General features: G+C 55.6%; 45 protein-coding genes and 1 pseudogene (2 of these 46 running past the window's edge). 16 read left to right on the forward strand and 30 right to left on the reverse strand.

Annotated features, from left to right (window positions below):
* A protein-coding gene (locus G6R38_RS19790; protein ID WP_166830316.1) for a sulfatase-like hydrolase/transferase crosses the window boundary here: on the reverse strand, positions 1-3 show its start. Its footprint begins 1,449 nt before the window's first position; only the first 3 of its 1,452 coding nucleotides appear in the window; the start codon lies at positions 1-3; its stop codon lies off the left edge, out of view.
* A 258-nt stretch (positions 4-261) separates the two neighbouring features.
* Between G6R38_RS19790 and G6R38_RS19795 the strand changes: the two genes are divergently transcribed.
* From G6R38_RS19795 to G6R38_RS19825, 7 genes are all read left to right on the forward strand, one after another.
* Positions 262-1,011 (forward strand): SIR2 family NAD-dependent protein deacylase, encoded by a 750-nt coding sequence (locus G6R38_RS19795; protein WP_166830318.1) that lies wholly within the window; start codon positions 262-264, stop codon positions 1,009-1,011.
* The gene (locus G6R38_RS19800; protein WP_166830320.1) at positions 1,004-1,312 is read left to right on the forward strand and encodes a DUF167 domain-containing protein; all 309 of its coding nucleotides are present in this window, start codon (positions 1,004-1,006) and stop codon (positions 1,310-1,312) included. The genes G6R38_RS19795 and G6R38_RS19800 overlap by 8 nt, the downstream gene beginning before the upstream one ends.
* 107 nt (positions 1,313-1,419) lie before the next feature.
* A complete protein-coding gene (locus G6R38_RS19805) occupies positions 1,420-1,929 on the forward strand; it encodes a flavin reductase family protein (RefSeq protein ID WP_166830322.1) in 510 nt (169 codons plus the stop codon).
* A 90-nt stretch (positions 1,930-2,019) separates the two neighbouring features.
* Positions 2,020-3,477: an FAD-binding oxidoreductase gene (locus G6R38_RS19810; RefSeq protein WP_166830324.1), complete on the forward strand. Its 1,458-nt coding sequence runs from the start codon at positions 2,020-2,022 to the stop codon at positions 3,475-3,477.
* 6 nt (positions 3,478-3,483) lie between these two features.
* A complete protein-coding gene (locus G6R38_RS19815; RefSeq protein WP_166830326.1) occupies positions 3,484-4,665 on the forward strand; it encodes an FAD-binding oxidoreductase in 1,182 nt (393 codons plus the stop codon).
* A gap of 95 nt (positions 4,666-4,760) precedes the next feature.
* Positions 4,761-6,098, forward strand: a complete 1,338-nt coding sequence (locus G6R38_RS19820) for a (Fe-S)-binding protein (protein WP_240928295.1) — start codon at positions 4,761-4,763, stop codon at positions 6,096-6,098.
* Between the two features lie 24 nt (positions 6,099-6,122).
* Complete coding sequence (locus G6R38_RS19825; protein ID WP_166830328.1) at positions 6,123-6,578, forward strand: VOC family protein; 456 nt, start codon at positions 6,123-6,125, stop codon at positions 6,576-6,578.
* 11 nt (positions 6,579-6,589) lie between these two features.
* On the opposite strand, the gene G6R38_RS19830 is transcribed toward G6R38_RS19825, so the two are convergent.
* On the reverse strand, positions 6,590-8,056 hold the full coding sequence (locus G6R38_RS19830) for a sulfatase-like hydrolase/transferase (protein ID WP_166830330.1): 1,467 nt from the start codon (positions 8,054-8,056) through the stop codon (positions 6,590-6,592).
* A 125-nt stretch (positions 8,057-8,181) separates the two neighbouring features.
* Between G6R38_RS19830 and G6R38_RS19835 the strand changes: the two genes are divergently transcribed.
* The 3 genes from G6R38_RS19835 (at position 8,182) to G6R38_RS19845 (ending at position 12,555) form a co-directional block, all read left to right on the forward strand.
* Complete coding sequence (locus G6R38_RS19835) at positions 8,182-9,453, forward strand: putative sensor domain DACNV-containing protein (RefSeq protein ID WP_166830333.1); 1,272 nt, start codon at positions 8,182-8,184, stop codon at positions 9,451-9,453.
* 16 nt (positions 9,454-9,469) lie between these two features.
* Positions 9,470-11,107 (forward strand): FAD-dependent oxidoreductase, encoded by a 1,638-nt coding sequence (locus G6R38_RS19840; RefSeq protein ID WP_166830336.1) that lies wholly within the window; start codon positions 9,470-9,472, stop codon positions 11,105-11,107.
* 80 nt (positions 11,108-11,187) lie between these two features.
* Positions 11,188-12,555 carry an excinuclease ABC subunit UvrC gene (locus G6R38_RS19845; RefSeq protein WP_166830339.1) on the forward strand — a complete coding sequence of 456 codons (1,368 nt, stop codon included), beginning with the start codon at positions 11,188-11,190 and terminating at the stop codon, positions 12,553-12,555.
* 96 nt (positions 12,556-12,651) lie between these two features.
* Here the strand turns inward: G6R38_RS19845 and G6R38_RS19850 are convergent, their stop codons facing one another.
* On the reverse strand, positions 12,652-13,422 hold the full coding sequence (locus G6R38_RS19850) for an HpcH/HpaI aldolase family protein (protein ID WP_166830341.1): 771 nt from the start codon (positions 13,420-13,422) through the stop codon (positions 12,652-12,654).
* Between the two features lie 107 nt (positions 13,423-13,529).
* Between G6R38_RS19850 and G6R38_RS19855 the strand changes: the two genes are divergently transcribed.
* Positions 13,530-14,489, forward strand: a complete 960-nt coding sequence (locus G6R38_RS19855) for a leucine-rich repeat domain-containing protein (protein ID WP_206028647.1) — start codon at positions 13,530-13,532, stop codon at positions 14,487-14,489.
* Positions 14,490-14,668: 179 nt separating this feature from the next.
* On the opposite strand, the gene G6R38_RS19860 is transcribed toward G6R38_RS19855, so the two are convergent.
* The 3 genes from G6R38_RS19860 to G6R38_RS19870 form a co-directional block, all read right to left on the reverse strand.
* Positions 14,669-15,433, reverse strand: a complete 765-nt coding sequence (locus G6R38_RS19860) for a gamma-glutamyl-gamma-aminobutyrate hydrolase family protein (RefSeq protein WP_166830345.1) — start codon at positions 15,431-15,433, stop codon at positions 14,669-14,671.
* Between the two features lie 551 nt (positions 15,434-15,984).
* Entirely contained in the window at positions 15,985-17,415 is a 1,431-nt protein-coding gene (locus G6R38_RS19865) for a UdgX family uracil-DNA binding protein (protein WP_166830347.1), read from the reverse strand.
* Positions 17,412-18,665 (reverse strand): putative DNA modification/repair radical SAM protein, encoded by a 1,254-nt coding sequence (locus tag G6R38_RS19870; RefSeq protein ID WP_166830349.1) that lies wholly within the window; start codon positions 18,663-18,665, stop codon positions 17,412-17,414. Before G6R38_RS19870 ends, G6R38_RS19865 begins: the two co-directional genes overlap by 4 nt.
* A gap of 120 nt (positions 18,666-18,785) precedes the next feature.
* On the opposite strand from G6R38_RS19870, the gene G6R38_RS19875 reads away from it, so the two are divergent.
* A complete protein-coding gene (locus G6R38_RS19875; RefSeq protein ID WP_166830351.1) occupies positions 18,786-19,466 on the forward strand; it encodes a hypothetical protein in 681 nt (226 codons plus the stop codon).
* A gap of 104 nt (positions 19,467-19,570) precedes the next feature.
* Positions 19,571-20,983 (forward strand): DUF1501 domain-containing protein, encoded by a 1,413-nt coding sequence (locus G6R38_RS19880; protein ID WP_166830353.1) that lies wholly within the window; start codon positions 19,571-19,573, stop codon positions 20,981-20,983.
* A gap of 1 nt (position 20,984) precedes the next feature.
* On the opposite strand, the gene flgL is transcribed toward G6R38_RS19880, so the two are convergent.
* The 15 genes from flgL to G6R38_RS19955 all read right to left on the reverse strand — a co-directional run bounded on the left by flgL (position 20,985) and on the right by G6R38_RS19955 (position 37,484).
* The gene (gene flgL, locus G6R38_RS19885; RefSeq protein ID WP_166830355.1) at positions 20,985-22,916 is read right to left on the reverse strand and encodes a flagellar hook-associated protein FlgL; all 1,932 of its coding nucleotides are present in this window, start codon (positions 22,914-22,916) and stop codon (positions 20,985-20,987) included.
* Positions 22,917-22,969: 53 nt separating this feature from the next.
* On the reverse strand, positions 22,970-24,664 hold the full coding sequence (gene flgK, locus G6R38_RS19890; RefSeq protein ID WP_166830357.1) for a flagellar hook-associated protein FlgK: 1,695 nt from the start codon (positions 24,662-24,664) through the stop codon (positions 22,970-22,972).
* Between the two features lie 40 nt (positions 24,665-24,704).
* A complete protein-coding gene (gene flgN / locus G6R38_RS19895; protein WP_166830359.1) occupies positions 24,705-25,205 on the reverse strand; it encodes a flagellar export chaperone FlgN in 501 nt (166 codons plus the stop codon).
* Positions 25,206-25,258: 53 nt separating this feature from the next.
* Positions 25,259-25,657 carry a rod-binding protein gene (locus tag G6R38_RS19900; RefSeq protein ID WP_166830361.1) on the reverse strand — a complete coding sequence of 133 codons (399 nt, stop codon included), beginning with the start codon at positions 25,655-25,657 and terminating at the stop codon, positions 25,259-25,261.
* A gap of 61 nt (positions 25,658-25,718) precedes the next feature.
* The gene (locus G6R38_RS19905; protein ID WP_166830363.1) at positions 25,719-26,801 is read right to left on the reverse strand and encodes a flagellar basal body P-ring protein FlgI; all 1,083 of its coding nucleotides are present in this window, start codon (positions 26,799-26,801) and stop codon (positions 25,719-25,721) included.
* A gap of 71 nt (positions 26,802-26,872) precedes the next feature.
* Positions 26,873-27,925, reverse strand: coding sequence for a flagellar basal body L-ring protein FlgH (locus G6R38_RS19910; protein WP_166830365.1), 1,053 nt, complete (start codon positions 27,923-27,925; stop codon positions 26,873-26,875).
* Positions 27,922-29,025 (reverse strand): flagellar basal body P-ring formation chaperone FlgA, encoded by a 1,104-nt coding sequence (flgA, locus tag G6R38_RS19915; RefSeq protein ID WP_166830367.1) that lies wholly within the window; start codon positions 29,023-29,025, stop codon positions 27,922-27,924. Before flgA ends, G6R38_RS19910 begins: the two co-directional genes overlap by 4 nt.
* Before the next feature lie 156 nt (positions 29,026-29,181).
* Entirely contained in the window at positions 29,182-29,982 is an 801-nt protein-coding gene (gene flgG / locus G6R38_RS19920; protein ID WP_166830370.1) for a flagellar basal-body rod protein FlgG, read from the reverse strand.
* Positions 29,983-30,041: 59 nt separating this feature from the next.
* Positions 30,042-30,809, reverse strand: a complete 768-nt coding sequence (locus tag G6R38_RS19925) for a flagellar hook-basal body protein (protein WP_166830373.1) — start codon at positions 30,807-30,809, stop codon at positions 30,042-30,044.
* A gap of 89 nt (positions 30,810-30,898) precedes the next feature.
* Entirely contained in the window at positions 30,899-31,588 is a 690-nt protein-coding gene (locus G6R38_RS19930) for an ABC transporter ATP-binding protein (protein ID WP_166830375.1), read from the reverse strand.
* Positions 31,585-32,010: an acyl-CoA thioesterase gene (locus tag G6R38_RS19935; protein WP_166830377.1), complete on the reverse strand. Its 426-nt coding sequence runs from the start codon at positions 32,008-32,010 to the stop codon at positions 31,585-31,587. Before G6R38_RS19935 ends, G6R38_RS19930 begins: the two co-directional genes overlap by 4 nt.
* 5 nt (positions 32,011-32,015) lie before the next feature.
* Positions 32,016-33,545: a sodium:solute symporter family protein gene (locus tag G6R38_RS19940; protein WP_166830379.1), complete on the reverse strand. Its 1,530-nt coding sequence runs from the start codon at positions 33,543-33,545 to the stop codon at positions 32,016-32,018.
* Entirely contained in the window at positions 33,542-33,772 is a 231-nt protein-coding gene (locus G6R38_RS19945) for a hypothetical protein (protein ID WP_166830381.1), read from the reverse strand. Before G6R38_RS19945 ends, G6R38_RS19940 begins: the two co-directional genes overlap by 4 nt.
* A gap of 25 nt (positions 33,773-33,797) precedes the next feature.
* Positions 33,798-36,323 carry a TRAP transporter permease gene (locus G6R38_RS19950; RefSeq protein WP_166830383.1) on the reverse strand — a complete coding sequence of 842 codons (2,526 nt, stop codon included), beginning with the start codon at positions 36,321-36,323 and terminating at the stop codon, positions 33,798-33,800.
* 132 nt (positions 36,324-36,455) lie between these two features.
* Positions 36,456-37,484: a TAXI family TRAP transporter solute-binding subunit gene (locus tag G6R38_RS19955; protein ID WP_166830385.1), complete on the reverse strand. Its 1,029-nt coding sequence runs from the start codon at positions 37,482-37,484 to the stop codon at positions 36,456-36,458.
* Between the two features lie 519 nt (positions 37,485-38,003).
* Between G6R38_RS19955 and G6R38_RS19960 the strand changes: the two genes are divergently transcribed.
* Both G6R38_RS19960 and G6R38_RS19965 read left to right on the forward strand, forming a co-directional pair.
* Positions 38,004-38,228 (forward strand): hypothetical protein, encoded by a 225-nt coding sequence (locus tag G6R38_RS19960; RefSeq protein WP_240928297.1) that lies wholly within the window; start codon positions 38,004-38,006, stop codon positions 38,226-38,228.
* Between the two features lie 195 nt (positions 38,229-38,423).
* A complete protein-coding gene (locus tag G6R38_RS19965; RefSeq protein ID WP_166830389.1) occupies positions 38,424-39,713 on the forward strand; it encodes a PASTA domain-containing protein in 1,290 nt (429 codons plus the stop codon).
* Between the two features lie 117 nt (positions 39,714-39,830).
* Here G6R38_RS19965 and glgB read toward each other — a convergent pair.
* Positions 39,831-41,669: pseudogene (glgB, locus tag G6R38_RS19970) on the reverse strand (1,4-alpha-glucan branching protein GlgB); the annotation flags it as partial.
* 256 nt (positions 41,670-41,925) lie between these two features.
* Here glgB and G6R38_RS19975 point away from each other — a divergent pair.
* A complete protein-coding gene (locus G6R38_RS19975) occupies positions 41,926-43,044 on the forward strand; it encodes an LptF/LptG family permease (protein WP_166830393.1) in 1,119 nt (372 codons plus the stop codon).
* Positions 43,045-43,071: 27 nt separating this feature from the next.
* Here G6R38_RS19975 and G6R38_RS19980 read toward each other — a convergent pair whose 3' ends face one another.
* The 8 genes from G6R38_RS19980 to G6R38_RS20015 all read right to left on the reverse strand — a co-directional run.
* Entirely contained in the window at positions 43,072-44,199 is a 1,128-nt protein-coding gene (locus tag G6R38_RS19980; protein ID WP_166830395.1) for an aromatic ring-hydroxylating oxygenase subunit alpha, read from the reverse strand.
* A 47-nt stretch (positions 44,200-44,246) separates the two neighbouring features.
* Positions 44,247-45,221: an NAD-dependent epimerase/dehydratase family protein gene (locus G6R38_RS19985; protein WP_166830397.1), complete on the reverse strand. Its 975-nt coding sequence runs from the start codon at positions 45,219-45,221 to the stop codon at positions 44,247-44,249.
* Positions 45,222-45,301: 80 nt separating this feature from the next.
* On the reverse strand, positions 45,302-46,459 hold the full coding sequence (locus G6R38_RS19990; RefSeq protein WP_166830399.1) for a hypothetical protein: 1,158 nt from the start codon (positions 46,457-46,459) through the stop codon (positions 45,302-45,304).
* 77 nt (positions 46,460-46,536) lie between these two features.
* Positions 46,537-47,940, reverse strand: a complete 1,404-nt coding sequence (locus G6R38_RS19995; protein WP_166830401.1) for an O-antigen ligase family protein — start codon at positions 47,938-47,940, stop codon at positions 46,537-46,539.
* Positions 47,937-49,385, reverse strand: a complete 1,449-nt coding sequence (locus G6R38_RS20000) for a hypothetical protein (RefSeq protein ID WP_166830403.1) — start codon at positions 49,383-49,385, stop codon at positions 47,937-47,939. The genes G6R38_RS19995 and G6R38_RS20000 overlap by 4 nt, the downstream gene beginning before the upstream one ends.
* Before the next feature lie 84 nt (positions 49,386-49,469).
* Positions 49,470-50,237 carry an SDR family oxidoreductase gene (locus G6R38_RS20005; protein ID WP_166830406.1) on the reverse strand — a complete coding sequence of 256 codons (768 nt, stop codon included), beginning with the start codon at positions 50,235-50,237 and terminating at the stop codon, positions 49,470-49,472.
* Between the two features lie 30 nt (positions 50,238-50,267).
* Positions 50,268-51,395, reverse strand: coding sequence for an aromatic ring-hydroxylating oxygenase subunit alpha (locus G6R38_RS20010; RefSeq protein ID WP_166830408.1), 1,128 nt, complete (start codon positions 51,393-51,395; stop codon positions 50,268-50,270).
* A gap of 70 nt (positions 51,396-51,465) precedes the next feature.
* Positions 51,466-57,671: the 3' portion of a type I polyketide synthase gene (locus G6R38_RS20015; RefSeq protein WP_166830410.1), read on the reverse strand. It continues 1,756 nt past the right edge of the window; 6,206 of the gene's 7,962 nt are visible here — the last part of the coding sequence; its start codon lies beyond the right edge, outside the window — the gene reads right to left on this strand; the stop codon is at positions 51,466-51,468.

The raw sequence follows: 57,671 nt of genomic DNA on the forward strand, positions 1-57,671 counted from the left end.
CATGATAAGCCTCAGAATAGAACTCGTTGAAGAAATCCCACGCTATCGCGGACGCTACAGTGCGTCAAGCAGTTCGCAGACCATCGTGTTCACCAACTGCCACGAGTGTTGTCTCAATGCGAATGCACGCGAGGAACGACCGCATTTGAGAACGCCACGAACCTTTCGTCACAATGGGGCATCCGTTATGTGTTGGACGTTCGAACTTTCATTCCAGTTCTTGCCTCTCTGTCCTCAACTCATCGCCGAGAAAGGCTTCTGATGAAAACCATCGTCATTTTCAGCGGGGCGGGGTTGTCGGCGTGTAGTGGGTTGCCAACGTTTCGCGGTAGCGGCGGATTGTGGGAGAACCACAAGTTCGAAGACCTCGCCGAGCACTCCGCTTGGTTCCGCAACCGTGAACTGGTGCTGCGATTCTACGCCATGCGGTTCAATCTTTACCGTGAAGCCATTCCGCACGCCGGTCACGAGGCGATCGCCAAGTTGCAGGAGCATTTCCGCGTGATCAACATCACGCAGAACATCGACGATTTGTTGGAACGGGCCGGGTGTCAGGAGGTGATCCACTTACACGGTTCGATCAACCGCAAGAAATGTGAATGGCACGCCGACATCAATCCCGACTCCGACAACCGCTTTTGTTGTGACTACAAAACCGTCGCCGAGTCGGCCGTCGAACTCGGTGACATGTGCCCGAAATGCGGTGGACAGATGCGGCCGGATGTCGTTTGGTTCGGTGAAGCGGTGCGTCAAAGTGAAGAGGAATTAGACCTGCTGCATCGTACTCGTCAGAAGTTGGCTGACGAAGACGGTATCTTTGTGTGTGTCGGCACGTCGGCTCGGGTGTATCCAGCAGCCGGGTTCATCAACTTCTTCGCCGATGCCTCGCAAAAGATTTTGATCGATCCCGACCCGCCTGCTTTGGAGGAGTTTCAATGTCTTCGAGGAATATCCAGCGAAAAACTTCCCGAACTCGCCGACCATTTGATTTCGGAGACCCGGCATGAGTGATGACATCAATTTACGATCGACCGACGGAGGCGTGTTGCTGCCGGTTCATGCCCAACCGAAAGCCAGTCGGAATGGGATCGTCGGCGTTCACGATGGCGGCTTGAAGGTCTCGGTCACGCAGGCACCGGAGAAAGGCAAAGCGAACACCGCGTTTATCAAGACGCTCGCAAAATCTCTGGGACTGCGGAAAAGCCAAATTCAACTCGTCTCGGGAGAGACAAACCGCTCGAAGACTTTTCTCATCACCGACATCACCGCCGAGGAATTGCGATCGCTGATCGCGTCTATTTGCCCCGATTGACCCATCACGCGGTGATCCGCACTCCGCGTGCGTGCAACTGGCCAGAGATTGAGCTAAACTGAGCGAAACCAAAACGACAAGAATTCGTTCATCAGAAAGCTCCTCGAATGTCCACTCCCGAAGAGACCACCGCCGAATTGGAAACGATCGGTCGCGTGCTCGGTCGGACTCCCAGCGGCGTGTTTATTCTGACCGCCACCGATGGTGAAGGCCATGCGACCGGTATGCTGGCCAGTTGGGTGCAGCAAGCCAGTTTCAATCCGCCCGCCGTGACGATGGCCGTTAACAAGTCGCGGTATCTCAACGATTGGCTCACCAAATCGCCGCACGTGGTGCTGAACCTGGTTGGAGCCTCGCAAACGAGTTACCTCAAGCACTTCGGCAAGGGTTTCGAGCCTGATCAACCGGCCTTCGAAGGGATCGACACCGCCGATACCGCTCACAATGTGCCCGCACTCGCTGGTGCGTTAGGGTACCTCGTCGGGAAGGTGAGCAACAAAATCGAAAGCGGCGACCATGTGGTTTATCTCGTCGAAATCGAATCCGCCCACGCCGGCGAGAAGATTGACGAAGACAAGCCCATGGTCCACATCCGCAAAAACGGATTTCACTATTGATGGAACACTCGAGTGCTCTGAAGTTCGGGTGCCACTGGCACCCGAAGACGTCGAATGTGACAAAACCGAGATCCCTCTGAGACACCCGTCATGACCGCTGCCACCGCGTCCGCGTTTCTTGATCGACTCCGTGAAATTGTTGGCGAAGACGGTCTGCTCTACGATCCGGCAGAATTGCTGGTTTACGAGTGTGATGGCTACGTCGTCGAGAAGAAAACGCCCGACGTTGTGGTCTTTCCGACCACGACCGAACAAGTCGTGAAGATTGTTCAAACCTGCAACGAACATGATGTGCCGTTTGTTCCTCGCGGAGCCGGTACGAGTTTGGCTGGCGGATGCCTGCCGATCGGCGGTGGCGTGATGATCGCCCTTACGCGGATGAACAAGATTCTCGAAGTCAACCTGCGAGATCGGTACGCCGTCGTGGAACCGGGTGTGGTGAATGTGCATCTCACGCGGCATCTCGCAGGCACGGGTTTTCATTACGCACCGGACCCGTCCAGTCAGGGGGCGTGCACAATTGGCGGGAACGTGGCGACAAACTCCGGCGGTCCGCATACGTTGAAATATGGCGTGACGGTCAACCATGTGCTCGGCATCGAATTCGTCCAACCCGATGGCACGCTGACGGAGATCGGCGGCATCGTGGACGAACCCGGCGCGTACGATCTGACCGGTTTATTCGTCGGCAGCGAAGGCACTTTCGGCGTGTGCACGAAAGTGATTGTCCGTCTCACGCGTGATCCGGTCGCGTATCGCACGATGCTCGGCGTGTTCGAAACCGTCGCTGACGCCACGCACGCGATCAGTGATATTATCGGCGCCGGCATCATTCCCGCCGCTTTGGAGATGATGGACCAAGGCATCATCACCGCCCTCGAAGATGCTTTCCATTTTGGTTTTCCACTCGATGCGGGTGCGGTGCTGCTGATTGAAGTCGACGGATTGGAAGTCTCCGTTGATCGCGAAGCGCGGGAGATCATTGAACTTTGCAACGGCCGCAATGCCCGCGAAGTTCGCACCGCCGACACACCTGAAAAACGCCAACTGCTTTGGAAATGCCGCAAGCAAGCGTTCGGGGCGATCGGTCGTCTCAGCCCCAGTTATTGCACGCAAGACGGCGTCGTTCCCCGCACGAAACTCCCGGAGATTCTCGCCGCCATCACCGAAAGCGGAAACCGACATGGCATCCGCGTAGTGAACGTGTTCCATGCGGGCGACGGGAATATCCATCCGATTCTGCTCTTTGACGAACGCGACCAAGACCAAATCCGCCGCGTGATGCTTGCGAGCGATGAAATCCTCTCGAAGTGCATTGAACTCGGCGGCAGCGTGACCGGAGAGCATGGCATCGGCGTCGAGAAGATCAACTTTATGAGTCAACTCTTCACGGAAGACGATTTGGCCGTGATGGACGACGTCCGCAAAGCGTTCAATCCCGATGGCCGATGCAGCCCCCAAAAGATGCTCCCCACCGCCGGTGCCTGCGGCATGGAACATCATGCCCCCATCGAAAAATCCCACCCCACCCGCCGCGCCGCGATGTAATTTCCCATGCCCGAATTCACGCCCTCAACGACACAAGAACTCAGCGAGTTCCTTCAAGCCAATGCCGCCGGTGAACGCCAAGCGTTTCAGATCGTCGGTGGCGGGACGGCGTTGGAGTATGGATGTCCGCTGTCGAAACCGGTGACGAACATCTTCCTGAAGAAGTTGAACCGCGTCATCGATTACCCCACGCGAGACATGACAATCACCGTCGAAGCGGGGATGACGATCGCAGAATTAACGAAAACACTGCGGGCGGAGATTCAGGAATTGCCAATCGATGTGCCTGATCCCAAGTCCGCAACGGTCGGGGGAATTCTCGCGTGTGATGTGTCCGGTCCGCGTCGGTTTGGTCATGGCACATTACGGGATTTCCTCATTGGTGTGACGGCGGTGGACGGGCTCGGCCGCACCTTTCACGCCGGCGGTCGTGTGGTGAAGAACGTCGCCGGTTACGACTTGTGCAAACTTCTGATCGGTTCGTTCGGGACACTCGCGGTCATCACGGAAGCGACGTTCAAAGTGCAATCAATGCCTGTCCCGATGGCGGATGCGTGGGAGTTGATCGGCTTTGATGATCTTTCCCAATGTGATGCGGCGATTGCGAATCTGTCATCGTCAGCGTGTCGACCGGTGGCGGTGGAAGTTGTCAATCAAAAAGCCGCTCGGATGATGGCCGAAGCCAACGAAGAGCCGTTCCACTCGACACCCTGGGGAATGGCCGTGATGATCGAAGGCAGCGAAGCTGACGTGCATTGGCAATGTCGTCAATTGCAATCCGAATGGGAGAACCTCGACGGACGCGTGTTGCATCCGCTACGTGATTACCGTCGAAAAACTTGGCCACCGGTGAAACCACAGTCGACCGTCCGCGTCACGTTGCCGCCATCGAAGTGTTTGAACTTTCTCGAAGTGGCCGACGCGATGGATGTGGCCCTCTCCGCTCATGCTGGTGACGGGGTCGTCATTGGTGTGCTGCCGAATGATTCCGCACCGTCGCTCGTTCAACAACTCCGCGAGAAGGCCCACGAACTCGGTGGACGCCTCACCGTCGAATTGTGCCCAAGCGAATGGAAAAAGGAACTGTCGGTGTTTGATCAGTCGGAGTCCACGTTGCGGTTGATGCGGGAAATCAAATCCAAACTCGATCCGTATGACGTGTTAAACCCCGGTCGATTGTTTTCGTAGAAGATTGGTCGTTGTAGGGTGCGTCGTGACGCACCGCAATTCCGCGCGAGATCATGGTGCGTCACGACGCACCCTACGCCGGGTCGAAAGTGAAAATGATGAGTGAAACATCATCGACGGAAACGCAACCATCGCCGGACTCGTCCCCCCTCGGGGCAGCGATTCCGTATGATCGGTTTCTCGACTGTGTGCATTGCGGGCTGTGTACGTCCGCGTGCCCGACGTATCTGGAAACCGGGAATGAAAATGACTCGCCCCGCGGGCGGATTTACCTGATGCGAGCCGTCACCGATGGTCGGTTGCCGATGAGCGACACCGTCCAACGGCATCTCGATTTGTGTCTCGATTGCCGAAGTTGCGAGACGGCGTGCCCATCGGGTGTACAATACGGACGGCTGATCGAACCGTTCCGCGTGGACTTGGAACAAGCCGAAGACAAAAAGAACGGTGGCCCCGGTTGGTTTCGACGAATCGTGCTGTATGGGTTGTTTCCATATCCGAACCGCATGAAATGGGCGTTGCTGCCAGCCCGATGGATGCAGAAACTCAAGCTCGATCGATTCGCTGAAAAGGTCGGTTTGACGAAACTTCTGCCGACACCGTTGCGGCGGATGCAGTCTCTGCTGCCGCCGTTGTCGGCACGTCCGTCGAAACTCCCCACGGTGCTCCCGCCGATCGGACCGAAGCGGGCAAAAGTCGGTCTGTTCACCGGCTGCGTGGCGGAAGCGGTGTTCGCGGACACCAACCGGGCGACCGCTCGGGTGTTGCAGGCCAACGGTTGCGAAGTCGTTATCCCACAGGAGCAAAATTGCTGCGGCGCGATTCACTACCACAGCGGTGCGGCAGACCCGGCGATTGACTTCTTCACCCGCAACCTGAACGCATTCCCTGACGATTTGGACGCGGTCATCGTCAACGTCGCCGGTTGTGGTTCGATGCTTAAAGACTACGGGCATGTCGCGAAGGAACTCCGTCCGGATGATTCCCAATTGCAGGAATCGCTGACGAAGTTCGCCGGTCGAATCAAAGATGTCTCTGAATTCCTCGCCGAACTGGGACCGATTCCGCCGACGCATCCGGTGCCGTTAAAAGCGACCTATCACGATGCCTGTCACTTGGTCCACGCGCAACAGGTCCGCAGTGCACCGCGGGAATTGCTGCAACTGATTCCCGAATTGGAACTCGTTCCGTTGACGGAATCGGACATCTGCTGTGGAGCAGCGGGGAGTTACAATCTAACCGAACCGGAGATGGCGGACCGTCTTGGTGCTCGCAAACGAACGAACATTGAAGCGACCGGTGCGGATATCGTGATCAGTGCCAACGCCGGTTGCACCTTGCAAATTGGGGCGGAATTGCGAAAGAATGGGAAACCGCTGCCGGTCATGCATCCAATCGATTTGCTCGACCGCAGTTATCACGGTTCCGAGTAGTCGTCTGCATTCGAGGGAAAGTTCATGGCCGAGAACACCATTCGTGACGTCTTCCCCTACTTGCGAGTTCGCAACGCAAGCGATGCCATCGAGTTCTACAAGAAAGCGTTCGGAGCCACCGAGAAATTTCGACTGAGTGAACCGAGCGGACGAATCGGACACGCCGAACTGGAATTCGGCACGTACGTGGTCATGTTCTCCGACGAATACCCGGAGCACGGCATTCAAGGACCGGAAGCGTTTGGTGGTACAGGGTCTTCGATTCATCTGCATGTGGACGACGTCGACGCGATGACACAACAAGCGGTCGACGCCGGTGCGAAACTCGTGATGGAACCCAAAGACCAATTCTATGGCGAACGGTCATCGAAAGTGCTCGATCCGTTCGGGCATGAGTGGTTGCTCGGTTCGCACATCGAAGACGTTTCCCCGGAAGAAATGCAACGCCGGTGGGACGCCATGTTCGGCGGAGGCAACTAATCCGGTTCGAACTACCATGCGGGATCGATCATTTCCGCGTTGAGAATCTCCCACTGACGAGCGAGATGTTCGAGTTTGTCGGCGTGCTTGGTCGCCAGGTTGGTGCTTTCGGCGATGTCGTTCTTGAGGTTGTAGAGTTCCCACTTCGGAACGGAGTTTCCACGACCGTGCCGAACGATTTTCCAATCGCCCGCTCGGAATGCCTGTCGCCCGCCAATACGCCAGAACAACTGCGAATGGGGTGGTTCCGTTTGGGAGCCCGTCAGGAATGGCAACAAGTTGACGCCGTCGGTCGATCGGTCGACTTGCCCACTCACCGCACGGAATGTGGCCGCGAGATCGAGCGATGTCACGGGATGGGTGTAGGTCTCACCTTTCGGTAACTTGCTCGGCCACTGCATCAGAAAGGGAATTCGAATCCCGCCTTCGTAGACGGAACCTTTTTCGCCACGTAGCGGAGCGTTGCTGCTTGTCAGTTCGCGAGTCGGTCCACCGTTGTCGCTTAGGAAGACCACCAGGGTGTCGTCTCGAATGCCGGTCTCATCGAGTTGCCGCAAAATTCGCCCGACCCCATCATCCAGGTGAGACAACATCGCCGCGAAAATCCGACGATGAATATCCTCGATCCCCGCAAACTTCTGGAGATAAGAATCCGTTCCTTGCATCGGACTGTGGACCGCATTGTACGAGACGAACAAGAAAAACGGTTGCTGATGAGATCGGTCGATGAAGTCCACCGCTTCCCGGGTGATCGCATCGGTCAGGTGTGCGGTTTCTTGGACTGGCTGACTCCCACGGAGAATCGGATTGTTGGCGTTATACGCCGGTTCGAAGTAGCCCATGTGTGTCGACCAAATCACGCGGCCATCGTCCGAAGTCCAGCGGCCTTGTCCACCATCGGGGAGCGTTTTTCGACGTAGCCAAGTCTTCACGCCGCTCCACGGATGCGGAACGAAATAGTGGCCTTCATGCATGAAACCGTAGAATTCATCGAAGCCACGACGATGAGGATGAAACTTCGCCGTGCCGCCGAGATGCCATTTCCCCACCAAACTGGTGGCGTATCCCGCGAGTCGCAAATCATCGGCGATCGTCTTTTCACGCACCGGCAACCCGACATCGGGATCTTCGTTTCGGGCTCCGATTGGGTTGAATTCGAAGCCAAACCGAGTTTGGTATCTCCCGGTGATCAGCCCCGCTCGCGATGCCGCACAATACGGTGCGGTCACGTAGCCGTCGGTCATCCGCACTCCACCGGCCGCGATGGAATCAATATGCGGTGTGGGGATCTCCTCACCACCGTAACAGCCCAACTCCCCGTATCCTAGATCGTCCGCCAGGATCAGCACGATACTCGGTCGGTCAGCGGCGACCGCGATGTTGCAACGTTCCATTCCCGCCCAACACGCAAGCAAACCGACGGCAAGCAACCTCGCAAAAGGAACGCAGAGATGCGTGCATCCGAAGACTCGAAGCATAGCCAGACTCGCAGAAACGGAGAGGGGATTTGAACGTGTTTCCTATCGTCGGGGTTGTCGATAGAATCACCCCGGCCATACTATCAGTCTTGAATAGTCCATCTCAACGGAGGACGTGACGATCGATGAAATCATTCTCCCATTACCCCGCAGACATGACGCGGGCCTTGCTGGATCGTTGGGAGCAACAGGGTTTCTCTCGGTCTTTGCTGCCCAGTCGGGAGTTGTGCGGGCGTTTGCTCGATACCCTTTATCAAGCAAGCTTATTGCGGGAGGAGGGCAATCACGTTCGGTGTCGAGTCCTCATCGCGGAACCTGAAGATTTCGACGAACAATTGCAATCCGGCGGCAGCCGACTGCATGTGCTCCGGTTCGCTCAGCCCACCCGATTGACGCCTCACGAGTTGCGAAAACTCTCCGAAGCGGCGAACTTCTATCGGTCGCTGTTGGCGGTGAGTGTAATCGACGATGAGTTCTTCATTTGGGGACAGATCGTTACCGGCACCGACTGGGTGAACCGCAGCGAAAGTGATCGGCACCGGGAATCGTTGCTGCCGACTCGTTTGGTCGTGCAGTGTTTGGGAGCCGGTCATCTGATCGCCGGTTGCGGTGATTCGCGAGTGCTGGAGTCGGCGAACGGAAAGATTTTGACCGATGGTTTTGATCCGTTTCGCTCCCGATGGTTGCCGCGGCGGTTTCAATCGTTTCGAACTTCGTTGCTCCGACAACTCGACGAAATCGCCCCACCGAACTCGACGACGGAAATTTGCGATTCCTTCGTCAAAGATGTGGCCCAAAGCGTCATTCGACAAACGCTGCGGTTGGTGCGAGAGAACGGTCACGGCGGGATGTTGATTTACCTTCCCAGAGAACACGAAAGTTCGGTGCCTCTCGACGATTGGTTCCGGTTCCGCGTGCGGTTTCGCGAGGACGATGCCACGCAGCGTTTCCACAGACTTATGATCCGCTTGATGATCCGTGGACGTGAAGTCGGTGCGGCCGCCGGCTTGCAGACCGTTCGTTGGGAGGATTACGGTCGGCTTGAGGATCTCGAACTCGTCGCGCTCGATCAGGCATTGATTCAGTTCAGCCATTTCTTGGCCGACCTCATGAGCATCGACGGTTCGTTGGTTCTCGATCGTGGGTTTCGACTCATTGGTTTCGGGGCGGAAATCCTCGGAGACACACCGGTGAGGGAAATTCATCGAGCGTTGGATCTCGAAGCGGGGCAATGCGTGGTCGAACCGGCAGATTCCGGCGGTACGCGGCATCGGTCGGCCTATCGCTTGGTGGCTGGTATTCCGGATGCAACGGTGTTGGTCGTTTCACAAGATGGGGACGTCCGGTTCGTCGCCCATCACAAGAAACAATTGACCTACTGGCCTTACTTACCATGACGAAGAATGCAAAATCATGACCTACCGAACCGATCTCGAAACGGCATTTCCCACGCTATCCGCCGACGAAATGAGTTGCCTGGAGCAACTCGGTCGCGTCCGAAGTTTCGCCGACGGTGAGGCGTTATTTTCGAGTGGTGACAAAGATTTCTCGTTCTTCGCGGTCAAGTCGGGAGCTGTGGTCATCATTGAAGACTCCACGGGGCAAGCCCACGAAGTCGTGACGCATCTCGCGAACACATTCACGGGAGACGTCGATTTGCTCACCGGTCGACCGACGGTTGTTTCGGCTGTGTCGCGGGGCGGGTGTGAGGTGATCGAAGTCGACGCCAAACGTATCCGGCGGATGCTGAACGAAATCCCGTCACTCAGTGATAAACTCCTCGAAGCGTTTCAAACCCGACGAAACCTGCTGGAACTAACCGAGTTTCAGGGCATCCGCGTTGTCGGCGAACCACACTCGAAAGAGGCATTGCGACTCCGCGAGTTTTTCTACAAGAACAACGTGCCGCACACCTTCTTCGAATGTGATACCGACGACGGCCGACGATTGCTCACCGAGTTCGATGCGACTCCGCAAGACACACCGATTCTCGCGTGCAGTGCGCGTGTCGTGCGGCAACCGTCGTTGGCAACGGTCGCGGAGTGCCTGGGGATTTCGCGGGAAATCCCGGACGAATTGTATGACGTTCTGATCGTCGGTGCGGGGCCGGCGGGTTTGGCGGCGGCGGTGTACGGGGCATCCGAAGGACTCAAGACTTTGGTTGTCGATCGCGTCGGACCGGGCGGGCAAGCGGGGCAGAGTTCAAAGATCGAAAACTACATGGGGTTCCCGTCCGGTCTGCCGGGAGCCGAACTGGCCCATCGCGGATACCTGCAAGCACTCAAGTTCGGAGCGGAATTCACCGCCCCGGTTTCCGTCGTGTCGATGACAACTCAAACGAACGGCGAACACCATCTGAAATTCTGCACGGGACAGGTCGTGCGAACCAAGACCGTGCTGATTTCCACCGGCGTGTCTTACCGCCGCATGCCCATCGAGAATTGCGAGCGGTTCGAGGGTTCGGGAATTTACTATTCCGCAACCAGTGTCGAAGCGAGGGTGTGTCAGGATGGAACCGCAATCGTGGTGGGAGGCGGAAATTCGGCGGGACAGGCGGCGATGTTCCTCGCCAGACATGCCCAACGTGTCAAAATTCTGCTGCGTGGCGACAATCTTCGTAAAAGTATGTCCGACTATCTGGCCGGTCGAATCGAATCCGCCGAGAACATCGATGTGTTGCTTCACACCGAAGTGGATAAAGTCCTTGGCGAAAACTCACTTCAATCCATCGCCATGCGGAACAACAAATCCGACGCCCGCGACCACATCGATTGTGCCGGCATGTTCGTTTTCGTCGGAGCCAAACCACACACGGAATGGCTCCCTGATTCCGTCGCCACCGATGACAAAGGTTTCGTCCTCGCTGGGCCGTCGATTCAAAACCACGAACTGTGGACACTCGATCGCCCACCTTGCGAATTGGAAACGACATCGCCCGGTGTGTTCGCCGCGGGAGATGTTCGTAGCGGCACCACAAAACGATGTGCCTTTGCCGTCGGTGATGGAGCACTCGGCATCACCTGTGTGAATCAGTACCTCAGTTCACTGTGAGACAGAGTATTGACGTTTTCACAATTCAGCGAACAATACCACTCGGTGACGAACGCAGTTAGACCGTAGGAAGAAACGTCATGGCGGACACGGACGATAATACACAGACGGAATTACCGGCCGACGGGCACGTGCACGGGCGGTTGTCGGCGTACGCCGAAGCCCGGGAACTGCCGACCGAACCTGGCGTGTATCTGATGAAGGACTCTCAGGGCCGTGTGATTTACGTTGGCAAAGCCGTCAATCTTCGTAGTCGCGTGTTGAGTTACTTTTCGTCGCAAGCGGCCGTCGAACGCAGAACGGCGGAGTTGGTCAAGGAAATTGATCACATCGACCATATCCCGACGGATAGCGAAGTCGATGCGCTCTTGCTCGAAGCCCGACTGATCAAAGACATTCAGCCGAAGTTCAACACCGACCTCAAAGACGACAAAACATTTCCGTACTTGCAGATCACCACCAACGAGGATTTTCCCCGCATCGAGTTCACCCGCAAACCGGAAACCAAAGGTGTGAAACTCTACGGCCCGTTCACTAGTGCGGGCCAACTTCGGGGTACGATTACGGTTTTGCAGAAGATCTTTCGCTTCCGCACCTGCACACTGGATATCGACGAGCAGGACGAGCGTTGGCGGTGGTTCCGACCGTGTTTGCTCGCCAGCATCAACCAATGTACCGCACCATGCAATTTGCGGATCAGTCAGGAAGACTACAAACGCGACATCGCCCGACTGCGAATGTTCCTCGATGGCAAGAAAGCCAAGGTCATCAAGGAACTGCAAGCCGAGATGGCGGCGGCCTCCAAGGAACTCAAATTCGAAAAAGCCGCACGCTTACGAGACGACATCAAAGCGTTGGAAACGATTCACCTGCGTGGCGATCTGGAACAACATGCCCAACCCGAGGCGTTTTATGTCGACCCGAAAAAAGGTCTCAAGGGTTTGCAGAAGATCTTCCAACTCCCCGAGATGCCACGCGTGATCGAAGGGATGGATATCGCCCATTTGCAAGGTGGGGAAACCGTCGCGAGCTTGGTGCAATTCATTGATGGTCTGCCGTTCAAGCATGGTTACAAACGGTTCAAAATCAAAACCGTCGACGGCGTGGACGACTTCGGTTCGATGCGGGAAGTCGTGTCCCGCAGACTCCGCCGCCTGCAACAAGAACACGGAAAGTTCCCCGATATTCTGCTCATTGACGGTGGCAAAGGGCAGTTGAATGCGGCACTCGGGGCGATGGAAACCATCGGCGTCACGCCACCACCGCCATTCGTCATCTCGCTCGCCAAACGCGAGGAAGAGGTGTACGTTCCCGGCGAAAGCGAGCCGCGAAAACTCAGTCGGCATTCGTTCGCATTGCGATTGTTGCAGTACGTTCGGGATGAATCACACCGGTTCGCTCAGCATTATCACCACATCCTGCGTCGGAAAAGCACCTTCGGCGAGTGAACGATGCCCCCGTGTGCCACGCCCCTGTGAGCCGTGTTGACCGACAAACTTGAGAACGCACGGCTGACACAGCCGTGGCACGCATTGGTGCAGGGTTCAAAAGAATTTGCTGTAGACGTTCTTCGTCGACGCGATGCCAGCGGAGAACATTTTCAGTTCGTTCGTTGGTGAGAGCAGTCGGCACCCCTTGTCGACGAGCATCTCGCCATGTTCCGGAGACACGCAAACTGCCCCCCAACTCTTGCCATGATTCCGGCACGCCGCCGCAACACGGTCGATCGCTTCGAGGCATTTCTCGTGGAAGAATTGCCCCGTCACGCCGAGCGCCTGACTGAGATCACTCGGCCCGACGAACAGGGAATCCACGCCTTCGATGGCCGCAATTTCGTCGACTTCATCCACCGATGACAGTGTTTCGATCTGAATTGCGATGTAGGAATTCTTGTTGGCTTGCTCGCAGAATTCCGCCGGTGGCGTGGTCGCGTACTTCCCGTCGTATCCGCCGGTGTTCAACCCGCGACATCCGTGCGGGTAAAATCGGGACCACTGCACAAATTGTCGGGCTTGGTCCGCGGTGAAAATCTGAGCCGCCATCACACCACCGGTGCCTGCTTCCAGACACTTCGTCACCAGGGCGTAATCGGTGGGGGCAATGCGGGTGAAAGACTCCAACCCAACACTCCGAACGGCCAAGCAGCCCACTTCCAATTCCGGCATCGTGAAACCGACGTGTTCGTGGTCGAACCACACGCCGTGAAAGCCGCCTTGCATGCCGATCATCTGGAGCAAGTTGTGGTGCATCGCCCGTCCGACACCGGCAATGATCGTTAGTTCGTCCCGCTGGAGCCGCTCGCGAATTTGTTGCATGAGACCCGAATTCCCACATTCCATGACTAATCAACGAAGTTTGAATTGGAAGCCAGTGTGCACGGACCGCGTGACGAATTCCAGTCTGTCTGGTACGGTGAGCGGAGATGTTTGTGCGAATCGCAATTGATGGATTTTCGGAGGGTCAGCTTGTGAATCTGCCGCAGCGGCTTATTTGTCTCGGGATATTGGTGGTTGGTTCGGGATGCGGTGGCGGCGAATCACCAGCCGAACCGGAAGCGGCTACACCAGTCGCACCGGCCGAACGCCCGTCTACGTCGAAGTCGGAGAAGCCGGATGGTTCCTCACAGACGCGTTCGGTGGAGGAATTACGAGTTGAACTAGGAGCCAACGAGAAAGCCGAATTTGTCGAACGGGGCGGGCAGATTGTCGCGGTGAATTTGTACGATTCCGGCGTGACGGATTTGGCCCCATTGAAAGGGTTGCCGCTGCGAGAACTCGACCTGCGTGGATTGCAGGTTTCCGACCTGTCGCCGCTCGCTGGGATGCCGTTGGAAGCGTTATTCGCGGAAGAAACCCAGGTTTCGGATTTATCACCGCTCAAAGGACTACCGCTGACAAAGCTTTACCTCAGTGCAACACCCGTCAAAGATTTGTCGGCACTGGAGGGGATGTCATTGCGAGAACTGAATCTCGTGGGCACATCGCTTGAAAGTTTAAGCAGCCTGCCGGACACCAGTATCGGAACCTTGTGGTTGGTCGACACCAAGGTGAAAGACCTCTCACCGCTCGCGAACCGCTCGATCACCAGTTTGGACATTCAAGGCACGCTCGTCGAAGATTTATCTCCGTTAGCAACGATGTCATCGCTGCAACGATTGAACATCATCGACACGCCAATCACCGATCTTTCTCCGCTTTCACGGTTGGCTCTTCAGCGGATTCTGCTTACGCCAGAGACCATCAAAACCGGTTGGGGCGTCCTGCGAGACATGTCGTCATTGCAGGTGATCGACACGCTACCGCTGCACGTGATTCAAGCGGAAAACCGCCGCCCATTGACGGCGGCACAGTTTTGGGAGAGTCACCCGAAATTATTACCATGATGGTTCCCGTGCGGAAAGTTGGCGTCCATGCCCCGTATTGACCGGCATCCTACCGATCACGGATTCCACACGGTTCCGATTTGAATGTGATGAAGCCACTGACTTCATCACATTCAAAACCGAATTATTCCAGCATGTCTTGCGAGAGTCGCAAAATTTCGGTTGGTTCGAGTTCTTTCTCAAGCCGCCCGACGTTGTGGCATTTGCAACAAAGCCGGTTCTGGTTCTTCGCAAGCTTCGAGGAAGTTCTCGAAGACCTGCATGTCGAGGGCCGAAGCGGTTGTGTTTTCCGGGTGCCATTGGACACCGAGACAGAACCAATCGTCGCTGATTGATTCGTAAGCTTCGATCACTCCGTCCCCGGCAGTTGCGGAGACTTTGAAACAATGGGCCAACTGATCGACGGCCATATGATGCTGGCTGTTCACACGGATTTCGCCAGGACCATAAATCTTGTCGACCCGCGTGCCTGGGACGATATCAATGATGTGCCGGAGACAGTTTTCGACGGTATCGCGGTGATGGAACGCCTTCGGAACGTCTTCGGTCACGTGTTGGTACAGAGTTCCTCCGCAAACAACGTTGAGTTCTTGCATCCCCAGTCCGATGGCGAGCACCGGGATTTTCATTTCGACAGCCAAACGGCACAGACGACGGTCAAAGTCTTCCCGGCGATTGGGCATCGGTCGGGTTGATGGGTGAGGTTCCAATCCCAGGCGGATTGGATCGAGATCCAATGCACCACCGGTAATGACCAAGCCATCCAGCATTTCCAAGTACTGTCGCAGGTCATCATCGCTGGCCAGTGGTGGAATCACCATGGGGAGACCACCAGCCGCCGTCACGGAGTCGTAGTAACCAGAGTTGATCCAGGTGAGTGGAATGGAATCCTTACGAGCAGGACGAAAATCAGCGTTGATACCAATCAGTGGTTTCCGGGCCATGGTCGAATCCTTTCGGGGGCCGATGCACATCCAGTGCATCCGTTTCAGTAAAAAAACGACAAGCTAACGGGAAGCTTGCCGTCATTACAGCTTCGTATGTTCGGTGCTCAACAAGATCCCAACGCCGGTGAGTGATTTTGCAACCACTGATCGAAAATCAAGTCCTGCGATTTTCATGGCCCGGCCCTGGTTGAAACGTTCTTCGCATGGTGTTTGCGAAGAGGTGTGTTTGATTTTGTTGACGCGAGCGATCTTAAAAACTCCGCCCCCCGTTGTCCACAAATTCGCTCATTTTGAGGATAACCCGAACAATTCCTACCAGATGTCGGGGTCCACTAACCAAGCGTCCACACCTCTGAATTTGCACGTTCTTCGACGCGCAATACCGTAACCAATGCTCAAAGCACGCTTTAGGGCAAATACTCTTCTTGTGATGTCTGTTTTAGAATTCTGGATTGGCTTGCGAAAGAAATTCATTTTTTTGAAACTTTTCAACCATGACCAAATTACCAGTCGGAACATCACGCCATACACAAACGAACACACCCCTCTTATGCTGCTTCATGGCCATTCAATTTGTCGGCGACTTTTTGGAGGTCGGCTTCAAACGCAGATTGCATATTGGCTCTTGCGTCGGGGTCGGGAGCACGGAGTAGAGCAGAGGGGTGGTAGGTGGCGATCGTCAGTGGTGACCAATCGGTCTCAACGAATTCACCTCGTTGCCTTGTGATGCGAAAGTCACGACCAATGATCGCTTGAGCCGCCGTCGCCCCCAAACACATCACCACGTCCGGTTTCACCACATCGATCTCTGCTTCCAGCCACGGTTTGCATGCGGCGATTTCACGGGCTCCCGGTTTCTTGTGGAGCCGTCGGCGACCACGCGGTTCCCACTTGAAGTGTTTGACGGTGTTCGTGATGTAGACCAAATCGCGATCGATCCCAACGGTTTGCAATACGTCGTTTAAGAGTTGCCCCGCTGGTCCGACGAACGGTTCACCCTGCAAGTCTTCCTGATCGCCGGGACATTCGCCGACCATCATCACGCGTGCCGATGCCGGTCCTTGGCCGAAAACCGTCTGCGTGGCTTCCTTGTAGAGATCGCAGCCTTCACACGATGCGGCAGCGTGGGCGAGGGTTTCCAAGGTCTTCGTTTCCGGCAGAAAATTCGTGGCGGACATCGCGAATCCTTCGGTTTGGGAGATCATTGTTTGAACGCGTCGCGGAGCATCGGCGAGCAGATCGGGAATGATTTTGGTTTCCGGCAGCGTCGGCCAATGCTTCATAGGCATCTCCGCCCGCATCGCTTTCAGTTTAATCCGAGCGGGGTTGAAGATCGCTCCGTAATAGGTTTTCCACAGGTCTTCCAACTCGTCTGGCGACGGAGCTTCCGATGCCGGCACGCCGTCGCCATATTGCAGTTCCTTCGCGGTGGGGTCCCAAGTTGCGGATTCGTATGGTGTGAGAATTGTCCAACGCATTTCCGGGAAGCGACGCGAAAAGAACGGAGCCGTCAGCCGCAACACGTAATGATCTGGACGATGCCAAGCGACAAAATATTCTTCACCGTCCCGCTGCACCGAACGAAATCGCACGAAAGCTTTGGTCTTGTGAGCTTCTCGGCGGACGGCTGCGTCCATCTTTGTCAGTGAGAGCACGTCGTCATCGGAGCTGACGTCAAGCAGATGCCGCTCCCCGTGCGTCATTCGCCAGAGAACACGATAAAGCAGCTCCCAACGTTGGGGATCTCGATGGGCCGCAACCTTCTTCGCCAACAAAAGAAACTTGGGAGACACCGTAAACGGCTTGGCGATCTGCTCGCGGGTTGGCAAGTCGTCCGATTCTTCATCCGCGAATAGCAATGTGTTGGTTTTCTGCCAGCGATCGTGCCAACGAATGTCGTCGGGGCGAATACCGGATTGCAGCAGCTCCCGCGCGATAGCCCGCCACTCTTCAAAGAACTTTGCCGACCGCGTGATCATACTTCCCCCGTCAACGCCGACCCCGCGGCATCGAACAGCGTGAGTTGCCGATGTTTTGTCTGAACTTTTCGACCGAGATCCAAACGCTCAAGGTCTTTCAGCCCCGGATTGTGCCCATCCGCCAAAACGAACGGCGATGTTTTCTTCATCACCACACGGAGCTTTTTCAAATCCTCGATGCGGATCCGTTTCCAACGTCGCATCTTCAGAATTCGAGTGACGTTTCGGGTCCCGATACCGGGTACACGCAGGATCGCTTCACGCGGAGCCGTATTGAGATCGACCGGAAAGAACTCCCGATGTCGCAACGCCCACGCCATTTTCGGATCGTGTTCCAAGCTCAAATCGGGTTGGGCATCGTCGACAATTTCGTCGACATTGAAGCCGTAAAACCGCATCAGCCAATCCGCTTGATAGAGCCGATGTTCCCGCATCAACGGCGGAGCCAACCCCGGCAAACGGGCGTCCGCGTGCGGAATCGGACTGAACGCCGAGTAATACACGCGTCTCAATCGATGATCGCCGTACAACTCGCTCGCGGTTCGCAGAATGCCCGCGTCCGGGGTATCGGTGGCTCCGACGATCATCTGCGTGCTTTGTCCGGCGGGTGCGAATCGCGGAGCTTTGAAACCGGCTTTGCGATCGGACTGAATTTCGTCGCGTCGTTGCCGAATGTGACTCATCGCCCCCGTAATCGTGGGTTTCTTCTTCTCCGGCGCGAGTTTCTTGAGGTCCGATTCGGTCGGCAGTTCAATGTTCACACTCAACCGATCCGCCCATAAACCGGCTTCTTCGATCAACTCGTCTGCCGCTGCGGGAATCGTCTTGAGATGAATATAACCACCAAACCCATGCTCCTCCCGTAACGTGCGAGCGACATGGATCAGCTGTTCCATCGTGTAGTCGGAATTCACAATAATTCCCGAGCTCAGGAACAACCCTTCGATATAATTCCGACGGTAGAAGTCGAGCGTGAGTTGCACAACTTCCTGCGGTGTGAAGCGAGCCCGTGGCGTGTCACTCGTCACGCGATTCACGCAGTATTGGCAATCGTAGATGCAATAGTTTGTGAGCAGAATTTTTAGCAGCGAGACACATCTTCCGTCGGGCGTATAACTATGACAAATCCCCATGCCTTCGGTGCTACCCAGCCGACTATCTTTCCGCGTAGACTTCGCACCGCTGCTAGCGCAAGATGCATCGTACTTGGCGGCGTCCGCCAGGATTTCCAATTTGGCGTTTCGATCCATGAACAACCCGAATCATGATATTGAATCAAATGTGCATTGTCGTATTGTAGACCGCGCAGTAAACGTGACCATCGCGAATTCCGAAAAGTTTCGACCAATACCACTCACCCGATAATCTTCATGCCGTTCTGGAATCCATTTGCTCGCCGTTCGCCCGTGAAAGTCCATGCGGATCTGGTCTGGCTTACCCCACCGGTGAAGCATCGGGGGTTAGTTCTCGACTGGCAACGCCGCACGCAAACGGGGCTGAGTTTGGTCGCTGCTCACTTCCCGGAAACCCTCGCGGTAGTCGAAGCGGAGTTCGACAATGCCGGCATCGAGTTCGATCCGCAAAGCGGTCCGATTCCGATGTCCGAATTCGATCGCCGGACGTCCTCCCTGGAACCGCAACCCATCATGACATCCCTGGTCGATTGGTTGCCGACAGATGATCTGGGAAGCGTTCAAACCGACGATTCTGCTCACATATCGATCTTGATCGCCGAGCGTCATTTTTTAGCGGATCGAGATGCCGACGTGCTTCAGTTTGCCGCCGGACTGCGAAACCCCTGCGATGTGCAATTTCACATTTCCGTAGGTGATCCGCTGTTGGCCCCGTTCGCGGGGGAACAACTACGGGACATTCTCAAAGCGATGGGACTCGATGACCGAGAGGCGATTCGCTTGCCATTCGTCAATCGTCGCGTCCGTCACGCCCAACGACACTTCGCCAAACACGCCCGCAGCGATGGTCCCGCCAAATCCCCGTCCGACTGGCTCGACCGCCACTGCCCGACTTTAGCCTCGTCAGCAATCGACTGATCGCGTAAAATAAAAATTGCACCGTACACATTGCGAGATTTAGTACACACCAACCATTGGTGGATTCCAGCCTGATTTCTCCCTCCTCCAGCCCAATCATTCCAATGCTCTCACCACAATTCACTCGTCGTCAAGCGTTAACCCGTTGTGGAATGGGTTTTGGGGCGTTGTTTGCCGGTCAGATGTTGGCGGAAACCGGATCGGCGGCCAGCACGAATCCACTCTCGCCAAAGAACCCGCATTTCCCGGTCAAAGCCAAACGGGTGATTCACCTTTTCATGAACGGTGGACCATCGCAGGTCGACACATTCGATCCGAAACCGCAATTGACGAAGTATCACGGCAAAAAGTTGCCGATCGAGAACCTCAAAACGGAACGGCCGACGGGAGCGGCGTTGGCTTCGCCGTACAAGTTCAAGAAGTACGGCGAGTGCGGATTGGAAGTCAGCGAGCTATTCGCCAAAACTGCTAAGAACATCGACGACATTGCCGTGATTCGTTCCATGCACGCTGATGTGCCCAATCATGAACCTTCACTGATGCTGATGAACTGCGGCGATGCCCGGTTGATTCGCCCAAGTGTCGGTTCGTGGCTCACCTACGGATTGGGAACCGAGAACCAGAACCTGCCAGCGTTTATCGCGATGTGTCCGGGTGGCTATCCGATTCAGGAATCGCAGAACTGGCAAGCCGGTTTCCTGCCGGGTATCTATCAGGGAACGTACATCGACACGAAGCATACGCAGATCGACAAGCTGATCGAACACGTCGAGAACAAACGCATCGCGGGACCGGAACAACGTCGACAACTCGATTTGTTGCAAACGCTCAATGCCAAATATCAAGCGTCGCGAGTTCACGATCCCGTTGTGGAAGCACGCATTCAATCCTTTGAACTTGCCTACCGCATGCAACACGAAGCCGCTGATGCGTTCGATATCTCACGGGAGCCGAAGCACATCCTCGATGCCTACGGCCCTGGCACCCAAGCGAGGCAAATCCTCATTGCCCGCCGACTCGTCGAACGCGGTGTGCGATACGTGCAGGTCTGGCATGGAGCCGGTCAGCCGTGGGACAACCACGACGACATTGAAGTCAATCACCGTCGACTCGCCAAGCAATGCGATCAAGCCATCGGGGCGCTTCTCACCGACCTAAAACAACGCGGATTGCTTGACGAAACGCTCGTGATTTGGGGTGGCGAGTTCGGTCGAACGCCTGTTGTCGAAATGCCGAAGAAGGGCAGTAATCAAGGCAAGATCAACGGTCGCGATCACAACCATTACGGCTTCAGCATGTGGCTCGCCGGTGGTGGTGTGAAAGGTGGGCAAGCCTACGGAGCCACCGACGAATTCGGTTTCAAAGCCGTTGAAAATCGTGTTCACGTTCATGACTTGCACGCGACGATTCTCAAATTGATGGGCTTCAATCACGAAGAATTTACGTACCGCTACGCCGGTCGCGATTTCCGTTTGACCGACGTGCATGGACACGTGGTCGAAGACCTCATCGCGTAAACTACAGGTAAGAAAGCAACGTCAGTTGGCTGGTTTGAGCCGCGATGCGAAGTGTGGCATCCAACGCGATTTGAATGTTGTTCGTTTGCGTGATGATTTCGGTTAGATCAGCGTCGAACTCCTGCGAGAGGTCGCTTTGAATTTGCACTTCGCGATCAGCCAGCCGATTGGCGACAGTTTCTAACACCTTCAGATCCGCTCCAACTTCGCCACGCAGGGCGTTGAAGCGGTCGGCCTCATCGTTAAACAAGGGTTGCAAGCGGTTCAACTCGCGTTGATCCCCCGTTCGCAGTGCCTCTTCCAACCGCACAAGGATTCCTAGCACACCCGGTGGTTCCTGCGGATTCTGATCAGTTCCGATCAGAGGTATCGCGGGGTTAGTACCGTTCTCTTGCCCCGCAATTCCCAAGGCTGACGAAACCGCGTTGTCCTCCACGATTAACGGCCCTGTGCTTACACCGTCATCGTCGGTCAACGTAATTCCATTTCCCACAGCATTCAGCGACGCCACCAACACACCGGGATCGACGGCGTTGATCGCATCGAGAACTTGCTGCACCGTCTTCGTTCCCGCCAAGTCGACTTCAACTTCCGTCCCATCTCGCCGTTGAATCCGCAACGGTATTCCATCATCGACCGGCACTCCGAGTCCACCATCCAGTTCCGCCAGTGCAGTTGTGCCCGTTAACGTCCGCAAACCAAGCAGCGTGGCATTCTGACCGCCGTTCTCTCCGATCGAAAAATCGACGCCGCTCACTCGGCTAGCCACGATCAATCCCCGCCCCGTCGAATCGATGTCCGTAACGAGATCAAGCCCGGATTTCTGCAACTCGTTGAACACGTCTTCAATCGTCGTCGCGGCGGAAAGATCGACCGTCACCGTTCGATCACCCTGCGTGAGTTGCAGACCGGTTCCCACGGTGGCTCCGATTCCCGTGCCGCCGTTCAGACTCGAAAGTTCCGTTTGCATCGTCAATCGAGGATTCAAATCACCGCCGTTGATCGCTGCAACGGCCGTGCTATTGATTCCCAATTGAGCCGCCGCTGCAGAGCCCGTGACATCACTCACCGCCACGGTTCCCGATGAAGGCGTCAGCCGCAAACCGGAACTTGTGGCCGGATCGACCTCCACCGTCAACGTGATCGGACCCGTAGCGAACGCCGCCTCCAACCGCGTTTGCACATCTTCGATCCGCCGAGCACCGACAAGATCAACGGTTTCCGTCTGCTGATTCACGCCGTCATCGACTGTGACTGTGACCTGACCCAAGTCCACGCCCAACCCACCATTGAGCGAATCAATCGCCGTCTGCAACGTGAGCGCCGGGTCCGCATCAATCAAGTCGGGCTCGGAAAGCGAAGCAAACGCCGTAATGCCATCGATGTTGTTCGCGATAGTCATACCAGTATCAACGCGGGAATCAATCGCCAAGCCGTCCCCCTGATACAAGACCGCACCAGAGTCGGTCAGCTCAAACGGCGGTGACTCGGACTGACTTCCCCCGAATAGATAACGACCGCGAAACTGAGTATTCGCCGTTCCAACCATCCCGCGAATCAACGACTGCACATCCTCCGCCAGCGTCAATCGCTCCGCTTCGCTGAGAGTGTTGCCACTCCCGGTGAGCAGAATGGACTTCGCTTCGTTCAGCCCGTCGCTCACCGATTGCAATGCCAACTCGCTCGCCGAGAGAAACGAGGTGCTCGTTTGCACGCTAGTTTCATACTGCGAGTGGCGTTCCAGGGTTCGTTGAAACACAATCGTTCTGATCGCAGCCGTGGGCGACTCACTCGGCAAAAAGAACTTCTGCCCACTCCCCGCTTGGTCCTGCAATCGGGCTAACAATTGCTGACTCGATTGCAGATTCTGATTCAGTCGCTGAGAAACCAGCGAGTTCGGAATACGTCCGGCTAGCAGCGGTCCGATAGTCATGATGGCACAGGAATCAGAGACTAAAATTCAAGAACGCGGTCACAGGAATCACGTTACAAATTCAGCATGACTTGCATGAGTTCATCGACTGTCGAAATGATTCGCGCAGCCGCTTGGTAGGAGTGTTGAAACTCAATAAGCTTCAGCGCTTCCTCATCGAGACTCACACCGGAAAACTGATCACGTTGGCTTTGCAAAGAATCGCGGTACGTTGCCAATCCTTGCGACAATGTTTCTTCGGAAGCTGCACTCTGGGCAACATCAGTTACCACACTTTCATAGAACTCTGTCAGAGTACGCCCGTTGAATCCCTCGACGGGACCGTCTAGGAACTCCGCCAATCGACTCGCATTTCGACCATCCGAAGGACCACCGCCTTGACCGGTCGCTAGCAAATCCGCGTTCTGCACAATTGCGGCATTCACACCGATACTGCTTGAATCCGCACCCGTAAAGAACGTATTCAGGCCCAGACCCGCGAGAACACCACTTGAATCATTCGCAAACGAGAACGTGTATCCGGAAGCTGCATCAAGTTGCAGTTGCCCGCGAGGCGTCACTGTTGCCGAGAGATTCGGTATCGCATCGAGCGTAGCTTGCAAGTCGTCAAGCGATGTATCAGCCCCGATTCCATCCAAATCAATCGGTATCGTGGTGGTTTCTACGAGCCCAGTCAATTCGTTCTGGATCTTGACTTCGAACTCGCCATGCTCGGGGGTGGTGGGCAAATCGACAACGTTAAGTGCCGCACTCGTATCGCTGACTTCGTTTAACGATGTTAGCGTCGAAAAAGCAGCCGTCCCTTCACCCGATGCATGCAGACGGTTGAACTCGGATATCAGACCGCTGGCAAACTGATCGAGCTGTTCAACAAAGCCTCCGAGAATGTCATCTCGTCCCTCAATGAGACCACGAATTTCGCCACCCGAACGACTTACATCCGCCTGAGTGACACTTACAACAACACTGCTAGTCACAGTCCCATTTTCACTAGTCCGCGTCACCTCCAAGTGTTGTGTTGAGCCAGTTAACAAAAGATAGTTCGAACCAGAATAAACATCCACAGTCCCACTAGGATTCTCTCGAAAACGAACCGGGACAATCTCTGCAAGTCGCGACATAGCCGCATAACGCTGCGACCGTTCACCGCCAGCATCGCTCGAAAAATTACTCGCAGCTTCGAGACCGGCAATCCTTGGATTGAGTCGCGCGATCTCATCAATCAGCCCATTGGCTTCCTCAACCAGCGATCCAATACGTCCCGTTTGATCTTGTTGCAGCTGATCGACGCGCGCACGCAGATCAAGAATATCGTTCGCCAACTCCTGCCCTTGTTGTACCGCGATGGACCGTAGCGAATCCGACTCTGGTTCGTCGGCAAGATTCGCCAAGGACTGCTGGAACTCACTTAAACTCGTCGACAGATCACTGTCACCAAGTTCACGAAGTTCAACCTCAAGTTGCTTATAGATTTCTTGGCGAGCATCCGCCGCGGCGGCATCGGTTGATGCAGAGTATAGTCGCCCCTCAAGATAGAGATCAATCTGTTGCTGAACGCCTTGCCCAAGGACGCCGATCCCGAACAGCAAGTTCCCGTTACTGTAGGAACCACCTGTTTCGAGGGCGATCTCCTCGCGAATATAGCCGGGCGTGCCGGAATTCGCGATGTTCTCGCCGGTTACTTGCACGCCGGCGCTAAACACCTCGAGCGAACGCCCCGCAGTACTTAACGTTCCATTCAAGCTCATGGGGTTTCACTCCAGCCAACTCGATTGGTTTCCATCACGGTCATGCGGAGGCATCCAAGATGGCACCGCCACTCGACGGGGGATTGGCCGATGGACCATAACCGACTGTTTTTCGACCGTTCCTTGCAATCAAGTGCAACAATTCAGACTGATGACGGTGTGCACCTTGAACAACGACCCACTGACGCCAACTCTGACGACGAACTCGATCCGAAGATTTTTTGATTACTGAGAGTTGCTCACGCCACTGCTCTGTCTGTGGGCATATCACTTGTTGAACCCAATCCGAGATTGACTTAACCGATGGATCACTAGTTCGGACTTTATTCAACCATGCCTCACGGTGACTCAATAGTGACTGAAGACGCTCAACAACTTCACTTTGCTTCTGAGCAGATGCCTGCAGACCAACCGCATCCGCTGCAACTAGCAATTCATCCTGCTGGGATAGAATCGCTGCGAGTTCCTCATTCGTAGCGATCAAACCACTCAGCAGGTGGTCTAACTCGCGAACAAGTGATTGATCGAGTGGCGGCGTCATAGGAATGGCTCCAATATTTTCAAGGCCTAGGTCAGTGACACCGGTTTGATTTATCAGATCGACGAAATTGAACGGGAAACTTGGGAAGTTCCCGTGGCCTCGAATGTTTTCAAGGACGAATAACCAGCCGATGCCTCACTTGCAGCCCGTTTCACCGAAGCGACCGTTTGCCCCGTCCGTTGCGATTCAAATGCCTGAAATAACGGCTCGGACAAAGCCCCCCCATGCTTCTCAGCTAGGTCATCCGCAATCTGCTCGTCAAACTGGCCTTGAAAGATCCGTTCAGCCTGTCCGCCGTGAAAGTAGGCGGGCTCACCTTGGGCACTCCGTAGTGACTTGATCATCTGACGGAAGAACGTCCCCGAGACAAATTCTTGAAACGCTTGACGAACTTCAGCCTGCTCATTGGGAGCTTTCGCAGAGGGCATTTGTGCGGTATTGATTAATGACATTATCTGCATCCTTGCAAAGTGATAGCCCTGAATAAGGTACTAGAGCATCACTAGACTCAAACTAGCCATGTTCCTGGAAGACCGCATGCAGTTTCCCAGTTCGATGAAGTTCCCGAATGATTGCAATCACATCTTCGGTCGGCACACGAAGCTGGTTGAGCGCCTGAATTAAGTCATCAAGACGCTGCGGTGCCGCCTCGGTGGTATCGTCCACAAGGGGAACGAAACGACCAGGTATTGGCCCCACTGGCAGTGGATTCGCCCCGCCAACTTGGACTGTCAAATTTTTGTGAGAGATCACAACGGGACTAATTTCAACCTCACCCGTCACAATAATCACACCCGTTTTCGCATTGACTACAACTCGTGCTTGAGTATGTGGATTTTCGATACTAATCGCGAGAAGCAACGCGATAAACTGGACGGGGTCGTCATGGTATTGCTCGGGAATCTGTACTTGCACAACACCGGGCCCGCTCGCCTTCGCAAGCCGGGAGTACCGAACCTCAAAACCAAATTCCGTGTTGATAGCCCGCGCGATTTCGTTGGAGCTGTGAAAACTCGAATGGGCAGCATCGAGTAGCAATGTTACCCGATGCCCGTTAGCCGCATCGTGAAATAGACTTGGAAAGTTGTGTTCAAGGACGACTCCGCCAGGAATCTTTGCTGTAGTCTCTTGCCCGGCTTCTTGGATAAACAATGGTCCAGACACAAGTGCGAGTGCGACGTCTTGGGCACGTGGATCGGTTGATGTCAACGGTGTGATTAACAGCCGCCCGCCTCTTAGACTTTTCGCCCCCATGACGGAACTCACGTAGGCATCCAGACGTTGTCCTTTTCGGAGTCCCGTCGCGGGCACCGTGGCTTCGACCATGACCATCGCAACATTTTTAGCGTTCTGAAGTTCGGTCACAACCGTGGGCGCATTCATGCGTTGAAGTGCGGCTTGCAGTGCCCGCATGGCTGGCAGATTGCTTCCGCCGTCGCCAGTTCCTTGCAATCCAACGACTAACCCCATCCCCGTGAGTTTAACTTCCTTTTGACCGTAGATCGTGCAAATGTTCTCTAAACGCACTCGAGCCGATGCACGATTAGTCATCGTGACAAGGACTAGCAATCCAAGAATGAGAGTGAAGCGTTGCATGAGGGACTTGCAGATTGACTAGAGACTCAAGTTCATTATTTAGACAACTAACACCAAGTTCGCAGCGACTCTTAGAACGGGAAGATGAAGTCAAGGAGTCGAACACCCCAAGCCCGGCGGGTACTATCTTTCACCCGTCCGGCTAAGTTCTTCGTAATTTTCAAGTTGGCAATATTCTCACTGAGTGCTGTGTTGTCACGGTTGATATCAACGCTACGAACCGTTCCGGTCAGTGTGTATTCCCAAGCATCGTCATTAGACTCGATGGTCTTCCGGGCTTCCAAAACGAGGTTCCCGTTAGGTAGCACGTCAACGACGGTTGCAGCGATGCGGTAGATAATCTCTTCGCTTTCGAGAACACGTCCGGTTGCATCGAGACGCGCATTCAATGTGGTATCGATGGCTGGTGAATTCTCAGCTGCGTTTGTGAGATTTCCATCTTCACTAATTCGCATAAACTCACCGATTTCGGCCAATAGTGATCCTCGTCGACTCCGGTTAAACCGTGAATCGACAGACACTTCTGAGATTTCTTTCACAATGATCGTGACGATATCGTGGACATGAATTTCTTGCGGCGGTGTTTGTGGGATAAAACAAAGTGAGTGGTGTTGCATCAGCAGGGGTCGTTCGAAACCGATGTATCCCGACGGTGGAGGAATTGGACGTGCCGGTGGCAAACCTGACGGCCGTTGCTGCTGATACGGATTGACTGAGGGATAGTTCCCGCGGGGTGCGTATTGGTTTGGCGGTGGATAGTTGCTTTGTGGCGGCAGCATGGAACGCCCCCCGGAGTTGTAGGGATCCGCATACGGATCTTGCTCCGGTGGCACACCGCCGTTGGGATACCAGCCTTGATCTTGACGGGGTTGATCAATTGCAGGAGGTGGCGGAGCCGGGTTTAATAGGTTTGGCTCGTTTGGCTGATATTCGTTCTCATAGTTTGGACGATTGTCGTAGGGAGCTTGGTTGCCGGGACGATTGTCACCGAAGTCATACGCGGGTGGTCGGGGCGGAAACTGCGGCGGTTGTGCCAACGTGGCTCCCTGACCGACGCAAGCAATCGCGATCGACACCCCAACATAGACGGCAGTGAGTTTTTGTCGGATGGGCGTTGTCATCATCGGTTCACTCCTGCTTGCATTTGGTTCACGGGAACCGATTTGGCTGGTGAAGTGATCTCGGCGGTGTGAACCCCGGTTACACGAGCGGTCAGCCGGTCCCGACCGGTCAAGCTCGCGACCGTGATTGCTTCTCCCAACGCACCATCATCGAGAGACTTCATCTCACGACGTACGGTGATACCTCCGCTCCGAACTGTCACGGTCACGATGTCCCGAGAACGCACCAGCAGAACCCGTTCCAGGTCGTTGACTTCTAAAGCTTCGCCACGACGAATGGCCCGTTTCGTTTGTCGTCCGATGACGTTTGCAGGATCGGTAATCGCGTTCGGATCGTCCGGTCCCTGGGACCACGTCAGATCAGACGCTTGCACGAGGTGTCCGCGTGGGAGGTTCTCGGCGACGGTCAACACAAATGGTTGAATCGTGATTTGGCAGCGAAGGTCGAGACGGACCGCTTCCCCAAGCGAGTCCGTGGTGATCGCCGTCAGTGTTTGCGGAGAATCGACCGGCCCTTGCCAACCGGAAAGGTGGATATTCTCGCTGGCAATCATCGTTCGGAACGTCTGGCCGGCGGTCGGTGTGATCGTGTCGTTGAGGAGCGATACCTTGACGGTCTCCAATTGCAATTCGGGCCAACGCTTGCGAATAGTTTCGTGAATGGCCCGGACGAGACGTTGTTCGACCTGATGAATTTCGCGACGTGATGGCGGACCTTGTGTATCGCGTGGCTGAGACCTTGAAATGGGTCCCAATACTGCCGCTTGCATCACTTTGGGTGACTGAACGCGAACCACACTGTGCCCGGTGAATTCAACGCTTGCGAGATTGATCCCGACGGCTCGCAATCTCGCTCGGACATCCGCAAACGGGAACGGCTTTTCCGTTCCTGCGGCCGGCGCGGGCCCCAAGATGGTTTCCCGCAAACTCTCACTCACCGCGGGATCCACATCACTGACTTCCGCGATGTCGCCCAATGTAACAATCGTACCGTCAACCGTAGCGGTCTCATGGAAACGCACAACGGCGGCATTGCTCACCGCGCATACCGAAAAGACCAGGCATGCGGCGACCATCCCAATTTTCGATTCTCGATTGTCCATCCTTGACCCTCGAATTCGAAAGACCGCCGCAACACAGAGCCTGCTGCACCCAAATGCAAACTTCTGTATAGAGAGTTTTGATTCGGTCGTGTGAGCAAGAACTGTTTTCCCCAGCGATAACAAAACGCTGGCAGCGTGAATAAAACGACTTCTAATCTAGTACCGTCGCAAGTTGGCCACCAATTGCAGGCTTTGATCGGCGGCTTGTACGACTTGGCTGTTCAATTCGAAATTCCGTTGAACCTTGATGAGATCCACAAGCTCTCGGACGGGTTCCACGTTTGACGATTCCAAGAAACCTTGTAGTAACGTTCCTCGGCCTTCGAGACCTGGTTGGCCGACGAGTGGTTGCCCGGAGGCTTCCGTCACCGAGTACAAGTTGTCGCCCTGTTGCAACAAGCCTTGAGGATTGATGAACCGTGCCGTTTCTATCTGCCCCACTACACTGAGAGCATTCTGCCCGGCTTCACGGACACTGACGGAACCATCGGAAGAAATCGAAATCTCGACGGCTTCCGGCGACACCGTAATCGGCGGCTCCAACGGGCGGCCGCGTCCTGCCGACTGCGTGACAATTTGACCGTTGGCGTTCAAACTGAATGCCCCCGAGCGGGTATACATGATCTCGTTGCCGTCCTGAACAGGGAAGAACCCATCGCCTAGAATGGTGACATCCAATTGACGTTCAGTTTCCAGCGGACTGCCTTGGTTATGGTCGACGGCGGTCGCATCCACGCGTGTTCCCAAGCCAACAGCAACGCCCGTGGGGGTGAGTTCCCCTTGAGCATCTTGCGCGCCTGGCAACTTGAGTTGTTGATAGTACAAATCGGAAAAGTTCACTCGCGATCGCTTGAATCCCGTGGTTCCAGCGTTCGCCAAATTGTTCGCGACGACATCCAGATTGGTCTGGAATGCTTGCATCCCCGTCGCTGCCGAGTGCAGTGCTTGTAGCCCCATTTCGCCCCCTTTGGATACCTCTCGTCAACTTGGATTGTCACCCTGATCAACCGAAACTGCTACCGTCCCGGCACGGCCTGCAGCAATCGTGAGAGCGTTTCGTCTTGTAGCTTCAGCAAGTTGAGATTGGTCTCGAATGCTTTCGAGGCGTCGATCATATGGACCGTTTCCGAGATCGCATTGACGCCCGAACCTTCCACGTAGCCTTGTCGCACACGAGTGGCGGGGCCGGCGGCTTCGGTTGGTCCATTGGTGACGAAGTGGTTGTCGCCGATTTTCTGAAGATCAGCGAGCGACTGTGGCATCACCACATCCAACTGAGCCAACGCGGTTTGCACACCGAGATCGTCCATCGCGGAAATCACACCATCAGCACCGATGGAAATTTCGGTGGCATCGGGGGGGATGACAATTGGCGAGCCCGTGGTATCGAGCACGCGTTCTCCCTGCTCGGTCACGAGTTCACCGACCGCGTTTTGCGTCAGCGAGCCATCCCGCGTGAGAAACTCGTTTTGCCCATCGGAAACCCGCAAGAAGCCTTGGCCTTCCAAAGCCACATCGAATCGAGCACCGGTCTCTTTCAGCGAACCGTTCTGAAAATCGGTGATCACATCGGTAATTGATGTCCCGCCGGTCACTCGTTCCAAGTGCCGGGGCAATTCGTGAGCGGTTCCATGTTCGACATCGAACGGATGATACGTTTGAGCGACCGCCAAATCGCGTTTGAACCCAGAGGTGTCGGCATTGGCCAGGTTGTTGGCGATCACGTCCAATCGTTTCGATTGAACCTGTGCCCCCTGAGCCGACAGGTAAAGTCCGTACAGCATAGCGATAGTTCCAATTTGGCAAACACAACGTGTCCTACCAAACAGGATCGACCGCTACGACCCGCATCTTGAGCCTAAACCCTCCAGCTTCACGCTGCGTCGATCAGGTGGCCGTCTTTGAGTTCCTTGCGGACAGGAAATCGGCCTGCCAAATCCATGCTGTGGGTCACGCAAAGTAACAATGTGTTTTGTTCTTTGGCGATCTCAAGCAGCAGCGATCCCACACTTTCGGCGGTTTTTTGATCGAGATTGCCGGTCGGTTCGTCGGCGAGCAGCAACGCCGGAGCATTAATGAGCGCGCGACAGATTCCGACCCGTTGCCGTTCCCCACCCGAAAGCTGGGCAGGGCGGTGCGTTAAGCGTTCGGAAAGGCCCACACGGTCCAGCAACTCTTTCGCCCGCGTTTCGGCTGCGTCATCGGCTCCCTCACCGGCGAGTCGGGGAATCAGGACGTTCTCCAAAACCGTACACTGCGGCAAGAGGTGATGGTCTTGGAACACGAAGCCTATGTTGGCATTCCGATAGCGAGCCCGTTCCGTTTCAGACCCGGTCAGGACATCTTGGCCGAGAATCTTCACATCGCCGGACGTTGGTTCATCGAGTGTTCCGACGATATACAAAAGTGTGCTTTTCCCCGATCCGGATGGCCCGGTCACGACGACGCTTTCGCCGCGTTGCATCGTCAAATTGAGATTCCGCAACACGGACAAATCCCCACCGGTGGTGGAGAACGTCTTCGTCAGGTTTTCGACCGCCAAGTCTGCCGGTGCGTCGCTCATGACTCGCTGTGTTCCTCAAGTTGACTGGTGAAGGCTTCGGGAATCTCGATGGACCGCATAGGTTCGCCGGGACGGAAAATGCAGCAGACGGTTTTCATCTGTCCGCGGGCAATCCGAGTTTCGTCTCGCCAGAATTCGTAGTTAATCGTCAAACTTTTCACGCCGATGCGTTCGACCGTCACGCGAATTTCCAGAACATCTTGATAGAACGCTGGCGACTCGAAACTGCATTTCGCTGAAACTCGCGGCCAACCCCAGGTGGAACCGTCGGGGCGTTTCTCCATGATCGACAAACCGAGCGAGTGCAGGAATTCGTGTTCAGCGACTTCCATGTACCGATAGAAGTTCGCAAAGTGGACGATGCCCGCCAAATCGGTTTCGTGGAATTCCACGCGATGCGTCGTGGTGAACGTGCTGGCCATGTCGGTTAATTTCGTGGAACTTCAACGGGAGTGAAAAAACGATCGATCGTGTCCTGACGGGGTGCCGGCGTGATCAAGCTGATGACGATGAGGGCCATCGCGGACGCACCGCACATCGGAGCGACCGGATGAAAACCGAACCACCGATAGTGGGCGTTCAATCCGTAGTCGGCCTGAATGAACAACGGAACGCCCACCGCGATCACCGTCAACACGCACGCATACGCTCCCCAAACCGTGGTCCGTCGCCAATACAGACACGCAAACGCAAGCGGCGTGAGAGCCGCGAAACCGCTGAAACACCAAATACCCAATTGGAACAATCGGGGCAGTTGGAGCAAGCTCAATCCGTACACAATCGAAACGATTCCGACAATGAAGAGCCGGGCAATCCACACGATTTTGCGTTCGTCGTATTTGTCGCGTCCACCGTAATGCAACACGATGTCCTCGGTGAACATCGTGCCAAGACACAAGAACTGACTGTCCAACGAAGACATAATCGCCGCCAGAATTCCCGCTGCCAGCAAACCACCAAGAACCGGATCGGTCAGTCGAGCCACCATCACGCCGAGGACTGCGTTCGGTTTGAAATCGGGCGGGAACATATTGTTGCCATCCGGTCCGAGAATCGAAGTCGCCCACACCCCGAGTAATACGCAGGGCAGCCACACGATCAGAATGAACACCGGATGAGCCACGATCGCCAATTTGAACGAGCTGGCCCGTTTGGCGGTGAGCCAATGTTGAAAAACATGCGGGAACATTCCGACCGACAGCGGAATCAGCAGGAATGAAAAGAACCCCGGTTGGCCGAGTTCGCCGAGTGCAAGTTTTTCCGGATGTTGCTTCAGAACCGCCGCGGTCGCCGCTTCGGCTCCGCCGATTTTGTCCGAGATTGTAACGAACGTAACCACGCCGAGCGTCATGAAGACAAGGGTTTGAAACGTGTTCGCCCACGCTGTTCCCCGCATGCCGCCGAAGAACACGTAGGTCAACACGACCACGCAAATCACGAGTGAACCCAGCCACTTTGGAATGGCACCGTCGGTCTCGGGGAAGATTTCGGGGAGTGCCCCTTTGGTGACAGCTTGCAGCATATCACCGGCGGGCACAACGCCGATCAACAAATAGACCGCCACCATCGCGACCAACACAGGAAACAACGCCAAACCGATGCCGTTACTGTCCAAGCGGTCGCGGAAGAATTGAATTTGGGTCGTGTAGCCGTACCGTCGTCCGAATGTCCACAGTCTCACGCCGAGTGTAAAGAAACACAGCGAATGCACGATTCCACTGGCCGAGGCAAGGATCGCGTATACGCTCACGCCAGCTTTGAATGCCTCACCCGTCGAGCCGACAAGTGCGAAGCCCGTCATCGTGGTGCCGAACAGGGACATCAACAGTAACACCGGCCCGATGGAATGACTCGCCAGCATGTAGTCTTGGCTGGTCTTCTTCTGCCATCGTGTTGAAAGCAAACCCAGAACAAGCAGCAACGCGAGGTAACTGGCAATGATGATCAGCTGCGTCACGATGGCTCCTCGTTAGTGGGTGCCGGTTCGAGGACTTCGGCATCGGTCGGCCAACAGACTTGCACGACGAGATACCACGCGATGGCCGAAAGGATCGAAACCACCCCATGATAAACCAACGCCATCGGCACGCGATCGAACAACAGGGCGTCGGCGGGAAAGTGCCAATCCATTTGATGCATCACGATGAGCAATCCGATCAACAGTCCGGCAAAAAAGTTCGGCATGATGATTCGTTCTCGCAGGAAATATCTAGGTTTCACTCGGTTCAGGTTGCGAATTTCGAGACCGCAGAAAATTGATTGCCCCGGTAACGACAAACAGCAACGTCCCGGAAAGATTCGTGTACAACCCGATCTCCTGCCCGCCAATGCGGACTTCGGGCGTGAGCAACAAGGCCGCGGCGAGCAACATTCCAACACGCACGATCGGCTGAATGTTCGTGAACAAAAACCCGGTGATTCCCGCCGCCAAAGCGGTGATCCCGATACACGCCGCAAGCACTTGAATGAACACGTCCCACAGCACCAACCGCTGATCGTTGTAAACAACCCGAGCATCGCTGGAGTAGGGGTCTTCGCGAAGTTTCGTCGTCGGTTGGCCATCGGCGTCTGGCACGGTGCGGTCCGGTTGATACTCAACGATGCCCAATCGCCGACGATTTTCATTTTCATTGACGAAATCGATCGCCCACTGATCACCGGATTTCGCGGGGATACGGAACACGCCGAAGTAATCGGTTTCCAATATAGTCGGTTCGGTGGATTCGTCGGTCGAAAGTTCCACGCGGCCGTTCTGCATCGGTTCGCCGAATCGGGTTAACTCCCCAACGAGTTCGGCTTCATCGGGCGAGCCGTCGGCGGTCGCTACGCTGACGAATTTAACTTCCGGTTTGTTGCTCATCAGCAGGAGTTCGGGACGGTACACGAACATGAAGGGCAGTGTGAAACCGACCAACGAGAATTTGAACGCCGCGAACGAAGTCGGCATGATTTCCGCTTTGGCAATCGTCGCACTCGCATACGCCGCCAACGCCACCGGTGGTGTGACCATGCTCATCATGCCGAAGTAGAAGATAAAGAGGTGAGCCGCGAGCGGGATCACGCCCATCTCTTTCAACAATGCCCCCATGAGCGTCGCCATCAGCAGGTAACACACAACCGAAGGCACACCCATGCCGAGCACGATCGAACACACCATGATCCCGACGAGTGCCAAGAACAAACTTGATTCGACCACACTTTTGATTTCACTGCTGAACGCGGTCGCGATGCCGGTCGTCTGCACAACAGCGATGATGATCCCCACGCACGCACTCGCCGCCACCAACGACGTCCCGTTTTTTGCGGACTTCGTAAATGCATCAAGAATCTGCGGTCGCCACGCCGGATGGATCAACCCAAAGATCAACAACCCGAACGACCCCAAAATAGACGACTCCAACCACACGCCCAAAAGTTGATCGAAATTCGGGTCTTCGACCGTCTCGGCGAATTGGAAGCGGTAGTACAACGTCGCTCCCACGAAGGCGGCACCGGCCAGTAATCGGGGCGGCAAACCGATTGGCAGTTCCTTCCGGAACAAGCTCGCAACAAGGATAAACACCAACGACCCGGTGACGGCTCGGAACGGGGAGAAGTCGGCGATCAGCAAGTAAATCAAAATGCCAAGTGCACCGAAGAACACAGAGGCTTCAAACCCGTTGAGTCGTCGCTTGGCGTCTTCGGAACTCGCCGGTTGGACGCCGAGTTTCTTCGAGTAGAAATGAACGATTAGATAGATCGAGAGGTAATACAACACCGCCGGGATCGCGGCTGCGGTGGCGATTTGCGTGAAGGTCGGTTGCGGCTCGACCAGTTCGAGCATCATGTACGCACCGGCCCCCATCACCGGCGGAACGAGCGCCCCACCCGACGCGGCCGCCGCATTGATTCCGCCCGCGATCGTTGGAGAAAATCCGGCACTTCGCATCATCGGAATTGTGAATGCGCCCGTCGTCACGGCATTCGCAACGGCACTTCCTGAAAGCGACCCCATCAAACCGCTACCGAGAACCGAAACTTTCGCCGGTCCGCCGGGGCTGCGACCGAAAATCTTTTCGGCGAAGTCGATGATGAACTGCGTCGCGCCGGACATTTCCAGAAACGCCCCGAACACAACGAACAGAAACACATATTTATACATCACCTCCGCCGCCTTGCCGAAGACGCCGGAACTGAGGAATGCGGTCGTCGCCAGTTCCTTCAAGTCTTGCCCGGCGTGCGGCAGCATCCACGAGGGCAACTGAGCCAACGACGTGGATTGGCTGAGGTGACAGTAATAACTGTGAACCATGAACAAGATCGCCAGCATCGGCACAATCCAGCCGATCGCCCGCCGTGTCGCTTCCAACACGATAAGCAAGCCAACGATCCCGATAATAAAGTCGGTCTGTGTGAACGCCCCCGCACGCCGCCCGAGTTCCTGCCCATCAAGCCAAAAGGACTCGAACATCGACTCCGTTTGAATCACCACAAACCCGCAACACACCACCGAAGCGAGCATGCAAACGATGTTGATGCCCCAATCGATCTTGGTGTCTTTGAGCTTCTTGCTGGTCGGATAGGTCAGGAAACAGAGCACCAACCCAATGCCGACGAAAATCGCTAATGGAGATTCAAACTGGTCGAAAATGTTCTGCCAAAAGTTCACCGTGTAAAGCGTGAACAGGCAAAGCATGGCCGAAAGCGTGATGACCAAGCCATGACGGAGTCGATCGAACACAAGCGGAACTTTCAAATGGTGGGGCGTCGGTGGAGTGTCAGACCTGAAAGTTGGTGTGCGACGGCTTCGTGAAGCCGTGCCGAGCGAGAAATCCGGGAAACACAGTGCATATCGTGTTTCCCGGTTCGAAGTCTTGGCGAGAACCGATTACTTCGATTCGGTTTCGGCGTCGGCGGGTTCTTCTTCGGCTGCTGGTTCCTCAGTGGAGTCGTCTTCGCCCTGCCAGATGCCGATTTCTTTGTAGTATTTCACAGCGCCCGGGTGGAAGTCAGTCCCGGTGTAACGAGCGGCGTTTTCCTCGTTGATGAACTTGCTCGCCGGGTGGTTGATGTTCTTCCGATTTTCCCAAAGAGCCTTGGTGATGGCGTAGATAAACTCCTCCGATTGATCGGCGGATGTCACGAAGTGCATCGACCCGGTGTTCATGCTTTTGAAGTCACCCTTTAGGTCGGAATACACTTTTTGCGGAATCGTGACTTCTTGAAAGAACGGGAATTCGTCGATCAGGCTTTCCATTGCGGCTTGATCGTAAGGGATGAAGTGGATGTCGTGCGTGCTGCATGCCTGACTGATGGCGGCGGTTGGAACGGCTCCACCGAGGAAGGCGGCGTCGGCACTGTTGTCGGCGATCAGTTCCACCGCGTCACTTTGACCGGCGTTCTTGGCGTTGAAATCGTCGAAGGTCAGGCCGTGAGCTTTCAAAATCGGTTCCAAGAACATTTCGAAACCGGCTCCTGCGGGACCGCAGACAACCGTTTTGCCTTTGAGGTCTTGCATCGTTTCAATGCCGGAATCCGCCTTGGTGATGAACATGGCGACATTCGGAGCAATCGTGGCGACGGCCCGTGTGTTGTGTTTTTGCTTGAATCCACCTTCACCGCGAACAGCGAAATAGGTGATCGCCGAATTCGACAAAGCCAGTTGGATGTCTCCGCTGGACAGTTTGCGAATGTTCTCTTGCGAACCCTTCGTGGTCTGTGACTGAACCTTCCAGTCTTTCTCACCCTCGGACTTGTTGAGTGCTTCGGCGATCTCCGTACCAACTTGGTTGAACGCGCCACCGACCGGTGCCGTTCCCAGGCTGATGAATTTTGTGTCGCCGCCGCCATTGTCACCGGAACATCCCAGGATCAATGCAAAACAACCAACCAGACCAAACCAACGGGTGAGAGACATCGAAGGAAACTTTCTTAAAAGGAAGTGGCTACTTGAGTTTCAGGCAGGATCATCCGACGAGTTCCTCTCGTCGGATGACGGTCTCAAACATTCCGAAATTCGTGGATGTATCACAGTATCACGCGGCGAAGCGGCTTTCCAGTTCGCGTGATGTTTCCCGAAACCATCACCCCGAGAGAAAACGTGTCAAGCTGTGCAAAAGGGGAGATACGAAGACGAAAAGCTCAACCAATGTGGCTTTTCCGTAACGTTTTGGCGAAATCGTCAAATGTAAGATTGGGACACCTGAGGTTTAATTCACCTACAAAAAAACCAGGTTTTCACCGATCGAATTCGTCTGATAGGATGGTAAAATTCCAGCAGGTAACATTTCCATAGTTACGTTGTGTTCTGCGGCATCATTCGCTGCCGGGAAGACCCAGTTTGAGAAATGGAGATATGATGTATCGCGTTGGAGACCGCGTGATTTTTCGCAAAAGCAAGCATAGTACTTGCCCGGGACCGCGTGCACAGGAAGTCATGCCGAGCCCTTCGGGAGAAGATTACAGCTACCTCGTCGACAAGTTTTGGACCGTCATGGATGTCATCGGCGACTCCGAAATTGTCTGTGTGACTCCCGGTGGGAAACGGCACCAAATTTCCGTCGATCACCCCAATTTGCGACGCGCCAATTGGGTGGAGCGGTGGCTGTATACCAATCGTTTTCCGGAAGTCGAACAGGAACCGGCGTTATCACGTGACTAATCCCGGTGATGATGACAATTCGCTCTGGTCGCGATGGGACGAAATTGCTAGAATCCTCGCCCTCTTTCAAGGATTTGGCCGTAACGTCTTACCAGACCAACACTTCCGCCTCATGGCCTTTTTTGAATCATGGTCATTTGAAACGTGAGGCTTGGTCGGAAGATATCCGGTTTGCCATCAGAAGGACTCGAAATTATGAGCAGGACGCTCAACCAATGGGCCACAATCACGTTCGGTTGCCTTCTTGTGAATACCGTGTTGGTGCCGGCGATCCTCAATGCGCAGGGTGCCCCCGCGAATGGGGCGGCTCCTCCAGCCAACGATGCTCGGTTAGACCAACTTCTCAGTGATTGGGCCCGTGAGTCCGCGAAGGTCACGAAGCTCAAGGGTGAGCATCACCGGTTTGTCTACGACAAAGTCTTCAAAGTCGAGAAACGCTCGAAAGGGGTCTTCTACTACGAAGCTCCTTCGAAAGGTCGGATTGATATCAAACCGGTCGATGTGGAAGGACAAACCGCCCGCCGAGCCGGTCCCGATGGTCAACCATTCCAGCTGAAAGCCGATCGCGCGGAACGGTGGATTTGCGACGGAGAGCGAATCTGGCAAATCGACGAAGTCAAAAAACAAATGGATGTCTTCCCGATTCCGCCACAGAATCAAGGACGGAATATCATGGACGGCCCGATGCCGTTCTTGTTCGGGATGCCCAAGGAAAAGGCGAAAGCACGCTACCGTCTTAAGTTGGTTGCCGAAAACCAACAATTCGCCACCATCGAAGCCCTGCCGAAATGGCAAATCGATGCCCAGAACTGGCAGAAGGCGCAGATCATTCTCGACAAGAAGATCTTCCTGCCCAAAGCGGTGCAACTTGTCGATCCGGCTGGCAATTTGGAAACGGTCTACACCTTCGACGACATGAGCGTGAACACCTTCAACGCCGGACTGCTTCAAAAGCTGTTCCCGGAGAAGAACCCGTTCGTGCCGGATCAGAAGGGTTACATGGTCAAGGCCCATGATCCGAATGCCGGTCAACAAGTTGCGGCTAACCCACCGCCGCAAGGCCCGATCGTGCCCAATGTGGTCAACTTCCCTTGGAAGGATGCGAAGGAACTTCTGACAAAAGCCGGCTACACCGTCAAAATGCAGCCTGGCAAAATTGCTCCGCAGAAAGTCGCCAACTTCGTAACCTACGAGCAAGACCCGCCAGCGAAAACACCATTGCAGAAAGGCGGCATGGTGACGATTACCGTCTACGTCGCTGAGGGAATGGTGCCCAACGTGATCGGCCAACAGTGGAAAGCGGCCGGGGCCGAACTGCAAGCTGCAGGATACAAGGTGAAATACCTTCCCGGTGATCCCCCACCGCAACCTAACATGCTGTACCACATTTACGCACAAACGCCGTCAGCAGGACAGAAGCTGGCTGCGGGTGAGGAAATTGAACTGAAAGTCTACAACGCTCCTCAAGCAGCCGCGAAACCGTAGACTTTTTCTCTGTTGAACCCCACCGAACCGCCGGTCCCCAACGGCGGTTTTTTCATGCGCGAACACCTTGGAATGGGGGCTCGTCAATCACAGGCGAGAACGGAACCGGCCAAGATTTCACTCCGGTTTCAGAATCAACAAGCCCAATGGTGGAAGTTGCAGATTGAGACTTTGATCGCGACCGTGCGATGGTACCTCTTCCGTCTTGACTCCGCCGCCATTCCCAACATTGCTACCGCCATAGATTTCGGCATCGCTGTTGACGATCTCTTTGTAGTAGCCCGCTTTCGGGACGCCAATCCGGTATTCCTCGTGGACTTGCGGTGTGAAGTTCCCCACGACCAGCACGAAGTCTTTGTGATCCTTGGTGTACCGAACAAACGCGATCACGCTGTTTTGGGCGTCGTCGCATTGAATCCACTCGAACCCGGTGTGATCACAGTCGGTTTCGTAGAGAGCTGGTTCTTCGAGATAGCAATGGTTGAGATCGGCTAGGAACTGTTTTACGCCGGCGTGCTTGTCGTGCTCGAGCAACGGCCAATCGATTTCCGAATCGTGATTCCATTCGGTCCACTGACCGAACTCGCCGCCCATGAACAACAACTTCTTGCCTGGCTGGGCGTATTGATATCCATAGAGCAACCGCAAATTGGCGAACTGCTGCCAATAATCGCCCGGCATCTGTGAGAGCAACGCTCGTTTGCCATGAACGACTTCGTCATGCGACAGCGGCAGGACGAAGTTCTCGCTGAAAGCGTAAATCATGCGGAACGACAAATCGTTCTGGTGATAGCAGCGATAGAGCGGATCCCGCCCCATGTATCGCAGCGTATCGTTCATCCAGCCCATGTCCCACTTGAAGTTGAAACCCAGCCCACCGTGATCGACCGGATGCGACACTCCACCCCAAGCGGTGGATTCCTCGGCCACGGTGAGAATGCCCGGATACAACCCGTGCAACATGGCGTTGAAATCCTTGAGGAACTGGATTGCTCCCAAGTTTTCACGGCCGCCATATTGATTCGGAACCCATTCCCCCTCACGGCGTGAGTAATCGAGGTACAACATGCTCGCGACCGCATCGACGCGGATGCCGTCAATGTGGTACTGCTCACACCAGAACCGAGCGCTGGCGAGCAAGAACTCTTTCACCTCGAACCGTTCATAGTTGAAAATGAACGTGCCCCAATCGGGGTGGAACCCTTGCCGTTGATCCGAATGTTCGTAGAGGTGCGTGCCATCGAAATCACCGAGGCCGTGAGCGTCCGTCGGGAAGTGAGCCGGAACCCAGTCGATCAACACACCGATGCCAGCCTGGTGCAACTCATCAATGAACGCCATGAAGTCGTGCGGCGTGCCATAGCGTGAAGTCGGTGCGAAGTAGCCGGTGGTTTGGTATCCCCAGGAGCCGTCGAACGGGTGTTCGGTCAACGGCATCAGTTGAATATGGGTGTAGCCCATTTGCTGAACGTACTCGATCAGCATCGGAGCGATTTCCCGATAGTTGAGGTATCGGCGGCCGTCGGTGGGTCGCTTCCACGAGCCGAGATGAACCTCGTAAATCGACACAGGCCGATTGTGCCAATCGTTCTCCTGTCGAGCACTCATCCAGTTGGCATCTTGCCACTCGTGCCCGGACAGATCGTAAACGACCGAGGCCGTCTTCGGAGGATGTTCGGCGTAGAATGCGAACGGATCCGCCTTTTCAAGCATGTGATCGTTCTGAGTCCGAATGCCGAATTTGTACGCTTCGCCGGCCTGCATTTCCGGAACAAATCCCGACCAGACGCCGGTATCACTGCCCGAAAGCCAATTTTGACCGTGTTCCCATCGGTTACGATCACAAAGGACCGACACTTCCTTCGCGTTGGGAGCCCAGACGGCGAAATGCACTCCGCGAACGCCGTCACGTTCTTGAAGATGTGCTCCGTGGTGTTGATACATGTTGGCCGTCTCTCCGAATGTTGCCGGTTCCGATTCACTATCCGAACATCAGTAAGGCCTTGACTTTAGCAACCGAATTTGTTGACAGCAACAATCGCTGAACTGGAATTCAGACTCATACGCCTACGAGTTGGCAATATGAGGAATGTATGAGGATTGCAGTGGACGGGTTATTCGATCCATCATCGACGCGCGAATGAGCCGATAACAAAGGTAGAGACCGATTTTCGATGACGTCGCGAGCGAGTGTCTTGGGAGAGTACCACTGATGTTGACCACGTTCGACCGTTACCTCATCCGCAGTTACTGCGTGGCTTTCCTGATTGTTGTTGTCTCCATGTTGGGTTTGTTCGTCGTCATTGACCTGACGGACAACGCCGATGAGTTCGCCCGGAACTTCGATGGCGATCTGCAACCACTCGTGATGAGCATCGCGAAGTATTACTCCGTGCAATCGTTGTTCTTCTTCGATGCCGCCGGAAGTATGCTTGGACTGGCAACATTGGTCATTCTGTTAATTCAACTTCAGCGACGCGGACAAATCGCACCGATTCTCGCCGCCGGTGTGCCCACATTTCGGCTCACTCGGCCGTTAGTCCTTTGTGTGACGGGTGTTGGATTACTGGTCTTCGCGAACCGAGAGATTTTGATCCCGAAGTACGCCCACCTCAAGCATGTGCAGCGAGGCGAGAACACCGGAACCTCGCACCGGGTCGAAGCGGTCTACGACTTCGAAACCTTCGTCATGATTGACGGCGAACGTCTGATTCCCTCGGAAGCACGACTGTTGGCACCGCGTTTCGTGTTGCCAACGCCAACCGTCGCGAAGGAACTAACCGTGATCAACGGTCACGAAGCTCACTTCGAAACCCACCAAGGCCAACCGGGCTGGCGAATCACGAATGTGGTGGAAGAGATCGAGCAACTGCCGTTGACGGGAGTTGGTCGTCAACTTTTGAAGCCAATCCCGAACTCGGATGACGTGTTTGTGCAGACATCGATTGGGCCGGACATTCTGTTCAAACGCAAGTCGGCGGAGTGTTATTTGGCATCGGGAGACATCGTCGACCGTATCCGCAATCCGGCGTTCACGACGCTCTCGGTGCGGAATCTGCAACTTGAATTCCACCGGCGATTCGTTGAACCGATTGTGTTATTCCTTTGTGCGATGCTGACCGTCCCTCTGATGATTCAGAAAGAAACCAAAGGCGGCTTACCGATTAACACCGCGATGAGTTTCCTCTTTTTGGGTATCGTATGGGTCGCGGGGTTCGCGTTTACGTTCGTCGGACGCATTGGCTGGATCACTCCGGCACTCACTGCCTGGGGACCGGCGATTCTCACCGGCGTGATGATCTCCCAGGTTCGCCACCGCGTGACAACGTAACGTTTGATGTTGCACAAACGCGGATACCTAAGCCGCTGCCGTTTCAACGCCGCGACCGCCAAGCATCGACTGCAAATGCTGCTGGAAATGCCAGACCCGTTCCTCGCGAGGAGACAAACACCCGGCGAAGGGGATGTCTGCCGTCTTGGCTCCTTGTTGCACGCTGGTGGCGATGGCCACGTCTTCCATCAGCGCTTTCAACGTGAAGCGTTTCGCTCCCCAGGACATCGTGGCGGCGGTCAGTTTGGAGACGATGTTCCGATGGTGCGGTTCAAGGAACATCCATAATCGCACGCGAGTCGATTGAGCCGAAAGCGGTTCGATCGTGTGACACCACGTAAACATTCCCGCCCGTCCCGCCATCAGATGCGGACAGGCCATCGTGTGACGGTAACGGTCATCGCGTTGCAACCCCATCACACCATACACAACCCGATCGGCCAGCCGCTGCAACCGCCCCACCGGCGGAGAGCAAGTTTCAAATCGTGACCAACCCTCGCCGAGCGTGTGCTCACACGTTTCGGGATCGGGGTTTCGTCGGAATGTCTCGGTGTGCACGCTTTCGAGGTGATAACTCTCCAAAGCATTCTCGACGATGATTTTCCAGTTCGCCGGAACATCGCGTTCGATTTTTGCAATGCAAGTGCGATCACTGGAGAAGGCGGACTCAAAGTCGGACTTGGAATCGGCCATCCAGTCGGCAAGTGGTATGACGTTCGGTGACAGGGAAACGAAGACGACGTGTCCGCAGGTCTCGATGGGAAACGATTGCAGGCAGATTTTTTCCGTATCGATCGGGCGAAACCCTTGGGCTTCCGGGATGCGACGGGTACGACCGTCCGCTCCATATTCCCAACCGTGGTAGCCACATTTCAACCGCTGTGTGCAGCCACTCTCCGCCGCTTGCAACATATTGAAGCGATGCGGACACACATTGAGATACGCCCGCAACTCTCCCTCGGATCGCCACAACACCAACGGTTTCCCGAGCAGCGAGCGCGTGACGAAACTTCCTTCATCGGCGAGTTCATCGGTTGTCGCGATGGCATGCCAAGCCGGTTGGAATACAGACGCCAACTCCCGAGAATGTTGCTCCGCGCCACCGTATGCGGAGGCGTCGAGCAATTGTGGAAGTTGGGAGTCATGCACGAACATGGCGTGTTCTCGTGAGTTTCAGACGCGACAACAAACAGCCAACCGAATCAAACGGCGGCTTCACTTTGCTCCGCGAACCAGGCGACGGTTTGTTCCAATCCGGTCCACAGATCGACTTCCGGTTTCCATCCCAACACGCGAGTCGCTTTGCCATGACCGGCCAAGTTCGAACGCAAGTCTCCGGCACGTTCCGGCCCGTGATCGGGTTTCGGCACATTCGGGGATTCGATCCCGCTGGCTTTCTGCTGAGCCTCGACCAGCGAATGGATTTGACCGGCCAACTGATTTACGTCCGTGCCAACTTCCGTGCTGATGTTGAACGCGGAGAATGTGTCTTCCACATCATGCGTCAACGCGAGAACGTTCGCCCGTGCGACATCACGACAGAACACATAATCGCGAACACATCCGCCGTCACCGAAAATTGTGGACGGCTTTCCGCCGAGCATCGCCTTGCAGAAAATCGCCACCACACCGGCTTCCCCGTGCGGATTCTGTCGCGGTCCGTACACGTTCGTGTATCGCAACGCCACCGACTTCAAACCATGCTCGCGAGCGTAGAACTGAAGATACTGTTCGCCGACGAACTTCGTGATTCCGTATGGACTAATCGGTGCCGCTGGTGTTTCTTCGGGCACGGGCGTATCCACATCGCCGTAAAGAACACCACCCGAGGACGCGAACGAAACCCGCTCCACGTTGTGCCGGACACAATTCTCCAGCACATGCAGCATGCCGAGCGCATTGACTTCGGCATCGAATACCGGCTCGCGAACCGAACGGCTGACCGACATCTGAGCCGCTTGGTGCGAGACAAGTTGAGGACGTACCTCATCAAAAACTTGAGCCACCGCCTCGCGATTGCGAATGTCCACCTCGTACACCGGGACATTGCTGGGCAAGTTTGCTTTGCTTCCGGATGACAGATCGTCAATCACGAACGCCTCGTGACCGAGTTCCTGAAGTTGGTCAACGATATGACTACCGATAAATCCGGCTCCACCAGTCACGATGACTCGCATAGTGATCACTCCTCAATGGTCGTGTTGTGTCAATGAATCCCGCCCATCACAAACGACCGGCAGGCGGTTCGCGATTTGTCTTATCCCGCCGACTTCTTGGCGACTAACGCGTCGATGACATCGAGCATATTCGCCCAGATGTCACCTTCCACGCCGTTCTCATTCAGGTAACGTTCCAAGTCGGCGATCGAGTATTGCTGTCCACCGATTCGTGTTTTTCGCACGGCACTTTCACTCGGCACAAGCGAGGCATGCGAATACTTCGTGAAAAACACGCTGGCGAGAATATCACATCCCGAGGAAGCGAACGGGCGGTTCACGTCACCCATATCGTGAAGAATGGTCCGATTGTTCGATGTAACGAACGCCCGCAGTCGTGGTTCTTCACCGTCCACCGAAACACGGATAAACGCGAGTTCGTACTTCGGTTGTGTGTTGCTACCAATGGACGCCATTTCGTAACGGTTGAGCAAAACCAACGTTCGCAGGTCTGCCGGAGTTGGCTCGGTATCCGGTTTCACGAGCAAGCCCAAGCTGCGGAAGTTCTTGATCGAAGCCAAGACCGCCGACTCACACTTGGCAGACACCGTCGCCCCGCGATAAGCCGCCGTCGCAGCGACCGGCCGAGGATGCAAATAGATTTCGCGTGTCGCAGGATCTTTCAAGACTTGAGCCTGGATGCTGACATAATTCTCATCGAGATACGAAAGAATCATTCGCGAACTGAGTGTGGGCAAATCACCGCGATCACCGGGGGCAATATCCAAGCCAACCGTCAACGCAGGCATCCGCCGCATGAGCGGAGGTAACTTGTCGGCCGTGTTCTTCTGGCCTGGAGGTAGCGGCATGGCGATGAAGTTCGACAACATCAAAGGTTTCCCGGCTCCCACAATCTTGCATTGGTAGCGGCTTCCGCGATTGAACGCCGACTCCAATTCTGATTCACCGACTGGCAACTGAGTGATCACATCGTTTCGTCCGCCGACCGTCGGTTCAGCGTCGATGTTCGTGAGACCTTCTTCATCCAGTGTGATTTCCTGACCGCCAACTTTGACCGTCAACGGCTTGGCATCATCCTCGGCCGCCTTGCGGAAATTCAGGATCGGCAACTCCGGTTCGGTTTCCGTGTTCTCCGGTTTGCCGATTCCAATGACGATTCCGCAACCAATCACGACAACGCCGGCGATAGTGACCGGAAGCACCGTTCCGGAAAAGCCGAATCGGTTTTCATGTGACATGGGAGATCCTTTGTCGAACATCAGATGATGAATTTAAGAATGAGTATTCGCTGCCGTGCTGATTTCTCGTTCGTCTCTCAGGCGGCACGTCTTCGCCGGACACCATGGTGGGACGATCGTTTGACGACCCGTGCCATGGGCCTCAAATTCGCAAGCCGTCCCGCGGTTGCCCCAGCGGTCCACAGGTAGAAAAATCCGAAGTCGTGTGGCATCCAGACAGTCATCAGGGTCAGCAGAAACGCCGTCGTGCCACCCGCAAGACAGGCAAACAACTGCGAGCCACGACGTTGAGTCATGAGTGCCAATCGAATCTGACTGACCAGCACACTCACGCCAACGGCAATAAAACCAAGCAAACCCAACCAACCAAATCGCAGGAGCATCAAGACATAAGCGTTGTCGATGTAGCGAACCCGCTTCAATGTTTCGACATCTTGTGGCCCCACGGGCACGTTAATGGGAAAACCACTAACAGCCTCGGTTCCGAAACCAAGCAGCCCCGCCCGTTGCATCGCCGGTCGGTAAACTTTGAAGAGATGAAATCGGTTCATCGTGCCGGTGTACTGAACTTCTTCCCCATCCACGAGAATCGTCTTGCCAAATTCGAGTTCCCTGGACCAGTTCTGCACTTCATTCAGTAGGGGTTGAATGAAAAGCCCCAACAAGACCCCGCAAATTCCGCCACCAATCAACAAGGGTTTTCGCCACTGTTTCCAAATGAAAAGGGCGGCAATGTACAGAACAATCGGAGTTGCAAAAATCGCGGCCCGTGATCCGGTCACGAAAATTCCAAGCGCACACAGAAAAGGCGCACCAAGCCACAACTCCGGACCAAGTTTGCGTTTGGCAACCGAGAACGCATAAAGCATCCAGGGCAACAACATCAGTTGGAGAACCGCAAGATAAATGGGATGTCCCGTCGGACCGAAAGAACGCTTCATCCCGAATCGTTGGGCATCTCTGGCGATGCCTTTCACCGGACGATTCCCAAAGACCGTTTCAAACGGGTTGGAATTTCCAACCGCTTCCAATATGGATAAGAAGCTAAGAGCACAACCCACGACGACCACGATCGGCAGCAAGTCCCGAATATCGTCCATGCTTTGAATGGCTAACCGACCGGCGAAATATGGCAGCAGCCATTCGCCGTAGGCTCGCAGGAGGATTCCGGCGGAGAAGCCATTGTGATAGGTGTCCGCCAAGCAATGCACACCGACCAAGCCGAACACCATGAAGTCGATTGCGACGAGCTTCGTGCGGATCGTACCGTCTCGGTGTGCCAGGTACATCAGCAGAACGCAGGCGGTCCCCGCGATTCGCAGGTCGATCATTTGACCACCGAGACTCTGCGAGATCCACACTGGCAGTATGATGGCAATCGCAACAGCGGTGCCGATCGCGCTTCGTGGACCGGACTTCCACATCCGCCAGCCTGCGACCGCCAATATGACGAACAAAGACACCAACCAGAATCCGTTCATGATGCGATCCTCCGTACTTTCGGTGTCGTTGTTTCCGGCAAGTTGATCGTGTCCACAGCCGAACCCGAAATCGCGGCGGCCCAGTCCCGCCAAGTTTGTGCGTATGATTCCAACAGTGCCCGCGTGTCCGTTCGAGTGAACCACGCGGGATCGGTTTGCAGACTGAGAGTCATTTCACCGTTGCAGTGGCAAATTCCAAACCCCGCCCGTGTTCCCATCCGAATCGGTGGAAGTCCGTAAATCGCAGTTATACGGAGATTCCCAACCGCGATCCGACCGTCCTCCGAAGGGAACCGTCGTCGAAACCGTCGCAATGGATCGTCGAGATTTGTCAGCACCGCAGTCGCCAAACACTTCGACCGACGCAGTAACCCTGCCAGAAGTTTCGGATGAGCCGTGAGAAAACTCATGTCGTTGAGAAAAACCCGACCAGCCTGTGTGTCCTTGATGAATTCCGTTTCCGCTCGCACGCCTTCCAGCAGCGAATCCCAATCGGCACACCGCGAAACCGGCCGCGTGATGAACGCAAACCCCATTCGGTTTGCTGCGGGCAGTCGGCCATCGGCTCGGTTGCGTAAGTCCGTTGGAATCAGAATTCGCAAACGGTGCTTCGGTCGGTTGGCCGTGTGAGTCGTATTCCAATCCGACAAGGTTCGAAACAGCAACGCCGTCGCCGCATCATTGAGAGTGCAATCCAGCTCACGCGCGAGTCGGCGGAAGTTCTCGGTCTCCGCGGCGGTGAACTCACATTGTTCCCATTGCAATGGTTCACGATGCCCCGAGGAAATCGGTTGTCGGCGTTCGGATGCCAACGGCTTCGGTTTCCGCATGTGGAAATCCCAAGCCCCTTTCATCGCCTGCCAACGAGTGACGGTCCGTGTCGATTTGACGGGGGGAAACACGCCTCGGTTTGGCAAACTTTCCGGTCGCAATTTTCGCCAACCAATTTGGTCTTCTTTTGCCGCCGTCAACTGCGAGTACCCGGTCATTAGATCAATAAAGACCTGAGCAGCTCCCTTGCCATCACAAGCAGCGTGATGAAACTGCATTCGCAGAATCGAATTTCCGTCCTGTCGTGAGAACCAAATTCGCCATCCGATTTCGCGATGCAAATCGATCGTTGTGCCGCGGGGCGGTGTGTGAATCGCCTCCTCAGAGACCTCATCGACATGCACTTGGAATTCGTCCCATGCGACCCAATGTGGCACGCCGTCAATGTTGTCAACACGGGAGCACAAGAGCGGCGAACGACGAGCGGTTGCGATCGCCGCTTGTTGCATCGCTTCGGGATCGATTTCCCCAGCAAGACGAGTTTCGGTGTAGAACGTCATCGGATGTTCGGGCCGATCGTCGATCATCATGAATCGCTCGAACGGAACCAATGGCAATGTCATTGGTTCGCTCGGCAACGATTCATCGATCGACCAGCACTCACGATGCGACATCAAACCCCCTCCGTAGGGTCATCCGAGAACTTCGTCCACGTGTCATTTTGCGTGTCACGGCTCACAGAGCCATGTCAACTTCATTCAACTTCGAATGCTAATTCCACCGTCAATCACTAATGTGTGTCCTTGGACAAGGTCACTCAACGGACTCGCCAGGTACAACACCGCATCCGCGACGTCTTCCGTTTTCAACTCCCGATTCGGCACTAAGAGCGTTTCCTTTAAGGCGGTGAACATATCTTCGGCACCGGGGAGAAGTTGAATCGCGTCGGTCGGCAGCAACCCCGCCAACACCACATTGAAGTTGATGCCATCGCGGCCCAATTCCAACGCCAGGTGCCGCGTGAGACTTTCCAACGCCGCTTTTGACGCTCCGATCAAACCATAGTCGGTGAGTGCTCGCTGCGAACCATGACTCGACAATGCGATCACTTTCGCCTGCGAACTCGTTTGAGCTGTCAACAACGGATGGGCCGCTTGGACCAACGTCATCAATGCCCGAGCGTTGGTGTGCATGGCGGCGTCGAAGTGTCGCGGACTGGCTTGCATCAGGGGACGAAACCCGCCGCCGGCCGCATTGCTCACAAGAATATCCAACCGCTCGAACCGTTCGCCGACGAACTCCATCATCGCCTGAGCGTCTTCGGCTTCACTCACATCGGCCTTGACCGTGAGTGCTTGCCGACCAAGTTGTTGCACCTCCTCGGCGACGGCGTTTGCCCGTGATTGAGACGTGAGATAATTGATCACCACGTCCGCGCCCGCTTCCGCCAATCGCAACGCCACCGCACGCCCCACACCACGGGAGCCACCGGTCACGAGCGCCGTTTTGCCTGTGAGATCAATCATCGAAGCCGTCTTTCCCAAGAGTTCTTTGTGTCATGCTGCGTTCGTTTGGTTGCCTGCCGTGGTTGTCTTCAACGCTTGTTGAAACGCAAAAATGCGTTCTTCGCAACGTCCGAGAATCCCGTCTTGTTCGCTGTATGTCAGTCCTTTTTGGATGCGATCGAACAAGCTTGCGTCTTCCAGCAAGACCCGTTTTGTCAGCCATGCCGCGATGCCGTCCCATCTCTTGACGCACCACTTTTGAAACCCGGTCGCTTCGCCTCGAATACCGAACTGCCGGACAATGCTTCGGCATGACGTGGGTCCGGTCGGAATCACCGCGTGGCAGAGACTCAAGGTGTCTGTGAAGGAGAACAGTAAGTTGGGGAACAGATGATGTTGTTCGTACCCGCCGGTCACATCCCGCCCCAACCAACCGAGAAATCGTCCTTCGACCCGTTGGAACCATGCGTCCAACTTGGAGTGTGGACTGAACGGCAACTGCGTGCGGAGTGCCGTTCGGTTCGGCAGCAAAATGTGCTCGCTGCGGTCTTCACCGGGATCTTCGCGGAACGTCTCCGGATGCACGAACGGCACGTGATACGCTTCCAATGTGTTCTCGACGACGACCTTCCAATTCACCGGAAAATCGATATTCCACACCATCGCTGGAGTTTGCTCGGCGGGAAATCGTGACTCGAGTTGTTCGGAAAAATCGCCGAGGAACTCTCGAAGGTTGACGGACTGAGCACCGTCCACACACACGAAGACCAACCCGCCACACGCTTCGACTCGGTACACCGGTAAGCACGCCGATCCCTTTTGAGCCGGTCGAAAATTGTGAGCGGCGGGAATCCTCCGGGTGAGGCCGTCGGCTCCGTATTCCCATCCGTGATACGGGCAGGTCATCGTTTCGCTGTGACCGTGGGCTTCGTCGTTGATCAGGCAATGACGATGGGCACAGACGTTCGACAACGCTCGCAATTCGCCATCGAAATTCCGGACCTGTACCGCTCGCCCGAACAACTCGCAGGTGAGGAAGTCCCCCGGCTGACTCAGCTCCGCGACCGTCCCAACCACATGCCACGCCGGTCGCAACACGCTCGCGCATTCAGCCTCGTACGCAGCGGCGGACGTGTAATCCGCAGGCGTCGTGCAAGGATCGAGTCGAGAAGGTGTCACATACATAAGTTCTGGCCGTGTGGTCGGTCCTGGTGATCGGAAAAATTTCTTGTCGGTATCAAACTCGCAGTTATCCCAAGAACGCGATTTCGTAACCTTTGGCACGGAGGATCAAATCTTCGTTCTGACCAAAGAGCGAGAATTCAAACCACGCCCGTTGGCCATCTCGCCGAAGGAATTTCGTTTCAACGATGCATGCTTCGCCAGGTCGTGTGAGACGCCCGACTTCCAACTCGCCCATACTCGCGGGCAACGACGGGGCCGCCTCAACCTGCTTCCACGCGAGCAATGCCGTCGCGTACAAACACGCATCGAGAGCCGCACTTGGGATCGTCCAACCAGTCACGTTCCGCCGAGCACTGGCAAGTTCTGTCAAAGCGGGAGCCGAAATCTTCGCCCAACCGCGATCGCCTTGGTAACAGAACTTGGTCAAGTTCTGGAACACCGGGCCGTGATAAACCATGCTCTCCGGGCCGACGTAGTGAATCGTTTCCCACCCGTGATCCGGAGCCGGACTAGGCCGAACGTAGGTGGCGTCTCCCACGCCAATCTCGACCGTCGCTCGCAGATATTCGCGGTCGGCTTCGACGAGTCGGCCGTCACGCGTCGTTTGATCGGCAACAAGTTCACACGTCCAATGATTGCCGTTGCAGTTGACGATTCGCGAGGAAATCTCTTTCGGCGTTTCCTCGAAGAACTTGAGAGCTCGCAAGGCTTCGATGTCTCGCAAGCGAATTCGTTCTCGTCGCCCGGCGGCACACATCGCCGCTTCGCAGAGGATTTCCACACCGACCGCCAAGGGCATCACCGGTGTGTCTTGCACCCGATGTTCGACCAAAAACGGATCGCGTTTTGGATAGACCGTCAATTTGACCGAACCGCTGTCCGTGCCGGCCGTGAGCGAACGCTCCAACATCGGGCACCAATCCACCGACAGTCGCGGTGGTCTGGGATTGGGGTACCACTCCATCGCTCGCGTTTCCGCCGGATTGAACACGCGGTAGTACCGTTCATCCGTGATCAACACTTCTGGTTCCGGCGTGTTGGCGAGCAATTCGTTGATGAGGTGTTCCACACCTTCCCGAGCGGGCATGAATTGCATGTCGATCATCTCAAGAGCCAACCGCGTCTCCGGTTTGACCGCCATACCACAATCGTCCCAGGCGTGCCAATGGAACGCGACCGCAGCCACATCCGGACGCTGCGAACGATACCAACCGACCAACTTCGCCAGCATGTCGTTCGAGAGTGAATAATCCGTGTGCCCGTTCGCACCAAATCGCCCGCTGATCGAACCAAACCCGACAAATTGTTCGATGGGATCCGTCGCGGTCAGTTCCATCATCGCGAGTGCCCCGTCGACTTTCGCACGGATGCACTGTTGAACTTTCCGCATGTCTTTGCGATCGAATCGAGCATCTCGACCGATACCCGCACCGTGCAAAATTCCATGGATCGGACCAGATTGCTTTCGCACCTCGGCCAATGTCTCAGCGAGTTGCGAACGGTCAGCCACATCACAGGAGTGGTACACGGCCGTCACACCCAGGTCCGCGAGTTCCTGGAGCGTCTTGTCGATCTCCAATGCCTTCTCGGTGTCTTGCCAAGCCCGAACGGAATTTTCCCCGCTTTCCCGAGCCTGCCGCATGACTTCGGCTTTGATCTGCTGCCGATTCGACTCTCGCCATTCCCGCCAATGCGGAGGAAAGTTCGGTGCCGGAGCCGTCCCAATGAGATGCAGTTTCAAATCGTACCGAGGGGCCAGTTCTTTGAGCACATACGCCGTCACCCCGCGTGCTCCGCCTGTGCAAACCCAGGTACCGCCCCGACGGATTTCCCGCCGCGACGATGGTACCGTTTGCGGAACCGCACGCACAACTTGACGCCGTCCGGTGTGCCAAGAGACTTCGAGATCATGACTCGGTGCCGCCAACTCCCGCCAGATTCCGGCCACCACGTTTTCGGGGCTGTCGGTGTGAGCGGTGTCGACAATTTTGACCGGCGTGGATCGAAAACCGTTCACCCAATTTTCGATGCACATGGCTTTCATCAAACCCGCTAGTCCGCCGCTTTCGGCACTGCGAGGTTGATCGCCCGATTTGAGTGAAAACCCGAAATCGCCACCCAGCGAACCGACACCAATCACGGAACCGTCCGCAAGTTTCTTGTCCCGCATCGCCAACTGCACCCAGCGTTGGCACAGTCCGAAGCAACTCATCAAGCTGACTTGCCGTCGACGTAGCCACGCCGATTCGTCCGTTGTGGTGATCGCGTCGTCGTCGCAGGGCGTCACGAGGAACAAGTGCGGCACGGGATTGGTTGCCCAAATCTCTTCCAGACGCTTCACGTTCGCCGCCGGATCAGCGTCCGGAGCGAGCACAGTCACATCGACATCGACCGCTTCCAAACGTTGTTTCAGTGCGTCCGCAACTCGGTTTTGCCCCACGATCAACGCGGCTCCGGAGAATGTCGGCTCTGCCATATCCGGGCCGGCATTGGGAAGATCGACCATCCGCAACACGAAACGCCGTGAAATCGTTTCCGGTTCGTTCGTGGTTGATTCCGGTTCGGTGGACTGGTCGTCTTCACCCAGCAATCGTTCGTGATGAGCAAGAATGTTCCCGAAATCGACACCGGTTCCGTCGGCCAACCCTCGCAACTCTTCGTGTTGATCCGCAGTGAGCGTATCGGCAGAGACAGCCATGCTCGTTCCCGTTTCCGCAAACGGTCGGCGATCAGCCTCGGCTTTCAGGAAGGAAACGATCTCGGCTCGCTCGCGTTCGGCACGCTGGAAACCCTTGAGATAATTCGGACCACGCAACGGCACCGACGACGGTACCACTTCCGAGACGGGTTCCGAAATCGTCGTTGTGGGGACCGCTTCGTTCTTCGGTGACGCCACACCGCCCACCATTTCCAGCACTTCCCCGAGCGTGCGGAACTGCTGCATGTTCGCGCTGCCGGAAACCTCGCTGTCGAGGTTGGTCATCTCGCGAAGTTCACCGAAGAGCTGAGCTTTCTTGATGCTGTCGATCCCCAAGTCCGCTTCCAAGTCCGCATCCAGACTCACCACATCACGCGGATAACCCGTGTGCTCGATCACGAAATCCACAAGGAACTGCTCGAGATTGTCAGCGTCAAATCCAGCGTCCGACGAGGAAGTCTCAATGGGCTTCGTCGGCTCGGTCGATGTTTCGACCCGTTCAGAAACGTCAGGCGACGGCGTGACCGATCCGGCCAACTCCAACACCTGCCGAAGCGTGCGGAACGCGTTGATCGAACCGCTTCCGCTTCCGCCTTCGCCTTCGGTTGCAAGTCCGGTCATCTCCCGGAACTCGCCGAAGAGCTGAGCTTTCTTGATGCTGTCGATTCCCAAATCCGCTTCCAAGTCTGCATCCAGACTCACGACATCGCGTGGATAACCCGTGTGTTCGATCACGAAATCCACGAGGAATTGTTCTAAGACGTCCACGTCGATGGCGTCCGAGTTCGACGAACTGGCAACCGGGGCAGTCTCCGTGATTGGTGGTTGATCGACTCGCAACTGCAAATGCGGTTCGGGTTCGCGGACCGGTTCCGGTGTCGGCTCGGGTTCCGGAATTGCCACGGCTTCGCGGACTTCACCCGCCAACTCCAAAACTTCCCGAAGCGTGCGGAACGCGTTGATCGAACCGTTGCCGTTCCCACCTTCCGCCGCGAGTTGCGTCATCTCGCGGAACTCGCCGAAGAGTTGGGCTTTCTTAATGCTGTCGATCCCCAAGTCCGCTTCCAAGTCCGCATCCAGACTCACCACATCACGCGGATACCCCGTGTGCTCAATCACGAAATCCACCAGGAACTGCTTCAGTTCGGCAAGATCAATCGCGGGAGCCGCTTCCGGTTCCGTGTTCTCTTTCGAAGTCGGCGTGGTAGTTGTGGTCGGTTGAGGTTGTCGGCTTTGCTCGGCGGCTTGTCGTCGTCGTTGTCGACGAGCGGCAGTCGCGTCGAAATCGACCGGCGGACCAACTGGTTTCTCTACGTTGGTCTTCGTCATCGGAACCGAGACAGTTGGTGCTGATGTGGTTACCGGAGTCGTGGTTTCGTTCGTAAGTCCAAAGGTTTCCAAAACCGCTTGCCGATACAATTTCTGCTCGGCTTCACTGCGGTTGGCGTGGTCAAACGCAAAGCATGTCACCGCACGGTCGTTCAAGATTCGTCGCGAGAGTTTGGTCAAGACTTGCGATGGACCGATCTCCAGAAAGACGTTCACGCCATCATCGGCCAACCGCTCGATCAAGGAAACGAACTGCACCGGCTCCACGAGTTGAGCGGCGAGGTTCTTGCGAATGTCTTCGGCGTCGGCGGTGTAACGTGCCGTCACGCTGCTGATAAACGGTGTCGCCGGTGGCAACAAATGCTCTGCTGCCAAGCCCATTGCCAAACGACTTTGTGCCGGTGCGAGGTGCGGTGTGTGGAACGCGCACGGTACGGTTAGTTCGAATGTCGGAATGCGCTCGGCATTCAACTCCCGCATGACGGCTTGCACGTCCGCGGTCGATCCCCCGATGACGATCTCTTCGGGAGCATTGAAGTGCGAAATAAACACGCCAGAATGCCGATCAACACACGGTTGCACTGCGTCGCGTCCTGCTCGCACAGCCACCATTTGTGTGCTGCCGGCTGTCAAGTACGACAATGCCGACGCACGAGCTTGAGTCGCTCGCAACGCTTGTGGGAAACTCCACACGCCAGCGGCAACCAGGGCGGCGTATTCACCGTAACTATGACCGGCGAACGCGAACGGTTTGACGCCCAGGCTCGACATCGCTTCCCAGGCAAGCACATCCGCCACGAGAATCGCGGTCTGTGTTGCGACGACATCGCGGCCCAAACTCTCTGGGCGGTCCCAAGCCATTGATGCAAACGATGGCAAACCCGCATCCCGCAGACAGGCTTCGATCTGCTCCAACCGACTACGAACCGCCGGTGAGGACGTCGCCAACTCACGGAACATTCCCGCGTATTGCGATCCCTGTCCGGCAAACAGACACGCCAACCGAGGAGGCGTCGTTTGCAAATCGGCTTCGTACACGCCTTCGGTGTGCAGTGTTGCTTGACGCCCCCCATCCCGACCGATCGAACACCACAAACTGAGTTTGCGTTGTAGATCATTCGCATCTGCCGCAATCACCGTCAGGCGAATGCCGTCTTGCGATGAGAATTGCGTTTCGATGGCCGTCTGAAATGCGTCTTCGCTCCGCGTGATGGCGGTTTGAACTTGCTGTTCAAGTTGGCGGCGATCGGTGGCGATCCAACGGAGAATCCGAGGCGTTTGGCCTGGCGAAACGGTCGGCGAATTCGTCACGAACACAGGCTCCGTTGAGACATTCGGACGCGTTGAGCGAACACGTCCCGATGTCGGATCGAGAATAATATGATAGGCCAACCCACTGAGGGTATGCCCCGTCAGGGCTGTCAATTGATCGTTTCGCGAGTCCACAAAACTGCTACGGACGAGCATCGCCAATCCGTGAGCGGCTTGGATGTGGCCGATCTGTCGAACGAGTGGATCGGGACGTTGTGGAACTGCCGGATACACCTGGCCGATACCGGCGAATTCCTCACGGTCACAAGCCGCGACACCATTGCCCGCAATGACTTGGCCAACCGCGGCGGTATCGATTTGTCCTGAACGAATTGCTTGGCGGCCGGCTCGAATCGCAGCGTCTTGGAGACTCTGATCTGCTCCCGCACCAACGCCGCGAATTACCGCGTGAACGGTGTCGCCGTCCCGCTCGGCATCCGCGAGATTCTTGAGCAGCACCATCGCCACGCCTTCACCGGGCAGGTGTCCGTCGCCTTGCGAGTCCGATAATCGACCGTGTTTCTCGAACGACTCGAACGCGGACAGGTCCATCGCCCGTTGCGCTCCGCCGCACAATACGACCGAACACGTTTGGCTGTCCAACAGTTGACAGGCTGCCGACAAAGCCGCGAACGACGACACATCACCGGCATCGAGCGCCATCGCTCCGCCCATCATGTCGAGCGTTTTGCTGATTCGCGACGCCAACGTGCTACTGGTGAAACTGCCGGTCTCATCGAGCAACGCCGGCCGTTGCTTCAGGAAGTAGGACTCGTATTCCGCACATAACTGTTCGCGAGTCGCCCGGTCGATGCCACGTCGCTCAAGTGCCGTACTTAGTTCCCGCGTCAACTCCGGCAACCGCATTCCCGCGTGTAGATCGTTCGAGAACTCGCCACCGAAAATTGTGCCTATCACGACAGCCGCACGAT

It is taken from the genome of Thalassoroseus pseudoceratinae, assembly GCF_011634775.1.
GTDB lineage: Bacteria > Planctomycetota > Planctomycetia > Planctomycetales > Planctomycetaceae > Thalassoroseus > Thalassoroseus pseudoceratinae.

Coding starts and splice junctions, on each gene's coding strand:
- G6R38_RS19795 (WP_166830318.1), top strand. CDS start 262: ATGAAAACCATCGTCATTTTCAGCGGGGCGGGGTTGTCGGCGTGTAGT.
- G6R38_RS19800 (WP_166830320.1), top strand. CDS start 1,004: ATGAGTGATGACATCAATTTACGATCGACCGACGGAGGCGTGTTGCTG.
- G6R38_RS19805 (WP_166830322.1), top strand. CDS start 1,420: ATGTCCACTCCCGAAGAGACCACCGCCGAATTGGAAACGATCGGTCGC.
- G6R38_RS19810 (WP_166830324.1), top strand. CDS start 2,020: ATGACCGCTGCCACCGCGTCCGCGTTTCTTGATCGACTCCGTGAAATT.
- G6R38_RS19815 (WP_166830326.1), top strand. CDS start 3,484: ATGCCCGAATTCACGCCCTCAACGACACAAGAACTCAGCGAGTTCCTT.
- G6R38_RS19820 (WP_240928295.1), top strand. CDS start 4,761: ATGATGAGTGAAACATCATCGACGGAAACGCAACCATCGCCGGACTCG.
- G6R38_RS19825 (WP_166830328.1), top strand. CDS start 6,123: ATGGCCGAGAACACCATTCGTGACGTCTTCCCCTACTTGCGAGTTCGC.
- G6R38_RS19830 (WP_166830330.1), bottom strand. CDS start 8,056: ATGCTTCGAGTCTTCGGATGCACGCATCTCTGCGTTCCTTTTGCGAGG.
- G6R38_RS19835 (WP_166830333.1), top strand. CDS start 8,182: ATGAAATCATTCTCCCATTACCCCGCAGACATGACGCGGGCCTTGCTG.
- G6R38_RS19840 (WP_166830336.1), top strand. CDS start 9,470: ATGACCTACCGAACCGATCTCGAAACGGCATTTCCCACGCTATCCGCC.
- G6R38_RS19845 (WP_166830339.1), top strand. CDS start 11,188: ATGGCGGACACGGACGATAATACACAGACGGAATTACCGGCCGACGGG.
- G6R38_RS19850 (WP_166830341.1), bottom strand. CDS start 13,422: ATGCAACAAATTCGCGAGCGGCTCCAGCGGGACGAACTAACGATCATT.
- G6R38_RS19855 (WP_206028647.1), top strand. CDS start 13,530: ATGTTTGTGCGAATCGCAATTGATGGATTTTCGGAGGGTCAGCTTGTG.
- G6R38_RS19860 (WP_166830345.1), bottom strand. CDS start 15,433: ATGGCCCGGAAACCACTGATTGGTATCAACGCTGATTTTCGTCCTGCT.
- G6R38_RS19865 (WP_166830347.1), bottom strand. CDS start 17,415: ATGATCACGCGGTCGGCAAAGTTCTTTGAAGAGTGGCGGGCTATCGCG.
- G6R38_RS19870 (WP_166830349.1), bottom strand. CDS start 18,665: ATGGATCGAAACGCCAAATTGGAAATCCTGGCGGACGCCGCCAAGTAC.
- G6R38_RS19875 (WP_166830351.1), top strand. CDS start 18,786: ATGCCGTTCTGGAATCCATTTGCTCGCCGTTCGCCCGTGAAAGTCCAT.
- G6R38_RS19880 (WP_166830353.1), top strand. CDS start 19,571: ATGCTCTCACCACAATTCACTCGTCGTCAAGCGTTAACCCGTTGTGGA.
- flgL (WP_166830355.1), bottom strand. CDS start 22,916: ATGACTATCGGACCGCTGCTAGCCGGACGTATTCCGAACTCGCTGGTT.
- flgK (WP_166830357.1), bottom strand. CDS start 24,664: ATGAGCTTGAATGGAACGTTAAGTACTGCGGGGCGTTCGCTCGAGGTG.
- flgN (WP_166830359.1), bottom strand. CDS start 25,205: ATGACGCCGCCACTCGATCAATCACTTGTTCGCGAGTTAGACCACCTG.
- G6R38_RS19900 (WP_166830361.1), bottom strand. CDS start 25,657: ATGTCATTAATCAATACCGCACAAATGCCCTCTGCGAAAGCTCCCAAT.
- G6R38_RS19905 (WP_166830363.1), bottom strand. CDS start 26,801: ATGCAACGCTTCACTCTCATTCTTGGATTGCTAGTCCTTGTCACGATG.
- G6R38_RS19910 (WP_166830365.1), bottom strand. CDS start 27,925: ATGATGACAACGCCCATCCGACAAAAACTCACTGCCGTCTATGTTGGG.
- flgA (WP_166830367.1), bottom strand. CDS start 29,025: ATGGACAATCGAGAATCGAAAATTGGGATGGTCGCCGCATGCCTGGTC.
- flgG (WP_166830370.1), bottom strand. CDS start 29,982: ATGGGGCTACAAGCACTGCACTCGGCAGCGACGGGGATGCAAGCATTC.
- G6R38_RS19925 (WP_166830373.1), bottom strand. CDS start 30,809: ATGCTGTACGGACTTTACCTGTCGGCTCAGGGGGCACAGGTTCAATCG.
- G6R38_RS19930 (WP_166830375.1), bottom strand. CDS start 31,588: ATGAGCGACGCACCGGCAGACTTGGCGGTCGAAAACCTGACGAAGACG.
- G6R38_RS19935 (WP_166830377.1), bottom strand. CDS start 32,010: ATGGCCAGCACGTTCACCACGACGCATCGCGTGGAATTCCACGAAACC.
- G6R38_RS19945 (WP_166830381.1), bottom strand. CDS start 33,772: ATGCCGAACTTTTTTGCCGGACTGTTGATCGGATTGCTCATCGTGATG.
- G6R38_RS19955 (WP_166830385.1), bottom strand. CDS start 37,484: ATGTCTCTCACCCGTTGGTTTGGTCTGGTTGGTTGTTTTGCATTGATC.
- G6R38_RS19960 (WP_240928297.1), top strand. CDS start 38,004: ATGCCGAGCCCTTCGGGAGAAGATTACAGCTACCTCGTCGACAAGTTT.
- G6R38_RS19965 (WP_166830389.1), top strand. CDS start 38,424: ATGAGCAGGACGCTCAACCAATGGGCCACAATCACGTTCGGTTGCCTT.
- G6R38_RS19975 (WP_166830393.1), top strand. CDS start 41,926: ATGTTGACCACGTTCGACCGTTACCTCATCCGCAGTTACTGCGTGGCT.
- G6R38_RS19980 (WP_166830395.1), bottom strand. CDS start 44,199: ATGTTCGTGCATGACTCCCAACTTCCACAATTGCTCGACGCCTCCGCA.
- G6R38_RS19985 (WP_166830397.1), bottom strand. CDS start 45,221: ATGCGAGTCATCGTGACTGGTGGAGCCGGATTTATCGGTAGTCATATC.
- G6R38_RS19990 (WP_166830399.1), bottom strand. CDS start 46,459: ATGTCACATGAAAACCGATTCGGCTTTTCCGGAACGGTGCTTCCGGTC.
- G6R38_RS19995 (WP_166830401.1), bottom strand. CDS start 47,940: ATGAACGGATTCTGGTTGGTGTCTTTGTTCGTCATATTGGCGGTCGCA.
- G6R38_RS20000 (WP_166830403.1), bottom strand. CDS start 49,385: ATGTCGCATCGTGAGTGCTGGTCGATCGATGAATCGTTGCCGAGCGAA.
- G6R38_RS20005 (WP_166830406.1), bottom strand. CDS start 50,237: ATGATTGATCTCACAGGCAAAACGGCGCTCGTGACCGGTGGCTCCCGT.